Below are 57,671 nucleotides of genomic sequence, written 5' to 3' on the forward strand. Positions count from 1 at the left end.
AGGGGGGGGAGAGGGGGACCACAAAAAAACGAAGGGGGGGGGGTGGTCCCCTTTGTCGGAAACCACACCCCACCGCCGTCGTGCGTGTCGGCGCGGACGCCGGCTCAGTCGATCACTTGAAGAGGTCCTCCAGCGTCGGGTCGCCGGCGTAGACCTCCTCGGCGTTCTCCTTGGTCACGATGACCGGCTCCAGGAGATTGGCCGGGACGACCTTGACGCCGTTGTCGTACGACTCGGTGTCGGTGACCTCGGGGTCCTCCCCCGCCTTGTAGGAGTCGACGGCGCCGATCGTCGCGCCGACCAGCTCACGCGTGTCCTTGTAGATCGTGGAGTACTGCTCGCCCGCCATGATCGACTTCACGGACTCGACCTCGGAGTCCTGGCCGGTGATGACCGGGACGTCCTTGCCAGCCTGCTTGGCCGACGTCAGCGCCGCGCGCGCCAGCGTGTCGTTCGGCGACAGGACACCGTGGAGGTCGTCGTCCTTGTAGTTGCCGGACAGGATCGTGTCCATGCGGTTCTGGGCGTTCTCCGCCTCCCAGCCCTGGGTGGAGGCCTGCTGCTGGGTGGTCTGGCCCGACTTGACGACGAGGGTGCCGTCGTCGATCTTCGGCTGGAGCACGCTCATCGCGCCCTCGAAGAACGGCTTCGAGTTCGCGTCGTCGGGCGAGCCCGCGATGAGCTCGATGTTGTACGGGCCGTCGCCCTTGCGCGCGGCGAGGCCCTCGAGCAGCGCCTGACCCTGGAGCTCGCCGACGTGGAAGTTGTCGAACGCCACGTAGAGGTCGACGGCGTCCGTGTTCTGCAGCAGGCGGTCGTACGCGATGACCGGGATACCCGCGCTCTTGGCGGCCTCGAGCTGGCTGCCGAGCTGGGAGCCGTCGATCGCGCCCACGACGAGCACGTTGACGCCCTGCTGGATCATGGCCTGGATCTGGTTCTGCTGCTCCGAGACGCCGCCGTTGGCGAACTGCACGATCGGCTCGTAGCCCGCCTCCGTCAGCCCGTCGTTGAACAGGTTCTCGGCGAGCACCCAGTTCTCCGACGTCTTCTGTGGCAGGGCGACGCCGATCTTGGCGCCGTCCTCGAAGCCGGACGCCGCGGACTCGCCCCCCTCGGCGGGCGTCTCGCCGCCGCGGTCGGAGGAGCCGCAGCCGGACAGCGCCAGAGCGCTCACCGCCGCCAGGGCCACGAGCCCCGTAGCGAACTTGGTCTTCATGGGGTCCAACTTTCTCTGTACGCCATCCCTCGTCGGGTGCCGTGTGGTGTGGACGATCTGGACTAGCGACGCCGGCGGGCGCCGGCGAGATGTGCGGGTGCCGGCGTCAGGGGCGGCTACCGGCGCCGCCGGAGACCGGCACCTCCGGCGCGGTCTCGTCGGTGCCGGGGGTCGCGCCGGTCTCCTTCTTCCGCCCGAGCCACGGGAACACCAACCCGATGATCGACGGGCGCCCGGTGACCTTGCTGTGCACGTCGAAGGCCACGGCGACCAGGAGGACCAGGCCCTTGATGATCTGCGTGGTGTCGGAGCCGACGCCCATGAGCTGCAGACCGTTGTTGAGCACCGCCATGACGAGGCCACCGATGACGGACCCGACCACGGTGCCGACGCCGCCGGAGACCGCGGCGCCGCCGATGAACACGGCCGCGATGGCGTCGAGCTCCCACATGTTGCCGTCGGAGGGCCCCGAAGCCGTCGCCCGACCGACGAAGACCATCCCGGCGAGCGCGGCGAGGATCGACATGTTCATCATCACGAAGAAGTTCACGCGACGGATGTTGATCCCGGAGAGCGCCGCGGCGGCCCGGTTGCCGCCGACGGCGTAGACGTGGCGCCCGCCGATGGTGCGCGACGCGATGAAGTTGTAGAGGATGACGAGCGCGGCGAGCACGACACCGGGGATCGGGAACGAGGTGCCGTACCGGCCGCTGCCGAACAGGAAGGTCACGTAGGCGATCACGGCGGCGACGACGACGATCCGCACGGCCGCGACCCAGACCGGCGGCTGCTCGAGCCCGAGCCGCGAGGCGCGCGCCCGGCGCCGCAGCTCGGACCAGACCACCGCGGCGATCGCCAGGACGCCCAGCACGAGGGTGGAGTTGTTGAGGCCGGTGTTCGGACCCCACTCGCCCATGTAGCCCGCGCCGAGCTGCTGGAGCTCTTCCGGCACCGGCACCGTCGACGAGTGGCCGATGCGCTGGTTGAGCCCGCGGAACAGCATCATGCCGGCGAGCGTCGTGATGAATCCCGGGATGCCCACGTACGCGACCCAGAACCCTTGCCACGCGCCGATCGCGGCCCCGACGGCCAGGCCGAGCAGGATGCCCGCCCACCAGGGGATCCCCCAGTCGCGCAGCGCGATGGCGACGATGATGCCCGTGACCGCGGCCACCGACCCGACCGACAGGTCGATGTGCCCGGCGATGATCACCAGGACCATCCCGATCGCGAGGATGAGGATGTAGGAGTTCCCGATGATGATGTTCTGCGCGTTGGACGGCGTGAGCACGAGCCCGCCGGTCCGCCACTGGAAGAACGCGATGAGCGCGAGAAGCGCGATCACCATGCCGTACTGGCGGAGCCCCCCGCCGAACAGCTGCTTGAGTGACGACATCGTCGTGAGTTCCTTCTGGTGGATGGGTCTGGTCAGCGCGCGGCGGCCGTCGGCGCGCCGGTCATGAGGCGCATGAGCTCCTCCTGCGTGGCGTCCTCGCGGGACAGCTCGCCGGTCACCCGCCCCTCGAAGACGGTGTAGATCCGGTCGCAGAGGCCGAGGAGCTCGGGGAGCTCGGAGGAGATGACGACGACGCCCTTGCCCTGGTCGGCGAGGCGCTGCACGAGGCCGTAGATCTCGTACTTGGCGCCGACGTCGATGCCGCGCGTGGGCTCGTCGAGGATGAGGAGCTCAGGCTCGGTGAACATCCACTTGGCGAGCAGCACCTTCTGCTGGTTGCCGCCTGAGAGCGTCGACACGCCGTCGCGCACGCTGGGCGCCTTGACCCCCAACGACTTGCGGTACTCCTCGGCGGCGAGGAAGGCGCGGTCGTGGTCGATGACCGGGCCCTTCGACACCCTCGGCAGGTCCGCCGAGACGATCGTCTGCTGGATCGTGTCGAGCAGGTTGAGGCCCAGCGTCTTGCGGTCCTCGGAGACGTAGGCGATCCGGTGCCGGATGGCGGACAGCACGTCGGGCACCGAGATCGCCTTGCCGTGCATGCGGATCGTCCCGGAGATGTAACGGCCGTAGGTGCGGCCGAAGAGGGACCGGGCGAGCTCGGTGCGGCCGGCGCCCATGATCCCGGCGAAGCCCACGATCTCGCCCCGGCGCACGTGGAAGCTGGACTGCTTGCACACCAGCCGGCCCGGGATCTCCGGGTGCTCCACGGTCCAGCCGTCGACCTCGAAGAAGTTCTCGCCGATCTTCGGGGTGTGGTCGGGGAACCGCGACGCGAGGGAGCGGCCGACCATGCCCCGGATGATCCGGTCCTCGTTGATGCCGCCGGAGCGGACGTCGAGAGTCTCGACCGTCTGGCCGTCGCGGATGATCGTGATCGAGTCGGCGATCTCCTCGATCTCGTTGAGCTTGTGGGAGATCATGATGCTGGTCAGCCCCTTGGCGCGCAGCCCGCGCAGGAGGTCCAGCAGGTGCTCGGAGTCGTCCTCGTTGAGCGCCGCGGTCGGCTCGTCGAGGATGAGCAGCTTGACGTCCTTCGCCAGTGCGCGGGCGATCTCGACCAGCTGCTGCTGCCCGACGCCGAGGTTCTTGACCAGCGTGTCGGGCGAGGCCCGCAGGCCCACGCGGGCGAGCAGCTCCGTGGACCGCTGGCGCGCGGTATCCCAGTCGATGCCGATCCTGCCCCGCACCTCGTTACCGAGGAAGATGTTCTCCGTGATGGAGAGCTCGGGGATGAGCGCGAGCTCCTGGTGGATGATGACGATCCCGGCGTGTTCGCTCGACCGGATGTCCTTGAACTCGACGACCTCGCCCTGGTAGACGATCTCGCCGGTGTAGCTGCCGTGCGGGTAGACGCCCGAGAGCACCTTCATCAGCGTGGACTTCCCCGCGCCGTTCTCACCGCAGATCGCGTGGATCTCGCCCGCGCCGACCTCGAGCGAGACGTCGTCCAGGGCCCGGACGCCCGGAAACTCCTTGGTGATGGACCGCATCTCGAGCACGGCATGACGATCGGGCATGAACTCTCCTTCGAGCGACGAGCCGTCAGCAGTGACAGCCCGGTAAGCAACGCACCGGCGACGGTAGACCGGCCTGTTTCTTGTCGTCAACTTCCGAACGCAACTCGTGTCACGGTCGTGACCTTCCACCCCGCCCCGCGTCGGGACCAGCATCGCTCACGACGCGCCCGTGATGGCCGCGAGAATCTCCTCGTGCGCCGCGGACGCGGGGAAGCTGCCGTTGTTGCGGCCGTGGCGCAGCACCTCGATGCGGTCGGAGACCGCCCGGACGTCGTTGAGGTTGTGGCTGATGAGCACCACCCCCAGCCCCAGCTCGCGCAGCCGCTGGATGTGCGTCAGCACCTCGGCCGTCTGCGCCACCGAGAGCGCCGCCGTGGGCTCGTCGAGGACGACGATGCGCGGCTGGCCGATGAGCGTGCGAGCAATGGCGACGGCCTGCCGCTGCCCGGCCGAGAGGTGGCGCAGCGGCGTGCGCACCGACGGGATCCGCACCGTGAGGTGCTCCAGCAGCTCGCGGGTCTGGGTCTCCATGCGGCCGTCGTGCAGCAGGCCGCCGCGCCCCCGCAGCTCCTGCCCCAGGAAGACGTTCGCCGTGACGTCCAGGTTCTCGCACACCGCGAGATCCTGGAACACGCTCGCCACGCCCAGCCGGTTCGCCGCGGTCGGCGACGAGATCGTCACCGGCTCGCCGTCGATCTCCACCTGCCCCGAGCTCGGGGTGAGCACGCCCGCGACGATCTGGGCGAGGGTCGACTTCCCCGCCCCGTTGTCCCCGACCAGGGCGACCACCTCGTGCGGGTGCACCTCGAGGTGCACGTCCACGAGGGCCTCGACGGCGCCGAAGTACCTGCTGACCTGCCGCAGCGCGAGCAACGGCGTCCGTCCCCTCACCGGTTCACCCTCCGTGTCGTCTGCCCCAGCGCGGCCTGTGCGGGCTGGGCCTGCGCCACGGTCACCGGACGCCCGAGCAGGCCGTCGTCGGGCTGGTCGAGCAGGTCCGTGTGCTGCAGAGCGAGCGCGAGCGCCCCCTCGAGCTCGGCGCGCGCCCCGAGCGCCGCGGGCACCACCTCGAGCGGGGTCACCTGGTGCAGCAGCGTGCGCCGTCGCAGCGCGTCCCGCAACGGGCCGAGGAACACCTCGCCGGTGGTCGCGAGCACGCCGCCGACCACCACCAGCTCCGGGTTGAGCGTGGTCGCGAGCCCCGCGACGACGCCGCCGATCACCGCGCCGGCGTCCGCCACGATCTCTCGGCACCCCGGGTCGTCGTCGCTGGCCAGCCGGACCACGTCGTTCAGTGTGAGGTGGCCGTAGCTGCTGCGCAGCGGCTCGAGCAGGGCCCTGTCCCCCACCACCGTGTCGAGGCAGCCGCGGCTGCCGCACGAGCAGATGATGCCTGCCGGGTCCACCTGGACGTGCCCGATCTCGCCGGCCGTGCCCGCGACGCCGCGGTGCACCCGGCCGGCCAGGACGATCCCCGCGCCGACGCCGTGGCCGGCGCGCACGTACAGCGCGTCGTGCACCTCCCGCGCCGCGCCCACGGTGCTCTCGGCCAGCGCACCGAGGTTCGCGTCGTTGTCCACGAACACGGGCCTCGCCAGGCGCTTCGACAGCACCTGCGCCACCGGCACGCCGTCCCAGCCGCGCAGGATGCCCCGCACGGTGACCTGGCCGCTGGACGCGTCGACGGGCGCCGGCAGCCCCAGCCCGATGCCGAGCACCTCCGGGAGCTCGGCGCCGACCCGTTCCAGCAGGTCGACGACGAGCAGCGCGGCGCGGTCGAGGCTGGTGTCTGCCCGGTGCTCCGCGGGCAGGGGCAGCACCTGCTCCGCGAGGATCTCGTGCGACACGTCCGCCACGGCGACGGTCAGGTGCCGGGTTCCGACCAGCACACCCGCGACGAGCCCCACCCGGTGCGACAGCGTGACGAGCTGCGCGCGCCGGCCCGAGCGGACGGTGTTGCGGACCTCGACGAGCTCCGCGGCGACGAGCTCCTTGACGATCGTCGACACGGTGGCGGGCGACAGCCCGGTGGCGCCCGAGAGCTCCACCTGCGTAAGCCCGCCGTGCCGTTTCACGGCGTCGACGACGCGGGCCCGGTTGGCCTCGCGCAGCGAGGACTGCGAACCCACCATCGGCAGCCGTCCTCTCACGCCGGGGAGTCTATGGTGCGACGGCGCGCGGGCCGGCGTACGTCCGCCGTCCCGCGCGCCGTGGTGGCCGTCGTCCTCAGCGCAGCGCCGCGGCGCGGCGACGGTTGAAGATGTCGAACGCGACGGCGAGCAGTAGCACGAGGCCCTTGACGATGGGCTGCACCGAGGTCGGCACGCCCATGAGCTGCATGCCGTTCGACATGACCGCCATGATCAGGCCGCCGATGAGGGCGCCGCCCACGCGGCCGACACCGCCCGAGGTGGACGCGCCACCGATGAAGCAGGCGGCGATGGCGTCGAGCTCGAACATGTTGCCCGCGCTGGGCTGCGCGCTGTTCACGCGCGAGGAGTACACGATGCCCGCGACCGCGGCGAGGAGGCCCATGTTCACGAAGACCCAGAAGTTGATCTTCCTGACCTTGACGCCCGACAGCTGCGCGGCGTGCAGGTTGCCGCCCACGGCGTAGACGTGCCGGCCGAACACCGACTTCTGCGTGACCAGGGTGTAGGCGATCGTCAGCACGGCCAGGATGATGAGCACGATCGGCAGGCCGCGGCTCGAGGCGAGCTGGTAGGCGAACCACATCACCACCACGGCGAGCACCACGATCTTGGTCACGAACAGCGGCAACGACTCCACCGACTGCTGGTAGGCGATGCGGCCCTGCCGGCCGCGCCACTGCGCCACTGCGAAGCCGACGACCCCGATCGCGAAGATGACGAGCGTGAACGTGTCCACGCCGTAGCCGCCCAGCATCCCGTTCATGAAGCCGTTGGCGATGTCGTAGTAGGTGCCGCCGAACGGTGAGAGCGAGATGTTGTCGAGCACCACGTAGGTGAGGCCGCGGAAGAGCAGCATGCCGGCGAGCGTGACGATGAAGCCAGGGATGCCGACGTAGGCCACCCAGAACCCCTGCCAGGCGCCGACCAGCAGGCCGACCACCAGCGCGGCGAGCACGCCCATCCACCAGGGCAGGCCGTTCTTGATGACGACGACGGCCGAGACCGCCCCCGTCAGGGCGACCACCGACCCGACGGACAGGTCGATCTGGCCGGAGACGATGACCATGAGCATCCCGATCGCCAGGATCAGGATGTACGTGTACTGCAGGACGATGTTCGTGAGGTTCGTCGGCGACAGGAACATCGGGTTGAGCAGCGCGAAGATCGCGACGATCACGACGAACGCGACCAGGATCCCGCTCTGCCGCATGTTCCGGGTGATGACGTCCCGGATCGAGGCGATGGCGTTCATGAGGAGAGTTCCTTCGTGGGCAGGGGCTGGTCGCGCTCGAGGGTCATGAGCTCCATGAGCCGCTCCTGCGTCGCGTCGGCGACGGGGAGCTCACCCGTGATGCGGCCGAAGGCCAGCGTGTAGATGCGGTCGCAGGTGCCGAGCAGCTCGGGCAGCTCGGACGAGATCACGACGACCGCCTTCCCGGCGGCGACCATCTTGTTGATGATCGTGTAGATCTCGTACTTGGCCCCGACATCGATGCCGCGCGTGGGCTCGTCGAGGATGAGGACGTCCGGGTCGGTGTACAGCCACTTGGACAGCACGACCTTCTGCTGGTTGCCGCCCGACAGCTTGCCGACGTTGGCCAGGACGTCCGGGGTCTTGACGTTGAGGCTGCCGCGGTACTCCTCCGCGACCCGGATCTCCTCGTTGCCGTTCACCCAGCCGCGGGGCGCGAGCTTGCCGAGCGCCGCCGAGGTGATGTTGTGCCGGATGTCGTCGATGAGGTTGAGGCCGTAGACCTTGCGGTCCTCGGTGGCGTAGGCGATGTGGTGCTCGATCGCCTCGGCCACGTTGCGCGCCTGGATCTCCTTGCCGTCCTTGAACAGGTGGCCGGTGATGTTCTTGCCGTAGGAGCGGCCGAAGATGCTCATCGCCAGCTCGGTGCGCCCGGCGCCCATGAGCCCGGCGATGCCGATCACCTCGCCTGCGCGCACGTGGAACGACGCCGCGTCGATGACCTTGCGGCCCGGCTGCGTGGGGTGGAAGACGCTCCAGTCCTCCACCCGCAGCACCTCGTCGCCCACCACGCTGCTGCGCTCGGGGAAGCGGTGCTCGAGGTCGCGACCGACCATGCCGCGGATGATCTGATCCTGCGTGGAGCCCGGCTCGGACATGTCGAGAGTCTCGATGGAGCGCCCGTCACGGATGATCGTGGTGCGGTCGGCGATCTCGGCGATCTCGTTGAGCTTGTGGGAGATGATGATCGACGTGATGCCCTGCTCCTTGAGCTGGCGCAGCAGCTCGAGCAGGTGCTCGGAGTCGGTGTCGTTCAGCGCCGCCGTGGGCTCGTCGAGGATGAGCAGCCGCACCTCCTTCGAGAGTGCCTTGGCGATCTCGATGAGCTGCTGCTTGCCGACGCCGAGCGTGCCCACCGCCGTGAGGGGGTTCTCGTCGAGACCGACCCGGGCGAGCAGCGTCGCGGCCTGCTTGTTGGCCGCGTTCCAGTCGATGAGCCCGCCGCGACCGCGCCGCTCGTTGCCGAGGAAGATGTTCTCGGCGACGGAGAGGTAGGGCACCAGGGCGAGCTCCTGGTGGATGATGACGATGCCGCGCTGCTCGGAGTCGTTGATCGCGCCGAACTCGGCAGTTTCGCCGTCGAAGACGATCTCGCCGTCGTAGCTGCCGTGCGGGTAGACGCCCGAGAGCACCTTCATCAGCGTCGACTTGCCGGCGCCGTTCTCCCCGCAGATGGCGTGGATCTCGCCGCGGGTGACGTCGAGGTCGACACCGTCCAGCGCCTTGACGCCGGGGAACTCCTTGACGATGGAGCGCATCTCGAGGATGGTGCCGGTCACGACGGCCTCCCCGGTGTGCGCGCGATGACGTGGGGTGCGTGCATGCGCCCTCGTCCCTCCTTCTGGGTGCGGGCCGCTCTTTCCGGACGACCCGGTGGACGGCCCGGTGGACGACCGGGACGGGCCCGCCCGTTCCCGGCCGCCGTCGCGGCGACCGGTGGGCGGGCCCGTCCGTGTGGGTGCAGGTCAGTCGGTCTGACCCTTCTTGACCTCGTCCTCGGTGTAGTAGTCGGTGTCGATGAGCACCGGCGTGATGTCTTCCTTGAACACGGGCTGGATGTCCAGCAGGTACGCCGGGACGACCTTCTCGCCGTTGTCGTAGGTCTCGGTGTCGTTCGCCTCGGGCTCGCCACCCTCGGCGAAGGCCTGGGCGGCCGTCACGGCCTGGTCGGCGAGGTTGCGCGTGTCCTTGAAGATGGTCGAGGACTGAACGCCGTCGTTGATGAGCTTGACCGACGCGATCTCCGCGTCCTGGCCCGTGACGACGGGCAGGCCCTCGTCGAGGGTCGGGCCCATGCCCGCTCCCTGGAGCGCGGTGATGATGCCGCGCGACAGCGGGTCGGCCGGCGCGAGGACGCCGTCGAGCTTGGTGCCACCGTTGTAGGTGGAGGTCAGCAGGTTGTCCATGCGCTCCTGCGCCGTCTTCTGCTCCCACCGCTGCGTGGCGACCGTGTCGAAGTCCTTCTGCTTGGACGGGACCGTCAGCGTGCCGTCCTCGAGGTACGGCTTGAGGGTTTCCATCGCGCCGTCGTAGAAGAACCGCGAGTTGTTGTCGTCGGCGGAGCCGGCGAACAGCTCGACGTTGAAGGGGCCCTTCTCGTCCGTCTTCTCACCGTTCTCGTCGACGAGCCCGAGGCCGCGCAGCAGGGCGTTCGCCTGCGCCACGCCCACCTCGTGGTTGTCGAACGTGACGTAGAAGTCGACGTTCGGGCTGTTGTTGATCAGCCGGTCGTAGGCGATGACCGGGATGTTGGCCGCGGCGGCCGCGTCGAGCTGGCTCGACAGCGCCGTGCCGTCGATCGACGCGATGATGAGGACGTCGACGCCCTCGGTGATCATCGAGTCGATCTGCTGCGTCTGGGTGGGGATGTCGTCGTTGGCGAACTGGAGGTCCACGTCGTAGCCGAGGTCCTCAAGACCCCGCTTGACGTTGTTGCCGTCCTGGATCCAGCGCTCGTAGGTCTGCGTCGGCATCGCGACGCCGACCTTCACGTCCTCGTCGCCGTTCCCGGCCGCACCGGTCTCGTCGCCGCCACCACCGGCACCGGAGCCGCCGCAGGCGGCCAGGGCCAGCGTCAGCACGGCTCCGCCGGCCACGGCGCTCATCGTCTTGGCGAGTCGCATCCTCGCGCTCCTTCTCGTCCTCGAGGGTCCTCCGGCGCCGACCATCGCCGCCGGTGTGCGGCCGATCCGGAGTCCCCGGACGACCGAACAGGTCCGCGGTACAGGTTGCTGCCTTCGAGTCCCGAAGTCAAAGAATCGGCGCCACCGACCCATAACGATCGGGTCACGAGGGCGTCGGTGCCCAGAGTTTCTCAGACGTTCCGCGGGCGATGGGCCGATCATCGGCGCACGTCAGAACGGCGGTCAGCCCGGCCGCGCCGGGCTGACGGCCGGCGCCTTCTCTTCGGACCCCGAACTCTTGGCCGCCGAACCCATGGACGCGAAGGGTCCCCGGCCTCGACGCGGGCAGCGTCAGCCCGCGGCGCGGGTATAGGCCTCCAGGACCAGGTCCCAGCCCGTCTCGTAGGAGGTCCGCCCCCGGTCGCCGTCGCGCCGACGGTCCCAGCCGGAGTGCCGGAGCTCGACCTCCGTGCCGGCTGTGCCGCCCGCACCCGCACGGAACGACACCTCGACGAGGGTCGCCTCCGCCTCGGTGGTGCCGGGATGCCAGGTGAACGCGACCTGGCGCGGCGGGTCCCACACCGTGACCGTGCCCCAGACGGCGGCGCTGCCGTCGGCGAGGGTCTCGACGAGCCGGCCGCCGACGCCGTGCTCGAGGACGACGTCACCGGCGGCGTCCTGCCCGACGGAGTGCGTGGCGAGCGGCCACCACCCGGCGATGCCGTCGGTGAACACCCGGAACGCGACCGCGGGCTCGGGTGGCAGGGTCACCACCTTGCGCAGCGCTTCCTCGCGTGTGGACATCACGACCTCCCCTCGTGGGCGCCCTCGGTACGACCCGTTCCCGAGGCAGCGGCGCCGGTGCCGCTCGGGCGGTCGGCGTGCGCGGCGAACGCGCCGAGCACGTCGGTCCAGAATTCGTCGAGCCAGCCGCGCAGCGCGTCGAACCCGGCCGCGTCGAGGCGGTACAGGTTGCGCGTGCCGACGGTCTCGAACGAGACGAGCCCGGCCGTGTGCAGCACCTTGAGGTGCTGCGACACGGCCGGGCGGCTCACGGGAAGGTCCGCGGCCACCTGCGACACGGACGCGGGGCCGCGGGCCAGGCGCTTGACGACGGCACGCCGCGTCGGGTCGCCGAGCGCGTCGAGCGCGTCATGGTAAGTGGCCACGAACGGTAAGTTACCCCTACCGCTTGCACCCGCAACCCCCGCCACCCTGGTTCAGCGCTGCGGGTCCACCAGCACGGCAACCGTCCGCGCGGGCACGGTCACCGTCCCGGCACGCCGGTCCCAGCGAGTCTCCCGAACGACAGGGTCGCCGCCTCCTCGCTGCACGGACGAGAGCCGGTAGTCCCGGCCCGCCAGCTCGGGCAGCGTCAGGGTCACCGCCTCCGGCGACGCGTTGAACACCGTGAGCACGCCGTCCAGCCGTCGGTCGACGTCCCGGCCGAGTGTGTCGTCGACCGACATCGCGATCACGCCGGGCTCGGCATCCGGGCCGGAGCCCGGGAACGACACCTTCTCCTCGATCAGCCGGGCGCTGCCGAGCCGGAACAGGTCGGTGGACGACCGCAGCTCGAGCAGATCGCGGGCGGATGCGGACGCCGTGGCGATGTCGGCGGGCGCCGGCTTGAGGGCGGGGTCCGCCAGGAGCGGGCCCATGACCGACCACGCGTCGGAGTTGTCCGCCGCCGGCGGCAGCCCGCGGCCGAAGCCGTTGTCCTGCCCCGACCAGTCGATCGCGTTGAACCAGTCCCCCGAGTCGTAGGAGTTACGGTCCAGCGACTTCGAGCGCAACAGGTCCGTGCCCGCGTGCCAGAACGACGGGGTCTGCGCGAGCGCCGTCGTCGCGAGCGAGACCGTGTTCATCCGTATCCGGTCCGCCATCGCCGTGGACCGCGGCAGCTTGAGCGTCAGCAAGTCGAACAGCGTCTCGTTGTCGTGCGCGTCGACGTACGTGACCACCTCCTCCGGCGAGTCCGCGTACCCCGCGGGCGCGCCCCGGTAGTCGAGCTCGTCGCCCCTCGTGACCGCGCCGTCCGCGTCGTCGGCCGCCCGGAACGCGAACTCCCGCAGGTTGCCGGCCAGCCCCAGGCGCACCAGGTCCGTCTGGTGGCCGAGGTCGGCGAGCTCCTCGTCCGAGCCGTCGTTGACGCTGCCCTCGTCGCCCTCGGCCGCCTCGCGCCCGTTCGGGTCGGTGAACAGCCCCGTGCCGAAGCCCTGCGTGAACCGCGACGCGGCGTCGACGGGAGACCCGCCGTGCACGGCGTCGCGCAGCCGGTCGCTGAACGTGCCGATGCCCGTGCCGCCGAGCTGCCCCTGCGTCGCCTGGGTGAACAGGGCGTTGTCCGCGACCTCGCCGAAGTTCCACCCCTCGCCGTACAGGTAGACGGCCGAGCCGTCCACGCCGTCCCGGCGGGGCGTCAGGTCGTCCAGCGCCTCGCGGACGGCGAGCATGGTGCCCCGGCTGTGGTGGCCCATGAGGTCGAAGCGGAACCCGTCCACCTTGTAGTCGCGGGCCCACGTGACGACCGAGTCGACCATCAGCTTCTCGGCCATCGCGTGCTCGGTGGCGACGTTCTGGCAGCACGTGCTGGTCTCGACCGCCCCCGTGGTCGGGTTCAGCCGCTGGTAGTAGCCCGGCACGATCCGGTCGAGCACGCTCTTCGCGTCCTGCCCGCTTGCCGCGGTGTGGTTGAACACCTGGTCGGCCACCACCTGCAGGCCCGCGGCGTGCAGCGAACCCACCATGGTGCGGAACTCGGCCACCCGGGCTCCCCCCTCAGCGCGGACGGCGTACGAGCCCTCGGGCACGCTGAAGTGGAACGGGTCATAGCCCCAGTTGAAGCCGTCGTCCGCCGCGACCTGGGCCACCGCTGCCTGCTGCTCGTCCGAGTCGGGCGCGAGGCCGGTCAGGTCGCCGGTGGTCGCCTGGTCCGCGCGGTCCTCGGGGATCGTCGCGATGTCGAACGTGGGCAGCAGGTGCACGGTCGTCATGCCGGCGTCGGCCAGCTCGCGCAGGTGCGTCATGCCGTCCGAGCGCCTCTCGGCGAAGGCCATGTAGGTGCCGCGCTCGTCCTCGGGCACCGTCTCGTCGGAGATCGAGAAGTCGCGCACGTGCAGCTCGTAGATCGTCTGGTCCACGGCCCGCTCGACGACGGGCTGGCGCGTGGTGCGCCAGACCCTCGGCTGCCACCGGCGGTCGTCGAGACCGACGACGACCGAGTGCGTCGAGTCGAGCGTGAGGCCCGCCGAGTACGGGTCGGTGACGACGTTGGTCTCGACCGTCCCGGTGCTCGGCGCGTACACGCGCACGGCGTACCGGTACCGGGCGCCGTCCCAGTCGAGCTTCTTCGCCGCCTTCCCGGCCTTCTTTCCATCGAGGGTCCACGAGCCGTCGCGCTGTCGGGCGGCGTCCAGGCGCACCGGGTCGTCGTCGAGGTCACGCCCCTCGGGCCACACCAGCAGGTCGACGTCGTGGGCCGTCGGCGCCCAGAGCGCGAACGACGCCCACTTCCCGCTCGGTTGCGCCTCGACGCCGAACGCGCGCTGCGCGGCCCGCTCGGCGTACAGGTCGTCCAGGACGCCGGGAACCTGCACGCCGGTGGCGGCGGTGAGGCCGTCGCCGGACGCCCGCGTCACCAGGAGCTGGCCCTCGAGGAGCTCGGTCACGACCTTGCGACCCAGCGGCTCGCCGTCCCGGTCCACCGGGGCCAGGGCCGTGTGGCCCGCGAGCGCCGGGAAGTCGCGCGCGATGTCGTCCGGCACGTCGCCGGCCGGGACGAGGTCGTAGGAGGCAGCGCCGTCGGGCAGCTCTCCTCCGTCGGGCCCCCGGACCTCGCCGTCCGCGACGGCGAGCCCGCCGTCCGGCGCGGTCCACAGCGTCCACGCGTCGCCGTCCCCGAGGTCGCCCGGCACGAGCACCCGGCCCTCGCGCACCCAGTGCGCGGACTGCTGACCGGCGCCGGGCAGCGGCGGGTTCTCCACCCCGATCGTCAGCACGTGCGAGGCGAGGTCGTAGGAGAACGTCACCGTCTCGTCGTCGCCCACGCTGAAGGAGTAGTTGGCGCCGTCGGGCGCCCCGCCCACGCCGTAGTTCTCGGCCCAGCTCAGACCGTGCGCCACCTTGCCCTCGTACGCGCCCGCGGCGAGGCGGTCGGTCTGCCAGGTATACGTGCCGTCGCCGTCGGGGTCCCGGAGCCAGGAAGCCAGGCAGTCCGGCGCCCAGCTGCCCGGACATCCGACCTGGTCCTGGAACGACCCGGCCAGCGTGACGACCGGCCCCTGCGCGGTGGACGAGAAATCGTGGCTCACCGGGTCCCAGAAGAACGTGATCTCGCCGCCGTCGTGGGTGAAGGTCGCGTTGGCGCCGTCCCGCTCGCCCCCGACGCCGTAGTTAACGTCCCACGACCCGTTGACGGCGACCTTGTACTCGTAGTCGCCCGCGGGCAGGTCGAAGTTCCCCTCCCACACCCCGTCGGGGCGTTCCGTCAGGCGCGCGCCCTCGCAGTCCGGGGTCCAGTCCCCGGCGCAGCCCAACTCGCTGTTGTGGCTGCCGGCCACGGTGACCAGGTCGATCTCCGGCTCCGGCTCGGTGTCCCCCACCACGCCCGAGACGTCCACGCCCACGGAGGCGTAGGTGGACGACGCCGCGCGGTCGCCGTCCGCGTCCTCGGTCACGGCGCGGTACTCGACGAGCGTCCCCTCGGCCAGCTCGGCGGTGTTGTCGTCGATGTCGTGGAAGACGCGCGGCGTCGTGTCCTCGGCGGTGCCGAGGGCGTGCCACGCGTCGGTGCCGACCTCGCGCCACGCGAACGACGTCTCGGCCCACGCGTCGTCATCGACGTCCGCCGCGACGGCGGCAGTGCCGGTCACCGCCGCGCCAGGCGCCGGGACGGCGATGTCGAGGGCCCCGTCGGAGTCCGCGCCGACGGCGCGGTCCGCGCGCAGCACGACGGCGGACGTCGCGGGCACCCGGACCGTGACCTCCCCGGCGTCGTCGGCAGTGACGGCCGCTCCATCGCCCCCGAGCCCGCCGTACAGCACCTCGTAGGAGGCGCCCGGGGTGAGGGTGGTGAACGTCGCTGCCTTCTCCTCACCCGCGTTGTTCACGGCCACCAGGTGCTCGACCTTCTCTTCGCGGTCCACGCGGCTGAAGGCGTAGACCCCCGCGCCGTTCTCGGCATAGCGCTCCACCTGCGCGCCCGTGGCGAGCGCGGGGTGCGCCTCGCGCAGCGCGGCCAGCTCGGCGACGTGCGTGTACAGCGGCGCGTCCGTGTCGTAGCGGTCCACGCTGCCCGCCGGCTCGCCGGTCACGAGCGGCTGGTCGGCGTACTCGTCCACCTGCGTGGCGAAGAGCGTCTGGCGGGCGTCCTTGTCGCCGCCGGGGCCCGCGAAGCCCTGCTCGTCGCCGTAGTAGACGACCGGCTGCCCGCGCGTGAGGTACATGAGCTCGTGCGCCAGCTCGTCGCGGGCCAGCGGCTCGTCGGTGCCGGCGAGCATGTAGCCCACCCGGCCCATGTCGTGGTTGCCGAGGAACGTCGGCAGCGCCGAGGCCGACTTCGTCGGGGTGGTGTAGCGGTCGTCGCTCGCGAACAGGCTCGCCAGGCCGCGCGCGCTGTTGCCGCTCGCGTAGCTGGTCGCGGCGGCCTGGAACGAGAAGTCGAGCACGGAGCTCATCTCGGTGTCCCGCACGTAGGGCGACGTCTTGGCCGAGTCGGCGTCGTACACCTCGCCGAACATGAAGAAGTCGTCCTTGCCGGCGGCGTGCGCGTGGTCCATCACCTCGGCCGACCACGTCTCCCAGAACTCCGGGTTCACGTGCTTGACCGTGTCGATGCGGAAGCCGTCGATGCCGAGGTCGATCCAGTCGGAGTACACGTCGACGAAGCCGTCGACCACGCGCGGGTCCTCCGTCATGAGGTCGTCCAGCCCGTCGAAGTCCCCGTAGGTGACCGACTCCCCCGTCCACGTCGAGTTGCCGCGGTGGTGGTAGACCGTCGGGTCGTTCAGCCAGGCCGGCACCTTGACGTCGGCGTCCTCGGGCGCGATCACCGGCGTGTACGGGAACGACGTGGCGGCCTCGAGCGCCGGGAAGTCTCCCGTGCCCGCGACGTCCGCCGGGTCGAACGCGTTGCCCGCCGCGTCGGTGTAGGGCGACGTCGCCTGGTCGACGTAGTCGTAGGTTCCCTCGGCGTAGTCGACGACGTCGGCCGTGTGGTTGGTGATGATGTCGAAGTAGACCTTGATGCCCCGCTCGTGCGCGTCGGCGATGAGCGCCTCGAGCTCGGCGTTGGTACCGAGGTGTGGGTCGATCCGCGTGAAGTCAGTGATCCAGTAGCCGTGGTACCCGGCGCTCGCGTCCGCCCCCGTGCCCTGCACGGGCCGGTTGAGGAACGACGGCGTGAGCCAGATCGCCGTCGTGCCGAGGCCCTCGACGTAGTCGAGCTTCTCGCGCAGGCCGGCGAGGTCCCCGCCGGAGTAGAAGCCCTTGTCCGTCGGGTCGAGGCCGGTGGCGAGGCGGTCGCCCTCGAGCCCGCCGGCGTCGTTCGTGGTGTCGCCGTTGGCGAAGCGGTCCGTCATGACGAAGTAGAACCGCTCGTCGGACCCCGGCTGCCGCACGGGCGGCACGACCAGGCCCGCGTCCGTCGCGTCGTCGTAGGCGCCCGCGAGTCCCAGGGGCGTCAGCGCGACGCGGTGCGTCGTGTCGTCATAGGTGACGAGCACACGCGCGTCGCCCGCGAGCACCAGCGGCGCGTTCTCGTCCGTGCCCTCGCGGCCGTACGACTCGTCCCAGCCGCCGTCCAGCGCCACCTTGTACTCGTACGAGCCCGCCGGGACGTCGAGCTCGGCGCTGAACGTGCCGTCGCCGGCCGGCGTGAGCGCGGTGGCCGCGCAGGTCGGGTCCCAGTCGTCGGCGCAGCCGAGCTCGCTCTGCAGGCTCCCGACCAACGTCGCCGTGCGTTCGGCGGCCCCTGCCGCGGGCGCGGAGGACACGGCGAAGCCGGCCAGCCCGGCGGCGACGGCCGGGACGGCGAGCGCGATCGCGGTCAGCGACGCCGCTGCGCGGGTCGCGCGGCGGCGCGGAGCACGAGCCCCCGCGGGGGACAGGTCAGGGGGCAGGTCAGGAGACGCGGCAGGGGGCAGGTCACCAGGCATGGAGGACTCCTTCGTCATCCGGGCGCGCGGCGTCGCGACCCGAAGCGACTGTAGCCGTTGCTGCAAGTTTGCAGCAACGGCTCCGGCCGTCCCCGTGGCGCCGGGAGCGCGTCAGCCGGCCAGGTGGCCCCAGCGCGGCGCGAGCTCGCGCCACGGCCCGACCTCGGCCACCTCGCCGTCGGCAAGGACGACCACGCGATCGGCGCGCGAGAGGGCGGCGCGCTTGGACGTCGCGCCCACGACGGTGGTGCCGCGCTCGCGCAGGGACGCCCACAGCTCCACCTCGGTGGCGGCGTCGAGGGCGCTGGAGACGTCGTCCGCCAGCAGGAGCTCGGCGTCGGTCGCGAGCGCGCGGGCCAGTGCCAGCCGCTGCACCTGCCCGCCGGACAGCCGCACGCCACGGTGCCCGACGAGCGCGTCGGGCCCGCCTGCCTCGTCGACGTCCTGACCGAGACGCGCGGCCGCGACCGGGCCGCCGACGTCGCGGTGGTGGTCCAGGCGCACGTTCTCGGTGAACGTGCCGGACAGCACGCGCGGCACCTGGGCGACGTGCGCCACCTGGCCCGGACGCAGGAAGGTCGGGGCGTCGGAGACGTCCGTGTCGTTCCACCGGATCCGCCCGGTGTGCTCCATGAGCCCGCTCAGCGCCGACAGCAGGCTCGACTTGCCGGAGCCCACCTGCCCGAGCAGCAGGACCAGCTCGCCGCGTCGCACCTCGAGGTCGACGCTCGAGACGCCGATCGTGCCGTCGTCGTGCACCGCCGTCACGCCCTCGAGCCGCAGCCTCTCCAGCACCTCGCGGGGGCCGGGCTCGGGCCGGGGTGCGTCCCCGGACACGAGGTCGACGCCCGCGGGCAGGTCCATGAGGTCCGTGCCCGCCGCGAAGCGGCTGGTGGCCCGCTGCCACGAGCGGGTGCCGGGGGCCTCCGTCACGACGGCGCCCGCGACGACGCCGAACCACCCGAAGCCGTTCACCGCGTTGGCCACGAGCAGCGCGGTGGCCAGGCCCCAGGTACCGGTGAGCAGGCCCGCCCACGCCGCGACGACGCCCAGCTGGACCATGATCATCGGCACGCCGTCCAGGGCGGCCTGGATGCGGTGCTCGAAGATCGCGGCGCGCACGCGACCCGCGTCCACGTGCCGCAGGTGGGAGTGCACCTCGGGCGTGCGCGCGGCGAGCTTCACCGTGCGCGCCGAGTCGAGGGCCGAGACGAGGGCGCGGCCGAAGCCTGCCCGCGCCGCCGAGGACTGCGTCGCCGAGCGTCCCGCGATCGGCCTCCCGATCGCGGAGGCGGCCGCCGAGACGACCATGACGGCGAGGAGCACGCCGCCGGCCAGCCAGGAGCCGCTGATCAGCGCCGTCACGCCCGCGATGACCAGCCCGTTGACGAAGTCCACCCACCGGTCCGAGTACCGCACGAACCGGTCGGAGTCCATGGCGCGCGCCACCACCTCGCCGGGCGGCGCGGCCGTCAGCCGGTGCTGTCGCGTCTGTCCGGTCATGACGGCCATACGAACGCGCAGCAGCACCTCGACCCACCAGCGGGGGTACACGTACAGGGCGCGGGCGAGGCACAGGGGTGCCGCGAGGAGCAGCACGGCGAGGGCCACGAGCAGCGCCGTCGGGAAGCCGTCGGTCGCGAGACCCTCGACCGCGTGCCCCCACAGGAATCCGGTGAGCGCGCCCTGCGCCGAGACCAGGCTCGTCACGAGGAACAGCGCCGCGCCGACCACGCCCCACGCCGGCCGCACGAACAGGGCGTGCAGCACACCGCGCGCGAGGCTCGGGCCGTCGCCGGGGTCGGTCAGCTCGGGTGGGGCGCCCCGGCGTCGGCGGCCGCCCACGTCCGCAGTCGCCGCGTGATCCGCCGATCGCGTGGTCTCGACAGGCTCGACCGACGAGGCTCCGTCGACCGACGAGGCTCCGTCGACCGACGAGGCTCCGTCGACCGACGAGGCTCCGTCGACCAACGCGGCTCCGTCGCTCGCGACCAGCAGGTCGCGGTACGGGCCGGGCTCGCGGGCGAGCACCGCCCGCGGGCCCTGCTGCACCACCCGACCGTGGTCGAGCGCGGCGACGAGGTCGGCACGCTCGATCGTGCCGAGGCGGTGCGCGACGAGCACGCCCGTACGGCCGGCGAGCAGCCGATCGGACGCGGCCACGACGCGCGCCTCGGTGAGCGGGTCCATGCGGGCGGTCGCCTCGTCGAGCACGACGACCTGCACGTCCCGGACCAGCAGCCGCGCGAAAGCGACGAGCTGCTCCTCCCCCGCCGACAGCGACGTCCCGCCCGGGCCGAGCAGCGTGTCGAGCCCGTCCGGCAGGCCGGCCACCCACGCGTCCAGACGCAGCTCGCGCACGGCGGACTCGACGTCGGTGCGGGGCACGTCGGCGAACAGCGCGATGTTCTCGGCCAGGGTGCCGGCGAGGATCTCGGTGCGCTGCGTCACGACGCCGACCGCCGAACGCAGCTTCTGCAGGTCGAGGTCGCGCACGTCGGCCTCGCCGAGGAACACGGTGCCCGGCGCCGGCTCCACGGCACGCGACAGCAGCGAGGCCAGCGTCGACTTTCCGGACCCGGTGCGCCCCACCAGCGCCACGGTCTGCCCCGCGGGCACCCGCAGGTTCACGCCCTGCAGCGCGAAGGTGCCCTCCGCGTAGGAGAAGTGCAGGTTGCGCAGCTCGATCCCGACGGGCCCCTCGGGGACGTCCCGTCCACCCGCGGGCTCGGGGACGACCGACAGCATCTGCTTGATCCGGGTGATTGCGCCCAGGCCCTCCTGGATGTCGGGCAGGTGGTGGATGAGGTGGTCCACCTGCCCCACGAACATGGCCGTGACGAGGAACAGGGTGACGAGCCGGTCGACGGCGAGATCGCCGTCCGCGGCGAGGGCGGCGCCCGCGATCGCGACCCCGGCCAGCAGCGCGGCCAGCACCAGCCCGGCGCGACGCAGCATCTTGGACTCGACGGTCACGACGGCCGCGAACTTGCGGTGCACGTCCGCGGAGCGCTGCGCCAGGCGGCGGATCGCGAACGGCTGCCCGAGGCTCGTGCGCAGGTCGTCGCGCGCGGCGACCGACTCCTCGAACGCGGCCGCGTGGTCCGTCCAGGCCGCCTCCTCGATCACCTTGCGGCGCGCGATCTCGCCCAGCATCGGGCGCACCAGGAAGCCGGCGAGCACGCCGAGCGCGGGGAACAGGAGCCAGGCGGGCCACCAGGTGAGGCCCGCCACCACCCACATGGGCACGACGCCGACCAGGGTGCGGCCCGCGCCCCAGAGCTGGCGGCGCACCAGGGTGCCGACGGCGTGCGTGTCGTCGTCGACCCGGTCGAGCACCTCGCCCACCGCCTGCTCGGTGAGCGTGGCCAGGGGCTGGTGGAGCGCGGCGGTGAGCAGGTCGCCCCGCAGCCGCCCCTCGGCCCGGTCGACGACGCCCGCCCACACCACCTGACCGGCCGCGTCGAACAGGGCCGCGCCGACCACGCACAGCGCGAGCAGCGTCAGCAGCCCCGTCGTCGGGTCCTGGGCGATGCGGCCTGCGATGACCGTGCCCAGCGCGACGCCGACGGCGCCGAGGGTGAGCGCGACCATCGCCACGGCCGACACTGGACCGCGCAGCCGCCGCCAGTCGAGGCGGCGGGACGGGTCGGTGCGCGGGCTCGCGGTCACGGTGTTCATGGCGGGGTCCGTACGGGCGGCGGGTGCGTCGATCATGGCCAGGGCAGCCTATGCGTCACCACCGACGGGATGCCGCTCTTTATCGGGCCGTCGGTCGAGCCTGTCGAGACCAGGTCTCGACAGGCTCGACCAGGGAGACGCTCAGACCAGTCCGAGCGACCGCACCGCCTCCCGCTCCTCGACGAGCTCGGCCACGCTGGCGTCGATCCGGGCGCGCGAGAATTCGTCGAGCTCGAGGCCGTTGACGACGTCCCACGCCCCGCCGGACGACGTGACGGGGAACGAGGACACGAGCCCCTCGGGGACGCCGTAGTCCCCCGTCGACCAGAGGCCCGCGCTGGTCCAGTCGCCCTCGGGCGTGCCGAGCACCCAGTCGCGGGTGTGGTCGATCGCCGCGTTCGCGGCCGACGCCGCGGACGACGCGCCGCGCGCCTCGATGATCGCCGCGCCGCGCTTGGCGACGGTCGGGATGAAGTCGTCCTCCAGCCAGAGCTTGTCCTCGTGCGCATACGAGGACCCGGCGGTGCCCGCGACGTCGGCATGGAACACGTCCGGGTACTGGCTCGCCGAGTGGTTGCCCCAGATCGTGAGCCGGCGGACCTCGGAGACCGGCACGTCCGCACGCTTGGCCAGCTGCGAGAGCGCGCGGTTGTGGTCGAGCCGGGTCATCGCCGTGAACCGGTCCTTCGGCACGTCGGGCGCGTTCGACGCCGCGATGAGCGCGTTCGTGTTGGCCGGGTTGCCGACCACGAGCACCCGCACGTCGTCGGCCGCGCCGGCGTTGATCGCCCGGCCCTGCGGCCCGAAGATGCCGCCGTTGGCCTCCAGCAGGTCGGCCCGCTCCATGCCCGGACCGCGGGGGCGCGCGCCGACGAGCAGCGCGACGTTCGCCCCGGCGAAGCCCGCCGTCGGGTCGTCGTGGATGTCGATCCCCGCGAGCAACGGGAAGGCGCAGTCGTCCAGCTCCATCGCGGTGCCCTCGGCGGCCTTCACCGCCTGCGGGATCTCCAGCAGCCGCAGGCGCACGGGGGTGTCGGGGCCGAGCATCGCGCCCGACGCGATCCGGAAGAGCAGCGCGTACCCGATCTGGCCCGCCGCCCCGGTGACGGTGACGTTCACTGGTGAGGTCATGCCCCTACTCTGGCCCAGCGGAGCGCCCGGGTCGACCGCCGGTCGTCGGCGCGTCGACGACCGTGGTGCAGCGCGACCAGCGGCGACGCGCGGTACGGTGCAAAGTGCGCCACCGTCGGGCCGCGCTCAGCAACCGTTCAGACCGCGGTGGAAGCATGCCGGCGCGGCCACGCCCGATCTGGCCGTGTCAGTCCGGCCCCCGCCACACGGGGGCACACCGAGACGCCCGTCTCCAGAACAGAGAAGGACACTCATGTCCCAAGACATCGCCGCTGCGAGCGGTACGGCTTCGGTCGACGTCGAGACGGCGGCCGGCACCCTCGAGCACGGCCTGTTCGCCCGCCTTGCCGCCGAGGCGTTCGGCACGTTCGTGCTGGTGCTCGGCATCGTGGGCACTGCGACCTTCAACGCAGCCAACAACGGACAGATCCTCCCGGTGGCACTCGCCGGCGGCATCCTCGTCATGGCGGCGATCGCCGCCGTCGGCGCGGTCTCCGGCGGCCACTTCAACCCGGCGGTCACCTTCGGGCTCGCGCTCGGGGGCCGCACGCCGTGGCGCGACGTCGCCCCGTACTGGGTCGCCCAGCTCATCGGCGGTTCCGCCTCGGCGGCCGTCATGTACTCCGTGATCCCGACGGCGTACCCGGCCATCCTGGGCCTGGAGACCAAGCAGCAGGTCTTCCAGGCCACGGCCAACGGCTACGGCTCCCACTCGCCGCTCGCATCCCTCACCGCCTCGGCGGCGCAGCAGGGCGGCACGCCCGTCGAGTTCTCGATGTGGTCGGCGCTGCTGGTCGAGGTCATCGTGACGGCGATCTTCGTCGGCGTCATCCTCGCCGTGACGAGCAAGCGGTCCAAGGTCACCTACGCCCCGGTCGTCATCGGCCTGACCCTGGGCGCCATGCTCATCGTCGCCTGGCCGATCACGAACGGGTCCCTCAACCCGGCCCGCTCGTTCGCGTCCGCGCTGTTCGGTGGCGGCTGGACCTGGGGCCAGCTGTGGCTCTTCGTCGTCGCGCCGCTCATCGGCGCGGCCCTCGCGGCCCTCTTCTACCGGGCGTTCGTCCCGGCCGTGCCCGTGGCTGAGGAGGTCGGCGTCGGCTCGTCGGCCGGCGACACCATCGGCGAGGAGCGTGCGGAGCACGACGTCGTCGACGACGGCGCCCTCGCGACCGCCCCGGCGGTCGAGGACGAGGACAAGGCCGGCACGGACAAGACCCGCACCGACAAGGCCCGCACCGACAAGGCCGGCACCGACAAGACCGGCACCGACAAGCCGGGCGAGACGCCGAAGGGCGACGCGCCCCGCGACTGACAACGGCCTCGCGGCACAGCACGAGGGCCGGCACCCGTTCGGGTGCCGGCCCTCGTTGTCTCTGTGTCGTTGTCTCTGTGTCGTTGTCTCTGTGTCGTCGCGTCACCGGAAATCACCCGCTCTCGAGGAGGAGTAGCGGGCCGCCCGAGGGCCGATTCTGGTACAAATGGCCCGCCGTCGATCCCGACTGCTGCACGCCCGCCGTGCACCCTCCCCCGATCGGAGTCGGCGTTGACACCACCTACGCGGCCGCCCGCGACATCGCACCCATACTCGACCGGCACCGGCTGGGTCGTCACCGCAGCGGTCGTGTTCTGGCCGCTGGCAGTTCCCGCCTTCCTCGACGCGCAGCGGGCCGCACGAGCGCTCGGCGCCGGTGACCTCGGCACCGCGGCGCACCACGCCGGCGCCGCCCGGCGGTACGGCATCGCGGCGCTCTGGGTCGGGATCGGGCTGAGCCTGGTACTCACGGCGGCCCTCGTCGCCGTGATGGTCGTCCTCGTGCTGGATGCCGCCCGGGGCACCTGGTTCGGGTGGTCCGCCGCCGCCGTCGCGCCGACGGGAGCCGAACGTGGCTGAGCCCGTGTCCGATCCCCTACCTGCTGCAGCGCCGTCCACCAGCGTCGGTACCGGGTGGGCGGTGGTCGCCATGATCTTCTTCTGGCCATTGGCGATCGGCGCCGTGCTGGCGTCGGTCCGGGGCTCCCGAGCCCTCGGCGCGGGCGACGTCGCGGCCGCCGCGGCGGAGGCCCGTCACGTACGCGCACAGGGCGTCGCCGCCCTCGTTCTGGGCATCGTGACGCGGGTCGTCGGAGTGGCGCTGGTGATCACCGGTATCGGGTTCGTCGAACGTGCGACGCCCGTGCTGAACGCGTTCGCCGACGACATGCTGTCACGGTCGACCCGCCCGCTGGTGCCGTCCGCCCCCGCGGCGCCAGGGCTGACGGAGGCAACCGCCGACCTGGGTGACGATGTCGTGCTCGCCGACGCCAAGCCCTGGCGGCTCCTCACTCCGGGCGACTGCTTCGAGCGGGCCGAGCTCCTCGACATCGTGCTCCTCGTCCCGTGCGACCGCGACACCGCGTTCAGCGTCTTCTACGCCGGCGCCAGCGGCCCCACGTGGCCCGGAACGGAGGTGGGAGGGCAGGCCGCGACCGAAGTCTGCGATGACGCCCTCAGCGACCTCGGGCGGCGTCCGCAGGACGTGCCGTACCGGACCTGGTTCACCGACGAGGAGGGCTGGCAGTTCTGGCCGCACCTGATGTGCGTCGCGCTGCCGGCCGCGGGCGAGCCCCCGGCCGCGCCGGAGCCGTCCTCGGCGGACACCCGCGCCCCGGCGGACGGCGGCCCCCGTCATCTGAGCATCGCCCTGGCCCCCTCGTGCTTCGCCGCCGAACCCCTCGCCGCGCGGGGCGACCTCGTGGTGTCGCTCGTCGACTTCTGCGACCAGGCGCACACGGGTCAGGTGTTCGCCAACGGGCCCATCGGGCTCGAGGACGCCGAGAGCGACGCCACGATCTGGGCAGCGGGCCGCGACTTCTGCGCCGACGCGTGGGCCGAGTTCGTCGGGGGCGAGTACAGCGGGCCGCCGCTGGAGATCTGGACCGTGGTGCCCGAGTTCAGCTCCTGGGAGGACGGTTCGCGCAGCGTGACCTGCGCCGTCACCTCGGCGAGGTTGCTCGTCAGGAGCCTCGCGGGCGTCGCGGGCTGACGGACCTCAGCTCAGGCCCGGCGCCGTCAGGCTGAGCACACCGATCACGAGGGCGGTCGACCAGCATGTGAAGACGTCGAACCCGCGGCTGCGCACCACGAGCCCTACGGGCCCGGTGGCCGAGGTGGCGCGCCAGGTACCGGCGACGGCGAGCACGACCGCGATCATGCCCGTCCCGACGCGAGCTCCGACCAGCACCCCGAGCAGCACGGCCAGCACGATCCCGGCCAGCATGGTGACGATGGCCCGCTCGGGCCCGGGCACGGTGCGCGGCGGCTGGTCCGCCGGCGCAGCCTCGACGGAGTGCCACGTGGGCGCGGGCTTGCGCCCACCGGCGGGGTCGGGCAGCGCACGGGGTTCCACGGCAGCCGAGCCTACCCTCGCCGGGTTAGCGTGATGACCGTGCCCGACCCGACGCCCGACGCGATGCCCGACCCGCCCGACCCGACGCCCGACGCCAGCCGCGACCTCGCCGGGCCCGCAGCACCCCCGCCGATCCCGCGGTCCGTCGTCGTCGTCGGTGCCGGCCTCGCCGGAGCGCAGACCGTCGCCGCCCTGCGCGCCCACGGCTTCGAGGGGCGGATCACGCTGCTCGGCGGGGAGGGCGTGCCGCCGTACGACCGGCCGCCGCTCTCGAAGGAGCTCCTCACGCGCCCGGCCCCGGTGTGGCTGCGCGACGACCTCGGGGTCGACGTCGAGACCCTTGCCGACGACGTGCGCCTCGCGGAGCCCGCGCAGCAGCTGGACGTGCGCGCCGACGGCGTGGCCGTCACCACGGCGGGCGGCCGGGTCGACGCGGACGCGGCGGTCGTCGCCGTGGGCTCGGTCCCTGTGGTGCCGCCCGGGTTCGCCGCGTCGGCCCTGCTGCACACGGCCGCCGACGCCGAACGGCTGCGGTCGGCGCTGCGCACGACCCGGGGCGACAGGCTGCGCCTGGTGATCGTCGGCGCGGGCTGGATCGGTGCGGAGGTCGCCGGGGTCGCGGCGGGGGCCGGGGCCGACGTGACCGTGCTTGAGGCGGCCGGCGCCCCCCTGTCGCGCCAGCTCGGCGCCGACGTCGGCGCGCACCTGGCCGGCTGGTACGACGCGGCGGGCGTGCGCCTGCGCACCGGGGCGGCCGTGGCCTCGGTGGAGGACGACGGCGTCCGGCTGGCCGACGGCGAGCACCTCCCCGCCGACCTCGTGCTGACCGCCGTCGGCGCCCGCCCGGCGACCGACTGGCTGGCGGGCGCGCTGCCGACGGACGGCCGCGGCGCGCTGGTGGTGGACGCCGACGGACGGGTCCCCGGCCAGCCGGGCGTCTGGGCGGTAGGCGACGTCGCGTCCCGGGCACACCCCGTGTTCGGCACGGTGCCGGGCGGGCACTGGTCGGCCGCCCTGCACGACCCGGACGCCACCGTGCGTGCCATGCTCCAGGTGGGGCCCGGCGTCGGGGGCGGCGCCACGCACGCGCCGTACGTCTTCTCGCAGCAGCTCGGCCACGACCTCGCCCTGCTGGGACTGCCCGCCCCCGACTCCCCCGTGCTGTTGCGCGGGACGCCGGGCGAGGGCCCGTGGGCGGCCCTGTACCTCGATCCCGTCGCCACGACGCACAACGGCGCCGCGACGGTCCGCGCCGTCCTCCTGGTCGACTCCCCGCGCGACGTCGGCGGCGTGCGGCGGCTCATGAACCGCGGCGAGCCGCTGCGCCTCGACCTCGCCAGGGCCACCGACCCGACGGTCCGGCTGAAGACCGCCGTCGCCGGTTGAGCCTGTCGAAACCGCCGATCGCCGGTTGAGCCTGTCGAAACCGCCGATCGCCGGTTGAGCCTGTCGAAACCGATCGCCGGTTGAGCCTGTCGAAACCGATCGCCGGTTGAGCCTGTCGAAACCGATCGCCGGTTGAGCCTGTCGAAACCCGGGTTTCGACAAGCTCAACCACCGGGCGTGGTTTCGACCGGCTCAACCAGCGGCGCGGTGGTCAGTGGGCGAAGTGGCGGGTGCCGGTGAGGTACATCGTGACGCCGGCGGCCTGGGCCGCCTCGATCACCTCGGCGTCGCGGATGGACCCGCCGGGCTGCACGACGGCGCGGACCCCGGCGTCGAGCAGCACCTGCAGCCCGTCGGCGAAGGGGAAGAAGGCGTCGGAGGCCGCGACGGCACCACGCGCCCGCTCGACCGGGCCGGACTCTCCGTCGGCGAGCGTGTTGGCCCGCTCCACGGAGAGCCGGCACGAGTCGACGCGGTTCACCTGGCCCATGCCGATGCCCACGGCCGCGCCGCCTGCGGCGAGCAGGATGGCGTTCGACTTGGCCGCCCGGACGGACTTCCACGCGAACGCCAGGTCGGCGAGCGTGGCCTCGTCCGCCGCGTCGCCCGCGGCGAGCGTCCACGCCGCGGGGTCGTCGCCCTCGGCCTGGAAGCTGTCGACCTCCTGCACGAGCATGCCGCCGGAGATTGGCCGGTTCTCGGCGACGGCGCGCGGCGGGGTGTCGACCACGAGCAGGCGCACGTTCTTCTTGGCCTGCAGGAGCTCCAGCGCCTCCGGCTCGAAGCCGGGGGCCACGACCACCTCGGTGAACACAGGGGCGATCTGCTCGGCCGCGGCTCGGGTGATCACGCGGTTCGCGGCGACGACGCCGCCGTAGGCCGACACCGGGTCGGTGGCGTGCGCGCGGGCGTGGGCCTGCGCGATGTCCGCACCGACGGCGATGCCGCACGGGTTGGCGTGCTTGACGACGGCGACGGCCGGCTCCGCGTGGTCGTGCGCGGCCCGCCAGGCGGCGTCGGCGTCGACGTAGTTGTTGTAGCTCATCGCCTTGCCGTGCAGCTGGGCGGCCTGGGCGAGCCCGGTGCCGCCGTCGGTCCGCGTGTACAGGGCGGCCCGCTGGTGCGGGTTCTCGCCGTAGCGCAGCACGGCGGTGCGCTCGAACGCGGCGCCGGCGACGTCGGGCATGTGGGACTCGAGTGCGACCTCGTCAGGCGCGTACGCGCTCGCGAACCAGGACGCGACGCCGACGTCGTACTGGGCGGTGTGCGCGAACGCCGCCGCCGCCAGGCGCTTGCGCTGGGCGAAGGTGAATCCCCCGCCGGTCACCGCGGCGACGACGTCGTCGTACCGCGCCGGGTCGACGACGATCGCGACGCTCGGGTGGTTCTTCGCCGCGGCGCGGACCATGGAAGGCCCGCCGATGTCGATCTGCTCGACGACCTCGTCCGGCCCGGCGCCGGACGACACCGTGGCGGCGAACGGGTACAGGTTCACGACGACCAGCTCGAACGTGTCGATGCCGAGGTCGGCAAGCTGGGCGAGGTGGTCGGCCTTGCGGGTGTCGGCCAGGATGCCGGCGTGCACGCGCGGGTGCAGCGTCTTCACGCGGCCCTCGAGGCACTCAGGGAAGCCGGTGAGCTCCTCCACGCGGGTGACGGGGACGCCGGCGTCGGCGATGCGGGCGGCCGTGGACCCGGTGGACACGAGCTCGACGCCCGCCGCGTGCAGGGCGGTGGCGAGCTCTGTCAGGCCGGTCTTGTCATAGACGCTCAGCAGGGCACGGCGGACGGGGCGCTGCGCGTCGTCGGCGAGCTGGACGTCGGGGGCGGTGGGTGCGCCTGACATGAGGTCTCCTCGAAGAGTCGGTCTCTCGAAGACCCTGGCACCCAGGCGGGCGGCGCACATCGCGGGTCGATCTGGGGTGGCTGCTCCCCGGTGGTGCCCCACCCTCGCCAGTCACAGCCGAGAGCACTCTATCGTCCGCCCGGTCGTGGGACACGTTGCCTGCGACCGTGACGGCCTGCGACGACGGCTGTCGGCACCGGGCCATAGGGTGTCGGACATGCATCCCCGACACGACACCTTGACCCGACTCTGGCGTGCCGCCGAGGACCGCGACTGGAGCGCGTACACGGACTTCTTCGCCACGGACTTCGTCTGCGACATGCCGCAGACCCGCGAGCGCGTGCACGGCCGCGAGAACTGGGTGCGGTTCAACAGCGAGTATCCGGGCGACTGGCACGTGACGGTCCAGCGGGTCGTGGCCGACGACGACGGCGCCGTCTCCTGGGTCGAGGTCCGGATCGGCGAGCACGTCGAGACGGGGGTGTCCTTCTTCGGGTTCGACGACGACGGCCGGGTCTCCTCGATCATCGACTTCTGGCCGGAGTCCTACGAACCGCCGGCCGGTCGCGAGCACCTCGTCGAGAGGTACTGAGTCGTCCTGGTCAGGCCTCGAAGCCGAGGAGCCGCCACGCGCGTGCGGCGACGGCCGGACGCTCGGCGGCGGGGCGGCGGGTGATGACCCCCGCGACGAGCTCGACCCCGAGCATGAGGTCTGCAGCGGTCGTGGTCGCCGGAACCTGGCCCGCCACGCGCGCCGCGCCGAGGTGCGCTGCGAGGACCGCCTCGACGCGCCCGCGCAGCTCCAGCATGCGCCCGGGGCGCTCCTCGACGAGCAGGTCCACGACCCCCACGGACTCGACCGCGTGCCGGGTGACGAGGCCGAGCAGCGCGGGCAGCTCGGTCCCCGGTTCGGCCGCCGCGTCCTCGAGCTCCGCGACGTTCGCCTCCACGACCGCGGCCACGAGCGTGACCCGGTCCGGGAAGTGCCGGTAGAGGCTGCCCTGGCCCACGCCGGCGCGCCGGGCGATCGCGCTGAGTGGCGCCGTGGTCCCGGCCTCGGCGAAGACCTCGTGGGCCGCCGCGAGCAGGGCCGCGCGGTTGCGCGGGCCGGCCGACGGTCCGGGGTTGCGGCGGTAGGGGGACATCGGAATATGCTAACAACCGGACAGTGTTGTCCGGTTTAGCCCGCGAGGGACCACCCAGCAAGGAGAGCACTATGGCCCTGTCCGCATCCTCGACCGTCGGCGAATGGCTCGACCACCCCGTCGGCGGCCGCATCCTCGCCACCCTCCTCGAGCAGGCCGGGGCGTCCGCCGAGTCGCTGGCGCCGGCCCGGGCACTCCCGCTCGAGCAGCTCGTAACGCTGTCGAACGGCAAGGTACCCGCCGAGCTGGTGGACGGCCTCGTCGCCGCGTATCGCGCCGAGGTCCCCGAGGGCTCCGACGACGACACCCCCTCCGCAGCCGGCCCCGCGCCGTGGACCGAGCAGATCACGCCGGGCCGCTTCGCCGGCCAGACCGTCATCGTCACGGGCGCGGCGTCGGGCATCGGCCGCGCCGTCGCCTCCCGCGTCGCCCGTGAGGGCGGGCGCGTCGTCGCAGTCGACCTGGCGAAGGAGAAGCTCGACGAGCTCGCCGCCTCCCTGCCGGACGCCGAGGTCGTCGCCGTCGCGGGCGACATCACGTCGGCGGAGTCGGTCGCCGAGATCCTGCGCGCCGCGGGCGACCGCGTCGACGCCCTGGCGAACGTCGCCGGGATCATGGACGACATGAGCGCGGTGCACGAGATGACCGACGCCACGTGGGAGCGCGTGATGCGCGTCAACGTCGACGGGACCATGCGCCTCATGCGCGCCGTCGTCCCCGGGATGCTCGAGGCGAAGGACGGGCGCATCGTCAACATCGCCTCGGAAGCAGGCCTGCGCGGCTCGGCGGCCGGCGCCGCCTACACGGCGTCCAAGCACGCGGTCATCGGGCTGACCAAGTCGTCCGCGGTGATGTACTCGGGCACGGGGGTCACCGTGAACGCGGTCGCGCCGGGCGGCGTCGCCACCGGCATCCAGCCCGGCCAGGCCGAGTTCGGCGCACCGCGCCTGGGCCGGTACATGGGCAACCTCCCCGGCGTCGCCCTGGCCGAGCACCTGGCCGCCTCGATCACGTTCCTGCTCTCGCGGGACGCGGTGAACCTCAACGGCGCGATCCTCGCCTCGGACGGCGGCTGGTCCGCGGTCTGAGCCGACGGCTAGCATGGCCACGATGACCAGGGAGAACGCAGGATTCCGCCCGGCCACCGTGGCCATCGCCGTCGTCGCCGGGGTCGCGGTCGTGGTCGTTGCCGCCGTTGTCGGGTACCGCTGGTACACCTCCCCCGAACAGACCCTGCAGCGCCACCTGGGCGAGGTCGAGGCCCTGCCGGGCGTCGCCCAGGCGTCTGCCCGCGGGGACGTCCCGTGGTTCCCGCACCTGCACGTCACCCTCGACGACGACGTCACGGCCGAGCAGGTCGCCCACGTGGGCACGTTCGCCAGGGACGCCGTGTACACCTCGATGTCCGCCACGCTCGGCACCGGCACGCTGGAGCCCCTCGTCGACTGGCCGGACGACGCATCGTTCGACGCCCTCCTGTACGCGGCCGGCCTGGACCTGCCGGCCGCCACACCCAGCACACGTGTGGTCAGCGAAAGAACCGTCGAGCTCCGCTACCCCGAGGGCGCCGACGCCGTCGAGACAGCGCAGGAGGCCGCGGAGTTCCTGGCCCAGCTGCCGGACACCGTGCCACCGGCGGTCACCGAGTTCGAGGTGCGTCCGGACCGGCTCTCCCGCCACCAGATCAGCCTGCCGTACGACCTGACCCGCCAGGAGCCGCAGCTCGTCCGCGCCGTCCTGACCGCCGTCGAGCCGCTGCGGGAGGACCTCGTGTCCCTGGAGATCCGCCCGGACGACGCCCTCCTCGAGCTCGGCCCGGACCACGAACCGTCCGACGACGAGCTGGCCGCCTATCGCACGGAGGTGCGGGAAGTCGTGGGACGACTTCCCGACCGCGTCGACCTGCCCGAGGAGTATCAGGTCCGCGCCTACGTCACCAACGTCGGCCCGGCAGGGAAGGACACCTTCGTGGCCTACTCGGGCCCGCCGGCCTCCTGACGAAGCACCTGCCCGAGCCCTGCCGAGCCATGCTCCGGGTCACGCCGCCGGCATCGAGAGCGCGTCGGCGGCCCAGGCGTCGGGGGTGCCGACCCGCCACAGCGGCCGCACGCAGCACAGCCCGGCGACGGTGACGGCGAGGAGGCCGACCAACACCCACAGCACGACGCCGATGCCGCCGGCACCGAGCAGCGTGCCGCCGACCAGGGGGGCGACCGGCATCGCCGCCACGCCGCTCAGCCCGAGCACGGAGGCGAGCCGGCCCTGCATCTCACCCGGCGTGATGGCCGCGTTGTACCCCGCCATCGCTGAGTTCACCGCCGGGACCAGCAGGACGCCCACGGCCGTGAGGACCACGTACCCCAGGTAGGTCTGCACAAGCGCCATGGCGGCGAAGGCGACGACGAGCAGCCCGAGCGCGAGCACGGTCACGACGCCGAGCCGCAGCCGTGCGACGAGCGGGGGCGCGACAACCGCACCGAGCAGCATCGAGCCGGCGGCCGCCATGTCGAGGACGCCGATGAGCACCGGCGGGGTGCCGTTGCCGGCGAGCTCGAGGTTGATGCCGATCATCATCCCGCTCAGCGCGACGTTCACCACGACGAACAGCCCGAGGGACGCCCGGAAGAGCGGCACCGACCAGACGAACCGCAGCCCCTGCCGCAGGGCCACCAGCGGCCGGACGGCGCGTTGATCGGCGACGTCGCCGTTCAGCGGCTCCCGCACGAAGAAAGCGCAGACGGCGGTCGCCAGCTCCCCCACGACCGCGCCGACCATCGGCACGACGTGCGCGAGGCTATACAGGACGCCGCCCAACGGACCGGCGACCATCCCCGCGACGGCATCCCTCCCCTGTGCGGCGGCATACGCGGTCGGCAGCTGCGCCTGCGGGACGACGGCGCGGAAGGCCCCGCTGATCGCGGGGTCGAGGAACGCGGTCACCACCGCTGCGCCGAAGAGGACGGCGGCGAGGTGCCAGGCGGTCAGGCCGCCGAGGGCGCCCGCGACGACCACCGTGCCCCACAGCACCGCCGCCGTGCCCGCCGCGCCGAGGACGAGCCGGCGCCGGTCGGTGCGGTCCGCCACGACGCCCGCCGGGAGCGCCGCCAGCAGGGCGCCGGACTGCCCGACGGCGGCCACGAGGCCCGCCGCGGCCGGCGAGCCGGTCAGCTCCAGCGCGAGGAGCGGGACGGCGAACCGCGCGACCCCTCCCCCGAGCGACTGGGTCGTCAGGCCGGACATGAGCAGCATGTACGGCCGGTTACGGCGCAGGGGGATGTCGACAGCGGGCGGCGCCTCGGCGATGCGTTCGGTGGTCATGAGGGGAACGCTAGACCCGCAACGCTTGTTGCGCAATATCTATTGCGCGATAGATGTTGCGCGATAGATATTGAGCAATGGATGGTGGGCGACCTTGCTACCCTCGGTCGGGTGCGAGAGACGTTGGAGGTCCAGGACCCGCAAGGCCTGCGAGCGATTGCTCATCCGGTGCGGCAGCGCATCCTCATGCAGCTCGCGGTGCTCGGCCACGCCCGTGCCGCCGACCTCGCCGAGGCCATCGGCCAGCCGGCGAACTCCGTGAGCTTCCACCTGAGGGTGCTCGCCAAGGCCGGGATGATCGTCGAGGCCCCCGAGCACGCGCGCGACAAGCGGGACCGCGTCTGGACGAACGTCGCCAAGAGCTACAACGTGAAGCCCGCGGCGGGCGACGCGACCGACCTCATCCTGCGCCCGACGCTTGCGTGGGTCACCGAACTCTTCGAGCGCGAGAACCAGGACAGCGCCGAGGACTCGGGCCGCACGTTCATGCTGAGCACGTGGCTGCTCACCCAGGAGGAGGCCGGCGAGATGGTGACCGAGCTCGCGGAGCTGCTCACCCGCTGGACCGACCGCAGTTTCGCGACGGCTCGCGACCAGCCCGGCGTCCCGCGCGAGCCCTACCAGGTGCTCAGCGTTGTGGGCCCCCGCGACGCCCCGGACGGCGACGACGACGCGGCCCCCACCGACTGACGCACCGGGCCCCACCGCTCGTCGCGACCGGCGACGGCGGTCGTTCGATCAACCGCGCGCGACATCCGATCAACCGCCGCGGCGGGCGCGGCCCGAGGCTGGTGCCATGCCCGAGAACGCTCCCCCCACTTCGCTCCCATCGGCCCCGTCGGCCCCGCCGACCCCCTCGGTCCCTACCGCCCGCACGTCGTGGGCGCCGATCGTCGCGCTCGCCACCGGCATCGCAGCCCTCGTGTCGAGCGAGTTCCTGCCTGCCGCGGTGCTGCCCGCCCTCGCGGCGGACGTCGGCGTGAGCGAGGGCACCGCCGGCCTGGCCATCGCGGCGACCGCCGTCGCCGGCGCGCTGACCGCGCCGAGCATCGCGGTGCTGCTCCCCCGCACCGACCGGCGCACGGTGCTGATCGGGCTGCTCGTCCTGGCGATCGTGGCGAACCTCGGGGTGGCGCTCGCCCCGGGCTTCGTCCTCTTGCTCGCCGGCCGGGTGCTGCTGGGCGTCGCGCTCGCCGGCTACTGGGCCTTCGCCTTCCCGGTAGGCATCCGCGCCGTGCCCGGCCGCGCGCCCACCGTCTCGACCTCGATCGCGATGGGAGTCACCGTCGCCACGATCGTCGCCATCCCCGTCGCCTCGCTGGCCGGCGACCGGATCGGCTGGCGCGGCGTCTTCCTCGCCGCCGCCGTCCTCACCGCGGTGAGCGCGGTCGCCGTCGCGCGCACCATGCCTCCCGTGCCGCCGGACCCTACGGCCGGCCTGACCATGCTGCGCCGCGCGCTCGCCAACCGGCGCCTCGTCGCGGGCGTGGCCTGCATCGCGCTGGTCGCGTTCGGCAACTTCACCACCTACCCCTACATCCGCCTGGCGATCGCCGAGGTGGACGCGGCGCACACCCCGCTGCTGCTGCTCGCCTGGGGCGTGGGCGGCCTCGTCGGCAACCTCGCGGCGGGCCGGCTCGCCCGTCACCTGCGCCTGCTGGTCGCCGGGGCGCCGGTGCTCTTTGCCGCGAGCCTGCTCCTGCTCGCGAGCGCGACGACGGTCTGGACGCTCACCGTCGCCCTCGTCGGCTGGGGGCTCGCATTCAGCATGGTGCCGGTCGCGACCCAGCTCTGGGTGACGCGGGTTGAGCCGCAGCGCACCGAGTCGGCCCTCGCCCTCCAGGTGACCGCGTTCCAGGTGGCGATCGCCGTGGGCTCGGCGTCAGGAGGCGCGCTGCTGGACGCCCGCGGCGTGACGGCCGCGATCCTGGTCGGGGCCGGGGCCGCCGTCGTCGCCGGCCTGGGCTTCGCGACCCTGCGCCTGCCCCGCTCCTGAGGCGGCCGCCCGCCAGGCCTGCGGCGCGAGGCCGTGGTGTGCGGAGAACGCCCGGCTGAACGCCGCGGCGGACCCGTAGCCCACCGTGAGGGCCACGTGCTCCACGGCCCGCGCCGGGTCGCGCAGCAGCCGCCGCGCCTCGCCCATGCGCACGTCCCGCAGCACCTCCACGGGGCTGCGCCCGAGGGAGCGCCGGAAGCGCTCGCCGAGCGCCGAGCGGGACAGGTGCACGACGCGGCCCATGCGATCCACCGTCCATGCCTCCCCCGGCCGGTCGGTCAGCGCGGTGACGACGGCGTCGACGACGGGATCCGCGCGCCCCTGCTCCGGCTGCCCGTCCAGCCACGACTCCGTCATCGCCGACCCGACCAGCGCGCCGTAGCCGGCCGTGAAGAGCGACGGCGCACGCCGGCACTCCCCGCCGAGCTGGCACGTGCGCACCAGGGCGGCGACCCCGGAGTGCCGCGCCCCGAAGCCCGACACCACCAGCAGGCCGGGCAGCGGGCGGTCCGGGGCCACGACGCGCAGGTCGGCCACGACCACGTCGGAGACCTCTGTCGCGACCACCCGGTGCGCCGTGGACGCGTCGACGAGCGCCGCGCCGTCGGCCGCGAGCGCCGCGACGCCGCGGGCGGTCTCGATCACGACCGCCCCCGCGAGCACCATCACCCACCGGGCACCCGGGAGGTCGACGAGCTCCTGGCCCGGCTCGAGCGGCACGCGGCGCATCAGGGACAGCTCCCACACCGGCCCCGGGCCGGCCGTCCGCACGACCGGCAGGCGGGTGCGGTCCCGATCGGCAGGGTCGGCAGGGTCAGCCCCGTCAGCCCTGTCGGCACGGGCCAGCTCCACGACGGTCACAGCGAGGCCAGCGCCCGGCCGGACCGGGGTATTCCCCGGCGTCCGCCCCTCGGGACCCGACGGGCCCCGGGTCGCGGCAGGGCAAGCGTCAGGCAAGCGTCAGGGCTCGCGTCAGCCGAAGACGGCGCGGCGCCCCTCGACCCGCAGCCCCTCGCGCGCGACGCGACCGACGGTCTCGACCAGCAGGGCGCGCTCGGCGACCTTGATCCGCTCGTGCAGCGCGGCCTCGTCGTCGCCGTCGAGCACGGGCACCGTCACCTGCGCGAGGATCGGCCCGGTGTCCACGCCGGTGTCGACCACGTGCACCGTGCAGCCGGCCACCTTGACCCCGTACGCGAGCGCGTCCCGCACGCCGTGCGCGCCCGGGAACGAGGGCAGCAGGGCCGGGTGCGTGTTGACGATCCGACCCTCGAAGCGACCCACGAACGACTCCGCGAGGATGCGCATGAATCCGGCCAGCACCACGAAGTCCGGCCGGAAGACGGCCACGGCCTCGGCCACGCCGACGTTCCACGCCGCCCGGTCCTGGAAGTCCTTCGGGGCGACGACGACGGACGCCACGCCGGCGTCGCGCGCCAGGTCGAGCGCCCCGGCCGCCGGCCTGTCCGAGACGACGCCGACGACGCGCGCGCCGTAGCCGGGGTCGCCGTGCGTCGTGAGGAGGGCGGCGAGGTTGGAGCCGCCGCCGGACGCCAGGACGACGAGACGGGCCTGCGCCGACGACTCCGTGGACGTGGACGCGACGGGATGGCCGGACGGGGTCTGCACCACGCCACCCTACCGGCGGCGCGTCCTCGCCCCGAGTCCCAGGTGCGCCCATCCGAGCGCGACCGCGGCGCCCACGCCGACCTCGACGGCGACCACCGCGCCGGTCAGCAGTGGGGCCGCGCCCACCTGCGCCAGGCGCCCTGCACCGACCGCGCCCCCGGCCCACCACTGGAACAGGACGGCCAGCAGGCCGGTCGCGAGCACCACGCCGAGGAGCACCTGGGCGAGGTCGGGCCACCGCACGCGGTCGGGGTCCAGCCGGCGCCAGGCGGACCAGCCCGCGAGCGCCCCGCACGCCACGACCACGAGCGGCGCCCACACGGTCGCGGCGGCCCCCGCCCAGTCCGGGCCGGGCAGCGCGCCCAGCAGCGGCACCGCCGGCAGCGGGCCCGCCGTGGTGCCGGCGGGCGCGAACGCTGTGCCCTGCCCGACGGCGAAGCCGGGACCGGCGAGCCAGGCGGTGGCCCACAGCACGAGGTTGGGCAGCAGCGCGAGCTGCGCGACCGCGAGCACCACGCCGCCGATCCAGCCCGGGGCGAGGCCGGTGACCACGTCCTCCGACGTCGCCCGCCCGGCCACGATCCACACGAGCGTGAGCGCCCCGCCGACGCCGACCAGCGCCGTGAGCGCGAGGACGCCGGACTGCAGGCCGAGCCGCACGACGTCGGGCACGAACCGGTCGAGCCGCCCGCCCAAAGCGACGACGGCCGGCCGGTCCGGCGGGACGAGGATGCCCAGCGCGGCGCCCGTGCCGCCCACCACCAGGCCGCCGAGCGCCGCCAGCCCGATCCGCGGCCCGGCCGCCGCGAGGTCGGTGCCGCCCGCGACGCCGGAGGTGGCCGCCGCCAGCGCGCCCGTCACCACCGCGTACGTCACCGCCGCGCCGGTCCAGGCGGCGAGCGTGGGCAGCGCCGAGCGCTTGACCGACACGTAGGTCGTGAAGACGGCGAGGGCCCCGATCCCGAGCGGCACGAGCGTGATCACGCCCGCCCCGGCGGCCATCGGCACCCCGTGGCCCAGCAGCCACAGCCCCGTGGCGACGCCCACCGCGCCGGTCCAGGCGGATTCCGGCGACCCGCCGAGCACACCCACCACCGCGAGCAGCACCACCACCGCGCCGGACAGCACCGCCGCCTGGACCGTCGCCCAGGCCCCGGACGTCGCGGCCGCGAAGCGCTCGCTCCCACGGCCGAGGCTCCGGGCGGGCTTCTCCTCGACGGTGCGGGTGGGTCGGGTTCCGGGCGGTGCGCTCACGCGCCCATCGTCACCCGGGCGAGCGGAGGACGGGTGCAGACACGACGACGCCGGTTGAGCCTGTCGAAACCAGGGCGTGGTTTCGACAGGCTCAACCGGCGAGGGTGTCGCCAGGCTCAACCGGCGAGGGGTCTCGACAAGCTCGACCGGCGGATGGTCAGAGCGACTGCAGGATCTCGCGCATGAGCTCGGCGGTCTCGGACGGCGTCTTGCCGACCTTGACGCCCACGGCCTCGAGGGCCTCCTTCTTGGCCTGCGCGGTGCCGGCCGAGCCGGAGACGATGGCGCCGGCGTGGCCCATCGTCTTGCCCTCGGGGGCGGTGAAGCCGGCGACGTAACCGACGACCGGCTTCGTGACGTGCTCGGCGATGTAGGCCGCGGCGCGCTCCTCGGCGTCGCCGCCGATCTCGCCGATCATGACGATCGCCTTGGTCTCCGGGTCGTTCTCGAAGGCCTCGAGCGCGTCGATGTGCGTGGTGCCGATGACCGGGTCGCCGCCGATGCCGATGGCGGTGGAGAACCCGAGGTCCTTCAGCTCGTACATCATCTGGTAGGTCAGGGTGCCCGACTTCGACACGAGCCCGATCGGGCCCTTGCCGGTGATGGTGTGCGGGGTGATGCCGGCGAGCGACTCGCCAGGCGTGATGACGCCCGGGCAGTTCGGGCCGATCATCCGAGTCTTCTTGCCCTGCAGGTAGGCCCAGACCTCGGCCGAGTCCTGCACCGGCACACCCTCGGTGATGACGACGATGAGCGGCATCTCGGCGTCGACGGCCTCGAGGGCGGCGTCCTTGGTGAAGGCCGGCGGCACGAAGAGCACGGACACGTCCGCGCCCGTCTCCGCCATGGCCTCCTTGACGGTGCCGAACACCGGCAGGGTGACGTCGTTGCCCTCGTGGTCCTTGTGGGTCACGGTGGTGCCGGCCTTGCGGGCGTTGACGCCGCCCACGATCTGCGCGCCGGAGTCGAGCATCAGGGCGGTGTGCTTGGCACCCATCCCGCCGGTGATGCCCTGGACGATGATCTTCGAGTCCTTGTTGAGGTAGATCGACATGGCTCTTCTAGTCTCTGCTCTCTGCGGTCCGGAGGCGGGTCAGGCGTTGGCCAGCTCGGCGGCCTTGTCGGCGCCGCCGTCCATGGTCTCGGCGAGGGTCACGAGCGGGTGGTTCGCCTCGCGCAGGATCGCGCGGCCGAGGTCCACGTTGTTGCCGTCGAGGCGCACGACGAGCGGCTTGGTGGCCTCGTCGCCGAGGATCTCCAGCGCGCCGACGATGCCCTTGGCGACCTCGTCGCAGGCGGTGATGCCGCCGAAGACGTTGACGAACACGGACTTGACCTGCGGGTCGTTGAGGATGACGTCCAGGCCGTTGGCCATGACCGTGGCGTTCGCGCCGCCGCCGATGTCGAGGAAGTTGGCGGGCTTGACGCCGCCGTGCTCCTCGCCGGCGTACGCGACGACGTCGAGCGTGCTCATCACGAGGCCCGCGCCGTTGCCGATGATGCCGACCTCGCCGTCGAGCTTGACGTAGTTGAGGCCGTTCTCCTTGGCCTTCGCCTCGAGCGGGTCGGCCGCGGCCTTGTCCTCGAGCGCCTCGTGGTCCGGGTGGCGCACCTCGGAAGCGTTGTCGTCGAGGGTGACCTTGCCGTCGAGGGCGACGATCGCGCCGTCCTCGGTGCGGACCAGCGGGTTGACCTCGACGAGCGTGGCGTCCTCGGCCGTGAACACGGTCCAGAGCTTGCGGATGACGTCGGCGACGGGTGCCTTGAGGTCGTCGGCGAAGCCGGCGGTCTCCACGATCTCGGCGGCCTTGGCCTCGTCGATGCCGACAATCGGGTCGACGGCCACGCGGGCGAGAGCCTCGGGCCGCTCGACGGCGAGCTGCTCGATCTCCACGCCGCCCTCGACGGAGCACATGGCGAGGTAGTTGCGGTTGGAGCGGTCCAGGAGCACGGAGAAGTAGAACTCCTCGGCGATCTTGGCGCCCTGCGCCACCATCACGCGGTGGACGGTGTGGCCCTTGATGTCCATCCCGAGGATCTCGGTGGCCTTCTCCTCGGCCTCGGCCGGCGAGTGGGCCAGCTTGACGCCGCCGGCCTTGCCGCGGCCACCGACCTTCACCTGGGCCTTGACGACGACGGTCCCGCCGCCGAGCTTCTCTGCACCTGCGCGAGCCTCTTCGGGCGTCGTCGCGACGACGCCGCCGAGCACGGGCACGCCGTGCTTCTCGAAGATGTCACGAGCCTGGTATTCGAACAGGTCCACCCTGCTGCGTCCTTCCATCGGTGGTGCCCCTGGGTCGGCAAGGGCCGGCACGAACGATGTCTCGACATCAAGACATCCCCGAACAGGGTAGTCCGCCCGGCATGCGGGCGGGGACGCCCGCCCAGGATTCCCGAGACCCGTGACCGATCCCACAGCCGCCGAGTTGTCAGGGCCACACGCATGGATACCTGCACGTGGCCCTGACACCCCTCGGGCCAGCGGAGTTGTCAGGGCCACACGCATGAATACCTGCGCCTGGTCCTGACAACTCGCTGCGTCAACAGGGGTTGACGCGCGGGTGTCCGTCAACCATGGTTGACGCATGACCGAGAAGACGCTCGCCGGGTCCGCCGCCGGCGACGACCCCGCAGAAGGCCTGCGCGCCGTCCGCGCGCTGCGCGACCTCGCCGACCGGCTCGAGACGCTCCAGGTGGAGCGGGCTCGGGACCTCGGCTGGTCGTGGCAGGACGTCGCGGACGCGCTCGGCGTCAGCAAGCAGGCGGTCCACAAGAAGCACGGCAGGAGGATCTGATGTTCGAGAGGTTCACGAAGGACGCGAGGGCGGCGGTGACCGACGCCGTCGTCGTCGCCCAGGAGCGACGCTCCCCCAGGGTCGACACCCGCCACCTGCTGGTGGCGCTCGCCGAGTCCACCGGGCAGGCGTCGGCGGCGCTCCGCGCCGCGGGCCTCGACCCCGCCGACGTCGCCGCGCGTGCCCGGCGCGACGTCACCGCGGGCGAGACGCTCGACGCCGACGCCCTCGCCGCGGTCGGCGTCGACCTCGACGAGGTGCGGCGTCGCACCGACCAGGTCTTCGGGGCCGGCGCGCTCGAGCGGGCCGGCACGCACCGGGCACGCCGCGGCAAGCACGTCCCGTTCGCCGCCGACGCCAAGAAGGCCCTCGAGCTCTCCCTGCGCGAGTCGATCCGCCTGGCGGACAAGGGCATCGACGGCGGCCACCTGCTGCTCGGCATCCTGCGCGCCGAATGCCCCGGCGGCCGCGTGCTCGAGGCCGCGCTGCGTGACGCCGGCACCGACATCGCCGCGCTGCGCACGACCGTGGAAGGCGCCCGCCCCGCCGCCTGACCCCGGTCCGCTTCTGCTCGTCGACGGCCGCTGACGACCACCGTCGTCAGCGGGCCGTCAACGTTCGCGGCCGGGGCGTCAAGGCTCCGTCAAGGACGCCGTCGGGGGCCTCGGCCGCGACTAGACCGGGCCTTATGAGCGATCTTCTCTACGTCCTGCTCACCGTGGCGTTCTTCGCCGCGGTTGCCCTCGTCACCCGGCGGATGCCGGCATGACGCCCGTCGACGCCACCTTCCTCGGCCTCATGCTGGCCGCCCTCGTCTACCTCCTCGTCGCGCTGCTGCGCGACGGACGGGAGCGCTGAGGCGACCCGATGAGCCCGACCACCACCACGATCCTCGCCGCCGGCGGGCAGCTGCTGCTGCTCCTGGCGATGCTCGCCGCCGCGCACACGCCCCTCGGCGCGTACATGGCGCGCGTCTACTCCTCGCCGCGGCACTCGCGGCTCGAGCGCGGCTGGTACCGCGCCGTGCGCGTCGACCCCGACGCGCCGCAGCACTGGCGTTCCTACCTGCTGTCCGTGCTCGGCTTCTCCCTCGCCTCGGTCCTGGCCCTGTACGCCCTGGGGCGACTGCAGCAGCACCTGCCCTGGAACCTCGGCCTCACCGGACTCGACCCCGCCGGCGCGTGGAACACCGCCGTCAGCTTCACCACCAACACGAACTGGCAGTGGTACTCCGGCGAGGCGGCCGCGGGTCACCTGCTGCAGATGGCCGGCCTCGCCGTGCAGAACTTCGTCTCGGCGGCCGTCGGCATCTCCGTGGCGATCGCGCTGGTGCGCGGCTTCGTCCGGTCCGGGACCGACGCCCGGATCGGCAACTTCTGGGCCGACCTCACCCGCTCTGTCGTGCGGATCCTGCTGCCGATCTCGTGCGTCGCGGCGCTGGTACTGGTAGCGAGCGGCGTGATCCAGAACCTCGACCCGCACACGGCGGTCACGACGCTCGACGGCGGCACGCATCACCTGCTCGGCGGCCCGGTCGCCTCGCAGGAGGCCATCAAGGAGCTCGGCACCAACGGCGGCGGGTTCTTCAACGCCAACTCGGCCCACCCGCTGGAGAACCCCAACCCATGGACCAACCTGCTGGAGATCTTCCTCATCCTCCTGATTCCCACGGCCCTCCCCCGCACCTTCGGGCTCCTCGTGGGCGACCGGCGCCAGGGTTGGGCGATCCTCGGCGCGATGGTGGGCCTCCTGCTCGTCGCCGTCGCCCTCACTACCTGGGCGGAGCTCGCCGGCCCGGGGTCGGCACCGCAGGCCGCGGGCGCTGCCACGGAGGGCAAGGAGACCCGGTTCGGGCTCGCCGCGAGCGCCCTGTTCGCGGTCGCGACCACCGGCACCTCGACGGGCGCCGTCAACGCGATGCACGACTCGTTCACCGCCCCCGGCGGGGGCGTGGTGCTCTTCGACATGCTGCTCGGCGAGGTCGCACCCGGCGGCGCGGGCTCCGGGCTGTACGGGATGCTGGTCCTCGCGATCCTGGCCGTCTTCGTCGCCGGGCTCATGGTGGGCCGCACCCCCGAGTACCTCGGCAAGAAGATCGGCCGCGGCGAGATGACGCTGGTCGCCCTGTACGTGCTGGCCACCCCGGCGATCGTGTTGGTCGGCACGGCGGTCGCCGTGTCTGTCGAGCCGGGCCTCGCCGGCATCCAGGAGCCCGGGCCGCACGGCCTGTCCGAGGTCCTCTACGCGTTCGCGTCGGCCGGGAACAACAACGGGTCCGCCTTCGGCGGCCTCACGTCCGGCACGCCCTTCTACAACACGATGCTCGGGCTGGCGATGCTCGCCGGCCGGTTCGTGCCGATCGCCCTCGTCCTCGCACTCGCGGGTCGTCTGGCCTCGCAGCGCGGCGTGCCGGCGTCCGCCGGCACGCTGCCCACGCACCAGCCCCTCTTCGTGGGCCTGGTCGCGACGGTCGCGCTCGTCGTCGTCGGCCTCACCTTCATCCCCGTCCTGTCCCTCGGCCCTGTCGCGGAGTCCCTGTCATGACCCACACCACCCTCAGCCCGGCGGCCGTCACCCCCGACGGCGCCGGCCGCTCCCGTCCCCCGCGCAGGGGGCCCGGGCGCTCGCTCACCCCGACCCAGGTCCGCGCCGCGCTGCCGGGCGCACTGCGCGGGATGGACCCGCGCGCGCTGCGGCACACCCCCGTCCTGCTCGTGGTCGAGGTCGGCGCAGCCGCGACCACGGTGCTCGCCGTCGCGGCCCCGAGCGTGTTCGCCTGGTGCGTCACCCTGTGGCTCTGGGCCACGGTGCTGTTCGCCGCGCTGGCCGAGTCGATCGCCGAGGCCCGCGGCCGCGCCCAGGCCTCGTCGCTGCGAGCCACCCAGCGCCGGACGACGGCCCGCAAGGTGCTCGCCCCGCAGGACAACACCCTCGCGGCCGGGACCGGGCACTGGGACCTGCCCACCGCAGAGGTCCCGTCGGGCGAGCTCCGGGTGGGCGACACCGTCGTGGTCGTCGCGGGCGAGACGATCCCGGGCGACGGCGACGTGGTCGACGGCGTCGCCTCGGTCGACGAGTCCGCCATCACAGGCGAGTCGGCGCCGGTGATCCGCGAGTCCGGCGGCGACCGGTGCGCCGTGACGGGCGGCACCGTGGTGCTCTCCGACCGCATCGCCGTGCGGATCAGCACGCCCCCCGGGCAGAGCTTCGTGGACCGCATGATCGCCCTCGTGGAGGGCAGCGAGCGGCAGCGCACCCCGAACGAGGTGGCGCTCAACCTGCTGCTCACCTCGCTCACCGCGGTGTTCGTCCTCGCGGTGGCCACGCTGCAGCCGTTCGCGGTCTACAGCGGCTCGCGCCAGGACGTGCTCGTCCTCGTCGCGCTGCTGGTGTGCCTCATCCCGACGACGATCGGCGCCCTGCTCTCCGCGATCGGCATCGCCGGCATGGACCGGCTGGTGCAGCGCAACGTGCTCGCCATGTCGGGTCGCGCGGTCGAGGCCGCCGGCGACGTCGACGTGCTGCTCCTCGACAAGACCGGCACCATCACCTACGGCAACCGGCGGGCGGCGGCCCTCCTGCCGGTCGGTGGGACGCCCGAGGCCGACCTCGCCGCCGCCGCGCGGCTCGCCTCCCTCGCGGACGAGACGCCCGAGGGCCGCAGCATCGTCGACCTCGTCGACGCCGTCGCCCGCACGACCGGCGGCGCGGCGCTCCCGGCCGGCGCGCAGCTGGTCGCGTTCAGCGCCCAGACCCGCATGTCCGGGGTCGACCTGCCCGGGGTCGACCTGCCCGGCGGGGGCCACGCCGCCCGCCGCCTCCGCAAGGGGGCCGCGTCGGCGGTGCGCCGCTGGGTGGGCAGCACCGGCGCCCGGGTGCCGGACGGCGAGGCGGCCGAGCTCGCCGCGCACGTCGACGCCGTCGCGCGCGCGGGCGGCACGCCGCTCGTCGTGGCCGAGCAGGCCGGTGACGCGCCCGCGCGAGTGCTCGGCGTCGTGCACCTCAAGGACGTCGTCAAGGAGGGCATGCGCGAGCGCTTCGACGAGCTGCGCGCGATGGGGATCCGCACCGTGATGGTCACGGGCGACAACGCCGTCACGGCGCAGGCCATCGCCGACGAGGCGGGCGTGGACGACGTGCTCGCCGAGGCGACGCCGGAGGACAAGCTGGCGCTGATCCGCCGGGAGCAGGAGGGTGGGCGGCTCGTCGCGATGGCCGGCGACGGCACCAACGACGCCCCCGCGCTCGCGCAGTCCGACGTCGGGGTGGCGATGGCGTCAGGCACGTCGGCCGCGAAGGAGGCCGGCAACATGGTCGACCTCGACTCCGACCCCACCAAGCTGATCGAGATCGTGGAAATCGGCAAGCAGCTGCTCATCACGCGCGGCGCGCTGACGACGTTCTCGGTGGCGAACGACATCGCGAAGTACTTCGCGATCCTGCCGGCGATGTTCTCCGGGCTGTTCCCGCAGCTCGCGGTGCTCAACGTGATGCACCTGAGCTCGCCCCGGTCGGCGATCCTCTCGGCGGTCGCCTTCAACGCCCTCATCATCCTCGTGCTCGTGCCGCTGGCCCTGCGCGGGGTGCGCTACCGCCCGTCGTCGGCGTCGGCCCTGCTGCGCCGCAACCTCTGGGTCTTCGGCGTCGGCGGCCTGGTGGCGCCGTTCGCCGGCATCAAGCTCATCGACCTCGTCGTCTCCCTGATCCCCGGCCTGTGACGCCGGCACCCTGGAGGAACCCCATGGACCTCATGACCGCCACGAAGTCCCGTCCCGGCCGCGCGCCCCGCACGACGAGCGGCACCCTCGCCCGGCAGACGCTCGCCGGGGCGCGCATGCTGCTCGCCTTCACCGTCCTGCTCGGCCTCGCCTACCCGCTCGCCGTGACCGGCGTCGGCCAGGCCCTGTTCGGCTGGCGCGCCGACGGCTCGCTCGTGACGGCCGACGGCAGCCCGACCCGCGACCGCTCCGAGGCCGCCGGCTCCGCCCTCGTCGGGCAGCCGTTCGAGGGCGACGAGTGGTTCCACCCGCGTCCCTCGGCGGCGGGCGACGGCTACGACACCCTCGCCTCGGCGGGGTCCAACCTCGGCCCGGAGAGCCCCGAGCTCGTCGCCGCGATCGAGGAACGACGCGCCCGGGTCGCGAGCACCGAGGGCGTCGCCGAGGACGACGTGCCGCCCGACGCGGTCACGGCGTCCGGCTCCGGCCTCGACCCGCACATCAGCCCGGAGTACGCCGCGATCCAGGTGGACCGGGTGGCGCGGGCGCGGGGGCTCGGACCGGACGAGGTCCGCGACCTGGTGGCCGAGTACACCCGCGGCCGCGCGCTCGGCGTGCTCGGCGACCCGCGGGTTGATGTGCTCGGCCTGAACCAGGCCCTCGCGGACCGGTGACGGGCCGGTGGCGGAGAATGCCCGCATGACCACTCCCGCTCGTCGGGGCCGCCTCACCGTGTACCTCGGCGCCGCGCCCGGCGTCGGCAAGACGTTTGCCATGCTCGACGAGGCGGAGCGCCGCGGCGCGCGCGGGACCGACGTCGTCGTGGGCCTGGTCGAGACGCACGGCCGCGCGGCGACGGCCGCCAAGCTGCGCGGGCTCGAGGCGGTGCCGCGGCGCCGGGTCACCCACCGCGGCACCACCCTCACCGAGCTCGACGTCGACGCGGTCGTGCGCCGTGCGCCCGATGTGGTGCTCGTCGACGAGCTGGCACACACCAATGCCCCCGGCTCGCCCCACCCCAAGCGATGGCAGGACGTCCGCGACCTGCTCGACGCCGGGATCGACGTCGTCACGACGGTCAACGTGCAGCACCTCGCGTCCCTCACGGACGACGTCGAGGCGATCACCGGGGTGCGGCAGCACGAGACCGTGCCCGACCAGGTGGTGCGCGACGCCGACCAGATCCAGCTCGTCGACCTGTCGCCCCACCAGCTGCGCCGCCGGCTCGCGCACGGCAACGTCTACCGGCCGGAGCAGATCGACGCATCGCTGCGCCAGTTCTTCCGCGAGGGCAACCTCACGGCCCTGCGTGAGCTGGCGTTGCTGTGGCTCGCCGACCGGGTCGACGACGCCCTGACCCGGTACCGCAGCGACCACGACATCGCGAGCACCTGGCCCGCGCGGGAGCGGATCGTCGTGGCCGTCACGGGCGGGGAGGAGAGCGAGACGCTGCTGCGGCGCGGGGCCCGGATCGCGCAGCGCGCCGCCGGGGCCGAGCTGCTGGCGGTGCACGTGCTGCCGACCGACGGCCTGCCGTCGGCCCCGCCCGCCGCGATCGCCGCCCAGCGCGCGCTGGTCGAGTCGCTCGACGGCACGTTCCACACGGTGCTGGGCGAGGACGTGCCGTCCGCCGTGGTGGACTTCGCCCGCGGCGTGAACGCGACCATGATCGTGGTGGGCGTGTCCCGGCACTCGCGCTGGCGGCAGGCCGTGCTCGGGTCGTCCAGCACCGAGATCGCTCGCCTCTCGGACAGCATCGACGTGCACCTGGTCGCTCACGACCGCGCCCGCAGCGGCGCCCGGCTCCCGTCGCGGACGGCGTCCCTGTCCCGCACCCGGCGCGTCTGGGGGTGGGCCGCGGCCCTCGCCGTCCCCGGCCTGCTCACGGGGCTGTTCCTCGCCTTCGGACCGCGCGCCGCGTCGCTGCCGACCGAGATCGTCCTGTTCCTCGCCGGGGTGGTCGCGGTCGCCCTGGTGGGTGGGCTGTGGCCCGCCGTCGTCGCCGCCGTGGTGTCGTTCGTCTGCCTCAACTGGTTCTTCACGGCGCCCACCGGGATGCTCACCGTCGCCGACCCCGAGAACCTCCTGGCCCTGGTCGTCTTCGTGCTGGTCGCGGCCGCCGTGGCGTCCGTCGTGGACCTCGCCGCGCGGCGGACGGTCCAGGCGTACCGGTCCCGGGCCGAGGCCTCGACCCTCGCCGCGCTCTCCCGGTCGGTGCTCGCCGGGGAGGACACGGCGCAAGCGATCGTGCAGCGCCTCGCCCTGACCTTCGGCCTCGACGAGGTGCGCCTAGAGGCACGGCAGGACGACCGCGCGCCCTGGCAGACCGTCGCGCACGCCGGCCGAACGGCGGGCACGGACGGCTCGAGCGAGGTACGCATCGACCACACCCGCCGCCTCGTCCTCGTCGGTCGGGCGCTGCCCGCGAGCGACCAGCAGGTGGTCGAGGCGTTCGGCAGCCAGGCGGCGATCGTGCTGGAGCACCACCGGCTGCGCGAGCAGGCGGCCGCCGCCCGCGAGCTCGAGCACGCCGAGGCCACCCGCACGGCGCTGCTCGCCGCCGTGTCCCACGACCTGCGGACGCCGCTGGCCGCGATCCGCACCGCGGCGGACGGGCTCGCGGCCACCGACGTCGAGCTCGACCCCGAGGACACGGACGCGCTCACGGCCACGATCCGGGAGTCGACGGGAAGGCTCGAGCGGCTGATCGACAACCTGCTCGACCTGTCCCGGCTCCAGACCGGCTCGGTCCGCCCGCTGCTGCGCGCCGCGTCGCTCGAGGAGGTGGTGCCGCTCGCGGTGGAGCCGTGGCTGGGCACACTTCGGCTCGACGTCCACGAGGACCTGCCGCTGGTCCGCACCGACCCGGGGCTCCTGGAGCGCGTCGTGGCGAACCTCGTGTCCAACGCCGTGCGACACTCGCCGCGCGGTGCGCCCGTGCGTGTCTCGGCGTCCGCGGCCCCGGACGTCGTCGAGGTCCGGGTGACCGACGCCGGGCCCGGCGTCACCGACGACCGGAAGGAGACCATGTTCCAGCCCTTCCAGCGCCTCGGCGACACTGGCACGGGCCTCGGGCTCGGCCTCGCGGTCGCCGACGGCCTTGCCCGGGCCGTCGGGGCGTCCGTCGCCGCGGAAGACACCCCCGGCGGCGGGCTCACGATGGTCCTGACGGTGCCGCGGGCGACCGCCACGGTGACCGACGGGCCGGGCGGGGCGTCGTGACGACCGGGCCCGAAGGGCCGGGCAACCGGGTGCTGGTGGTCGACGACGACGCCGGCCTGGCGCGGGCGCTGGCGATCAACCTGCGCGCACACGGCTGGGAGGTGACGGTCGCGGGGACGGGCACGTCCGCACTGGACTCCGCCTCGTCCGCGCACCCGGACGTGATCGTGCTGGACCTCGGTCTGCCCGACGTGTCCGGCCTCGACGTCATCGCCGGGATCCGGGGGTGGAGCAGGGTGCCCATCGTGGTGCTCTCCGCGCGCCAGCTCGGCGAGGACAAGGTGGACGCGCTGGACGCCGGCGCCGACGACTACGTGACCAAACCGTTCGCCATGAACGAGCTGCTGGCGCGGCTGCGGGCGGCCGTCCGGCGCGCGCGGCCCGCCGAGGCCTCCTCGGACCCGGTGGTCACCGCCGGACGGCTGCGCATCGACCTGGCTCGGCGGACCGTCGAGCGCGACGGCGCCGAGGTGCGCCTGACACCCACCGAATGGGCGCTGCTCGAGGTGCTGGTGCGCCACCGCGGGCGCATGGTCGGGCGCAAGCAGCTCCTGCAGGACGTGTGGGGCCCCGGCTACGACACCGAGACGAACTACCTGCGGGTCTACACGGCGCAGCTGCGGCGCAAGCTCGAGGACGACCCAGGGAGCCCGCGCCACCTCCTCACCCATCCGGGCGCCGGGTACCGGTTCGAGGCGTGACGCGTCGTCAGCGGGCGGCCGGGCGCTCCACGGCGGTCGCCGCCAGGTAGGCCCGCCCGCGCGGGGAGAGGCGGTAGCCGACGTCGAGGCTCTCGGTGAGCCCGAGCTCCTTGAGCCGCCGCACCCGGATCTTGAAGGCGTCGCGCTCCATCCCCAGGCCCTCGCCGAGGGTGCGCGCGACGACGGCGGGCTGCGCGGCGATCAGCTCCAGGTAGGTCCGTGTCCAGGGCTCCGACGCCGCCCGGTCCATGCGCGCGAGCCGTGTCCGGATGGCGTCGACGGCCTCGTCGTCCAGGTCGGCGTCCTCGCGGAGCGCGACCCTGGGGTCGGGACCGGCCAGCCGCAGGCCGACGCGGTACAGCTCGCCCTCCCCGCGGCGCTCGACCCAGGCGCGCGCCGCGTCCGCCGAGCGGAATCCCGCCGCGCGGGCGTCGGCGTCGTCGATCGCCCCGGCCTCGACCGGGTCCACGGACGTCACCTCGACCACCCCGATGCGCGTGCGCATCACCGACCCGGGGCGCACCCGCACCACCGTCCAGCGGCGGTAGGTGTGCGTGACCGTCCCGTCGGCGACCCCGCGCAGCGTCCTGGCGTCGAGCAGCACACCATCACGATGCCAGGCGACGACCCGCCCTGCTGATCGGACGCCCGACGGCGCCCCCGCGTCGTGGCACGGTAATCGGCGAGCAGCGCAGCAGCCGCGGCAGTCACGAACCAGCTGCCCTCGCAGACGAACTTCGACGTGTTCGGTCTCAAGGTGTCGATCGACCTCGGGATCTCGCTGTCGTTGCAGACCTTCTGGTACGGCAACGACCTCCACCTCCTCGGATTCGCGATCGGGGCCGGGGTCGGCCTCGGGGGTGGCCCCACGGTGTTCGGCGGTCACATCTCGAACTTCGGCTGATGGCCGGGGCGGCGACGGCGAGCGCCGCTGCATCGATCCTCGCTCCGTTGAGGTCCGCGATGACCGCGGGAGCACACTGCCCTCGGCGCGACCTTCCAGTGGCCCGGGGACATCGCCCGCAAGGGCGGCGAGCTCTTCGCCCAGGTCTCGGGGGTGGCGTCCGCGATCACGGCCGGCGCGAATGCGATAGTCACCTCGCCCGACGGCCCGGGCATCGTGGCGGCAGTCCTCGCCGACCCGAGGAGCAGCGCCAGCACCGACAAGGTCCTTGACTCCGGGCTGTTCGGCCCGGCGATCAACGCCGTCAGGGCAGCCTCCTTGCTGCGCACCACGTTCGTCGGCTGGTCCACGGGAGCCCAGATCGCGCCTCAACAGCTCCATCTGCACGTTCGAGTTCGGTGCAGGCCTGATCGGCATCGGGACGTTCGTGCAGGTCATCATGACGGACGACCTCGACCTGATCGGATTCACGCTGAACGTCGGCGCAGGAGGGGGCTTTGCCAGCTCGACCGGCTGCGGCTCGATCTCCGCGGGATAGCTCCGCCGGGGTTGCTCCGCCGACTAGAGCTTGGTGACCGGCGAGTACCGCAGCAGGAGCCGCTTGGTGCCGTCCGCGCCGAAGTCGATCCGCGCGACCGAGTTGGGGCCGCTGCCCTCGAGCGACACGACCGTGCCCAGGCCGTACGCGTCGTGCGTCACCTTGTCCCCGACGTCGAGCGACGGGACGTCCGTCGCCGTGCGCGGCGTCGCCGACCCGAACGTGGCGCCCGTGGACGTCGTCGCACCGTCCTTGGGCCGCCCGATCCGACCGCCGGGCGCCGACGGCGACGAGGGCTGGCGGCGCTCCGCCGTCCGGCGCTCGCCCGAGCGGCGCTCCGACGACCAGGTGCGCCGGTCCCCCCAGGCCGACCCGCCGCGCCGCAGCGCCTGAGTCGAGGACTCGCGCCGCCGCCAGTCCCACAGCTCCTCGGGGATCTCCTCGAGGAACCGGCTGGGCGGGAACTCGTTGGCCATGCCCCACGCCGAGCGCACCGCGGACCGGCTCACGTAGAGCCGCTCGCGCGCCCGCGTGATCCCGACATACGCCAGGCGGCGCTCCTCCGCGAGCTCGCTGTCGTCGTGCAGCGAGCGCATGTGCGGGAAGGTGCCGTCCTCCATGCCGGTGAGGAAGACGACGGGGAACTCGAGGCCCTTGGCCGTGTGCAGCGTCATCAGCGTGACGACGCCCTGGTCCTCCTTGGGCTGCTGCTCCGCCTCGCCGTCGGCCACGTCCTCGGCGGGGATCTGGTCGGCGTCGGCCACCAGCGACACCCGCTCCAGGAAGTCCGCGAGGTCGCCCTCCGGGTCCAGCTCGCTGAACTCGGTCGCGACGGCGTGCAGCTCCGCGAGGTTCTCCACGCGCGACGCGTCCTGCGGGTCGTCGGACGCACGCAGCTCCGCGAGGTACCCCGTGCGGTCCAGGACCGCGCCGAGGATCGTCGCGGGCGACTCGCCGTCGTCGACGAGGGCGCGCAGGTCGCGCATCATGTCGCGGAACGCCAACAGCGGCTTGGACGTGCGGGTCGTGAGGCCGGGGATCTCGTCCGCGCGCTCGAGCGCGCCACCGAACGAGATGCGCTCGCGGTCCGCGAACCCGGCCACCATGGACTCGGCCTTGTCCCCCAGCCCGCGCTTGGGCACGTTGAGCACGCGGCGCAGGTTGACGTCGTCGTCCGGGTTGGCCAGCGCGCGCAGGTAGGCGACGGCGTCCTTGACCTCGCGGCGCTCGTAGAACCGGGTACCGCCCACCACCTTGTACGGCAGGCCGACGCGGATCAGCACCTCCTCGAGCGCACGCGACTGCGCGTTGGTGCGGTAGAACACCGCGACGTCGCCGGGGCGCACGCCGTCCGAGTCGCCGAGCCGGTCGATCTCCTCGGCGACGAACCGCGCCTCGCCGTGCTCATCGTCAGCCACGTAGCCGACGATCTTCGCCCCCGCGCCGGCGTCGGTCCACAGCCGCTTGGGCTTGCGGTCCGGGTTGCGCGAGATCACCGCGTTGGCGGCCGAGAGGATGGTCTGGGTGGAGCGGTAGTTCTGCTCCAGCAGGATGGTCGTGGCGTCCGGGTAGTCCTCCTCGAACTCCACGATATTGCGGATCGTGGCGCCGCGGAACGCGTAGATCGACTGGTCGGCGTCGCCGACGACGGTCAGCTCGGCCGGGTCCAGCTCCTCGGTGGTTGAGTCTGTCGAAACCCCCGCCAGCTCCCGCACCAGCATGTACTGCGCGTGGTTCGTGTCCTGGTACTCGTCCACCAGGATGTGCCGGAACCGGCGCCGGTAGTGCTCCGCGACGTTCGGGAACGCCTGCAGCAGGTTGACCGTGGTCATGATGATGTCGTCGAAATCCAGGGCGTTCGCCTGCGCGAGCCGCTGCTGGTAGCGGCGGTAGACGTCCGCCAGCACGGTGTCGAACTCCGGCCCCTGCGCCGGCAGCGCGCCGGAACCGGCCCGGGCGGAGCGCTCGCGCCAGCCCTCCTCGGTCGCGTCGGCGCCCGAGCTCTGTGCGTACGTCTCCGGGTCGATCAGCTCGTTCTTCAGGTCGCTGATCTTGTGCGCGAGCGACCGGGCCGGGTACTTCTTCGCGTCGAGGCCGAGCTCCCGCGTCACCAGCGTGATGAGGCGCTGGCTGTCCGCGGCGTCGTAGATGGAGAAGCTGGAGCGCAGGCCGAGGGTCTTGGCCTCCTTGCGCAGGATCCGCACGCACGCCGAGTGGAACGTCGAGACCCACATCCGCCCGCCCGCGGGACCCACCAGGTCCACGACGCGCTCGCGCATCTCCGCGGCGGCCTTGTTGGTGAACGTGATCGCGAGGATCTCGCCCGACCGGGCGCGGCCGGTGGCGAGCAGGTAGGCGATGCGGTGCGTGAGCACGCGCGTCTTGCCCGAGCCCGCACCCGCGACGATGAGCAGCGGCGAGCCGTGGTGCACGACGGCGGCCCGCTGCTGCGGGTTCAGGCCGTCCAGCAGGGCGTCCGGGTCCAGGTGCGAGAACGCCCCGCGAGCCCGCGGGGTCGCGTCGTCGTGCCCCCCGTCGTGCGCACCGGCCGCGGCGTCGCGCACCCAGTCGGGCGCGCCCGCCGCGGGGTCGGCGGCGTCGTCGTCCCACCGCGGTGCGATGGACGGAAGGCGCGCGGTGTCGTCCTTCGCGGCGTGGTCGAACCCGGGCAAGGAGAGGCTGTCGAACAGGGAGGTCATCGTGGACCAAGCCTAGGCGTCGCGGCCGACATCCCAGTGCCCCGCCGCCCAGGCGCTGGTCAGCCCGCCACCGACACCGTCGCTCCCACGGCCGTCGGGTCGGCCAGCAGGTCACACGCAGCCGCCGCGAGGTCGGCGCGCCGCATCGACCAGCGCCACCGCACGTTGCCCTCCCGGCGCTCGTGGTGACGCCCTCGCGCAGCGCCGTCGCGCAGCATCGGCGGCCGCACGATCGTCCAGTCGAGCCCGGAGCCCCGCACCGCCGCCTCGGCGCGCGCGAAACCCGTGTTCGCGTCCCGCAGCGACCTCGCCAGGATCGGCTTCGCGAGGTAGCGGCTGAGCGGGTCGTCGCCGTCCACCACCCAGCCGCTGGCGGTCACCACCACGACGCGGCGCACCCCGGCGTCCCGCGCCGCGCGGAGCAGCACCTCCGTGAGCTCCCCCTGGACACCGGGCACGCTGCCCGGCACGGGCCCGAGGGCGGACACCACGGCCTCGGTCCCTGCCAGGGCGGCGGTGACCGCCGCGACGTCGAGCCCGTCCGCGGTCGCGACGTCGTCCGGCCGCAGGTCGCCCAGCCGGGCGGGGTCGCGCACCACCGCGACGACGTGGTGCCCGCGGCGACGGGCCTCGTCCACCAGCAGGCGGCCGGTACGGCCGGTGGCGCCCAGGACGGCGATCTTCATCTGTCGCTCCTTCGGTTGAGGTAGGCATGGGGGTGAGTAAGTGTTCACTCACCCCTAGGATGGAGCGGGGCCGGGAGCATGTCAACAGCGATGGGCGCGCTGCCGCGGACGAGATCAGCGCACGAGTTCAGCGCACGAGACCAGGAGGAACGGATGGGCACACGGGACCGGATCCTCGACGCCGCCGCGACGGTGCTGCGCGAACGAGGGATCGCCCGGGCGACGACCAAGGAGATCGCGCGGGCCGCGGGCTGCTCCGAGGCGCTGCTCTACAAGTACTTCGCCGACAAGCAGGAGCTGTTCGTCGGCGTGCTGACGGAGCGCGCTCCGCAGCTCGACCCGCCGGACGCGCTCGTGGGCCAGGGCACGGTCGCGGGGAACGTCGCAACCCTCGTGCGTCAGCTCCTGGCGTTCTACGCCCGGTCGTTCCCGATGGCCGCCTCGATCCTGGGCGCGCCCGAGCTGCTCGCCGCGCACCGGGCCGGCCTCGGGCGCCAGGGCGCCGGGCCGCAGGGACCGGCGCTCCAGGTGCAGGCCTACCTCGACGCCGAGGCGCGCGCGGGCCGGCTGATCGCCGACGTCGACACGGGGGCGCTGTCGCGCGTGCTCGCCGGCGCGGCGCTCTTCGAGGCGTTCCTCGCCGTCTACGCAGGGCTCGGCGAGATCCCGGACGCCGACGCGCGGGCCCGCGGGATCGTCGCCACGGTGCGCCTCACGTCGTGAGTCCTGAGCGGCGGCCGGACGCCGCTCAGGCCTGGTCGACAGCCTCCGTGCGCCCCAGGCGCATCGGGGTGTGCGGGATGTCGTCCTCGAGGTATTCGGGCCCGTCCGGCTCGAAGCCGAACGACCCGTACCAGCCCGTCAGCGGCGACTGCGCCCCCAGCACGACGTCGTGTGTGGGCGCGGCGGCCGTGGCGGCGTCGATCGACGCGCGCATCAGCGCCCCGGAGGCGCCTGTCCCGCGTGCGTCCGGGTGGCACACGACGCGCCCGATGCGCTGCACGTCGCCGTCGTCGAGCACCCGGGCGGTGGCGACGACGCGGACGCCGTCGAGCAGCACGACGTGCCGCGCGCCCGGCTCGGCGTCCCGGCCGTCGAGGTCGGGGTACGCGCACTCCTGCTCGACGACGAACACGTCCTGGCGTAGCCGCCACACCTCGTAAGCGGTCCGCGGCTCGAGCTCGTCGATCGTCGCGACGCGCACCGTCCACCGGTCGTCCCGTGCCCTGCCGGCCGCCCCGTCCTGCACCGTCATCACTCCTCCGTCCGCGTCCGTCCGACGTCGCCACACCCTATGCCGCGCCCCCGGTCGGCCCCCTCCTGCGGGAGGCCGCGCCCGGCTCCGGCGATGAGTCTCCGCCATCCCGAGGGTCGACACCTCGACCCGCCCGGCCCTGGCCCGGGCACCGCCGGAACCGAGGAGGACCCATGCCCGCCGCCCGATTCACCGGGGTGCACACGGTCGCGATCCCCGTCCGCGACCAGGACGCAGCGCTCGACTTCTACACCTTGAGCCTTGGCCTCGAGGTCCGCTTCGACGGCTATCTGCAGGACGACTTCCGCTGGATCGACGTCGCCTCGCGCGGCGCCCCGACGTCGGTCTCCCTCGTTCGCGCGGGGGACGGCCTGCCCGCCGGGATCGACACCGAGATCAGGCTGATCACCTCCGACGCCTCCGACGCGCACGCGGCGCTCTCCGACGCCGGCGCGGATGTCGGGGAGCTGCTGCTCTGGCCGACCGCGCCGCCGATGTTCGAGTTCCGCGACCCGGACGGCAACACCCTGTACGTGACGGAGAACCCCGCCGGGTAGCCCGCGCCGACGCCGTGGCCGGGGAGACTCGGCCCATGACCGTGCTCCGCTCGATCCTGCTCTTCCTCGCCGCCGCCGTCTTCGAGATCGGCGGCGCCTGGCTGGTGTGGCAGGGGGTGCGCGAGCACCGCGGGTGGATCTGGATCGGCGCCGGCGTGATCGCCCTGGGCCTCTACGGCTTCTTCGCCACCCTCCAGCCCGACGCCCATTTCGGCCGCATCCTCGCGGCATACGGCGGGGTGTTCGTCGCGGGGTCGCTGGTCTGGGGCATGGTCGTCGACGGCTTCCGCCCCGACCGTTGGGACGTGCTCGGCGCCGTGCTCTGCCTGGCCGGCGTCGCGGTGATCATGTACGCCCCGAGGGACCTCTCTGCCTGAGTTCGCGCGGTTCGAGCCTTTGTCCACAGGATGACTTCGGGCCTGGAACAGGTGTTCGAACTTCGGTAGGCTCGGGGCATGACGACGACGCTCCCCGACCGCGCGACCGGCGTGGCCGCCGCGCCGGCGGACGACGTCGCGCGGGTGCGGCAGGAGGCCGCCCGCCTGGCGGTGATGCCGCGCACGTGGGAGCCGACGATCGCCGAGCTCCTGGACGAAGAGGCGCGGCACGCACCCGAGGACGCTCGAGGCCCAAGAGCCACAGCGCCTGCCGTTCATCGCCCGCCGACGCTCGCCGACCTCGACCGAGCGCTGGACGAGATCGCCCAGGTCGAGCAGCAGGTCGCCACGCTGCACGCGCGTCGTGCCGTGCTGGTGGCACGGGCATATCGGCTGGCGGAAGTACTCGAGTCGGACCTCGTGGACGACGCCGACCCCGTCGCCAGGACGGCACCGAGCTCGCGGCGCCTGGAGCTCGCCCGACGCGCCGTGGTCGCGGAGCTCGCGACCACCCTGCACCTCGGGGAGCACGCCGCCGCCACCCTGGCCGACCACGCCGTCACGTTGACCACCAAGGCCCCCCGCACCCTGGCCGCGCTGCACCACGGACGCCTGTCCTGGGCACACGCCACCCAGATCACCAAGCACGTGGCCGACCTCACCGGCGACGAAGCCGCCCGCGTCGAGGCGGCAGCCCTGTCCACCGCCGCCACCGGCGTCACGCGCACGCCGGGCCAGCTCGCCGCCCGCACCCGCCGCGCCCGCGAGGTGGCACACCCCGTCC

The 57,671-nt window shown here is 73.1% G+C and carries 46 protein-coding genes, 1 pseudogene and 1 riboswitch (1 of these 48 cut by a window edge); of the genes and pseudogenes, 21 read left to right on the forward strand and 26 right to left on the reverse strand.

What is annotated here, in order from left to right; genetic code table 11:
• Positions 1–112 precede the first annotated feature (112 nt).
• The 13 genes from AC1C2W_RS08770 to AC1C2W_RS08830 form a co-directional block, all read right to left on the reverse strand.
• Positions 113–1,219 carry a substrate-binding domain-containing protein gene (locus AC1C2W_RS08770; RefSeq protein ID WP_495388496.1) on the reverse strand — a complete coding sequence of 369 codons (1,107 nt, stop codon included), beginning with the start codon at positions 1,217–1,219 and terminating at the stop codon, positions 113–115.
• A gap of 106 nt (positions 1,220–1,325) precedes the next feature.
• Positions 1,326–2,615, reverse strand: coding sequence for a multiple monosaccharide ABC transporter permease (gene mmsB / locus AC1C2W_RS08775; protein WP_495388497.1), 1,290 nt, complete (start codon positions 2,613–2,615; stop codon positions 1,326–1,328).
• A 32-nt stretch (positions 2,616–2,647) separates the two neighbouring features.
• Positions 2,648–4,195: a multiple monosaccharide ABC transporter ATP-binding protein gene (gene mmsA / locus AC1C2W_RS08780; protein ID WP_495388498.1), complete on the reverse strand. Its 1,548-nt coding sequence runs from the start codon at positions 4,193–4,195 to the stop codon at positions 2,648–2,650.
• Positions 4,196–4,351: 156 nt separating this feature from the next.
• Positions 4,352–5,086, reverse strand: a complete 735-nt coding sequence (locus tag AC1C2W_RS08785; protein ID WP_495388499.1) for an ATP-binding cassette domain-containing protein — start codon at positions 5,084–5,086, stop codon at positions 4,352–4,354.
• Positions 5,083–6,327 carry an ROK family transcriptional regulator gene (locus tag AC1C2W_RS08790; protein ID WP_495389118.1) on the reverse strand — a complete coding sequence of 415 codons (1,245 nt, stop codon included), beginning with the start codon at positions 6,325–6,327 and terminating at the stop codon, positions 5,083–5,085. Before AC1C2W_RS08790 ends, AC1C2W_RS08785 begins: the two co-directional genes overlap by 4 nt.
• 94 nt (positions 6,328–6,421) lie before the next feature.
• Complete coding sequence (mmsB, locus tag AC1C2W_RS08795; protein ID WP_495388500.1) at positions 6,422–7,600, reverse strand: multiple monosaccharide ABC transporter permease; 1,179 nt, start codon at positions 7,598–7,600, stop codon at positions 6,422–6,424.
• A complete protein-coding gene (mmsA, locus tag AC1C2W_RS08800) occupies positions 7,597–9,138 on the reverse strand; it encodes a multiple monosaccharide ABC transporter ATP-binding protein (protein ID WP_495389119.1) in 1,542 nt (513 codons plus the stop codon). Before mmsA (AC1C2W_RS08800) ends, mmsB (AC1C2W_RS08795) begins: the two co-directional genes overlap by 4 nt.
• A gap of 207 nt (positions 9,139–9,345) precedes the next feature.
• Positions 9,346–10,503: a multiple monosaccharide ABC transporter substrate-binding protein gene (gene chvE, locus AC1C2W_RS08805; RefSeq protein ID WP_495388501.1), complete on the reverse strand. Its 1,158-nt coding sequence runs from the start codon at positions 10,501–10,503 to the stop codon at positions 9,346–9,348.
• Positions 10,504–10,854: 351 nt separating this feature from the next.
• Complete coding sequence (locus AC1C2W_RS08810) at positions 10,855–11,307, reverse strand: SRPBCC domain-containing protein (RefSeq protein WP_495412903.1); 453 nt, start codon at positions 11,305–11,307, stop codon at positions 10,855–10,857.
• Positions 11,307–11,672, reverse strand: a complete 366-nt coding sequence (locus AC1C2W_RS08815; protein ID WP_495388503.1) for an ArsR/SmtB family transcription factor — start codon at positions 11,670–11,672, stop codon at positions 11,307–11,309. Before AC1C2W_RS08815 ends, AC1C2W_RS08810 begins: the two co-directional genes overlap by 1 nt.
• Before the next feature lie 51 nt (positions 11,673–11,723).
• Entirely contained in the window at positions 11,724–17,660 is a 5,937-nt protein-coding gene (gene pulA / locus AC1C2W_RS08820) for a pullulanase-type alpha-1,6-glucosidase (protein WP_495412904.1), read from the reverse strand.
• A gap of 111 nt (positions 17,661–17,771) precedes the next feature.
• Positions 17,772–21,377 (reverse strand): ATP-binding cassette domain-containing protein, encoded by a 3,606-nt coding sequence (locus tag AC1C2W_RS08825; RefSeq protein WP_495412905.1) that lies wholly within the window; start codon positions 21,375–21,377, stop codon positions 17,772–17,774.
• Between the two features lie 105 nt (positions 21,378–21,482).
• A complete protein-coding gene (locus AC1C2W_RS08830; RefSeq protein WP_495388506.1) occupies positions 21,483–22,472 on the reverse strand; it encodes a malate dehydrogenase in 990 nt (329 codons plus the stop codon).
• Between the two features lie 253 nt (positions 22,473–22,725).
• Here AC1C2W_RS08830 and AC1C2W_RS08835 point away from each other — a divergent pair, with 253 nt between their 5' ends.
• From AC1C2W_RS08835 to AC1C2W_RS08845, 3 genes are all read left to right on the forward strand, one after another.
• Positions 22,726–23,787, forward strand: coding sequence for an MIP/aquaporin family protein (locus tag AC1C2W_RS08835; RefSeq protein ID WP_495388507.1), 1,062 nt, complete (start codon positions 22,726–22,728; stop codon positions 23,785–23,787).
• Between the two features lie 63 nt (positions 23,788–23,850).
• Positions 23,851–24,366 (forward strand): CD225/dispanin family protein, encoded by a 516-nt coding sequence (locus tag AC1C2W_RS08840; protein WP_495389120.1) that lies wholly within the window; start codon positions 23,851–23,853, stop codon positions 24,364–24,366.
• Between the two features lie 4 nt (positions 24,367–24,370).
• On the forward strand, positions 24,371–25,498 hold the full coding sequence (locus AC1C2W_RS08845) for a CD225/dispanin family protein (RefSeq protein ID WP_495412906.1): 1,128 nt from the start codon (positions 24,371–24,373) through the stop codon (positions 25,496–25,498).
• Positions 25,499–25,504: 6 nt separating this feature from the next.
• On the opposite strand, the gene AC1C2W_RS08850 is transcribed toward AC1C2W_RS08845, so the two are convergent.
• Positions 25,505–25,861 carry a DUF3017 domain-containing protein gene (locus AC1C2W_RS08850; RefSeq protein WP_495388509.1) on the reverse strand — a complete coding sequence of 119 codons (357 nt, stop codon included), beginning with the start codon at positions 25,859–25,861 and terminating at the stop codon, positions 25,505–25,507.
• A gap of 39 nt (positions 25,862–25,900) precedes the next feature.
• On the opposite strand from AC1C2W_RS08850, the gene AC1C2W_RS08855 reads away from it, so the two are divergent.
• Positions 25,901–27,247 carry an NAD(P)/FAD-dependent oxidoreductase gene (locus tag AC1C2W_RS08855; protein ID WP_495388510.1) on the forward strand — a complete coding sequence of 449 codons (1,347 nt, stop codon included), beginning with the start codon at positions 25,901–25,903 and terminating at the stop codon, positions 27,245–27,247.
• 211 nt (positions 27,248–27,458) lie between these two features.
• Here the strand turns inward: AC1C2W_RS08855 and purH are convergent, their stop codons facing one another.
• Positions 27,459–29,093, reverse strand: a complete 1,635-nt coding sequence (gene purH, locus AC1C2W_RS08860; protein ID WP_495388511.1) for a bifunctional phosphoribosylaminoimidazolecarboxamide formyltransferase/IMP cyclohydrolase — start codon at positions 29,091–29,093, stop codon at positions 27,459–27,461.
• Positions 29,094–29,125: 32 nt separating this feature from the next.
• A riboswitch (ZMP/ZTP riboswitch) is annotated at positions 29,126–29,218 on the reverse strand.
• Positions 29,219–29,310: 92 nt separating this feature from the next.
• Here purH and AC1C2W_RS08865 point away from each other — a divergent pair.
• A complete protein-coding gene (locus AC1C2W_RS08865; RefSeq protein WP_495388512.1) occupies positions 29,311–29,685 on the forward strand; it encodes a nuclear transport factor 2 family protein in 375 nt (124 codons plus the stop codon).
• A 10-nt stretch (positions 29,686–29,695) separates the two neighbouring features.
• On the opposite strand, the gene AC1C2W_RS08870 is transcribed toward AC1C2W_RS08865, so the two are convergent.
• Positions 29,696–30,238: a TetR family transcriptional regulator gene (locus AC1C2W_RS08870; protein WP_495412907.1), complete on the reverse strand. Its 543-nt coding sequence runs from the start codon at positions 30,236–30,238 to the stop codon at positions 29,696–29,698.
• Between the two features lie 71 nt (positions 30,239–30,309).
• On the opposite strand from AC1C2W_RS08870, the gene AC1C2W_RS08875 reads away from it, so the two are divergent.
• On the forward strand, positions 30,310–31,326 hold the full coding sequence (locus AC1C2W_RS08875) for an SDR family NAD(P)-dependent oxidoreductase (RefSeq protein ID WP_495412908.1): 1,017 nt from the start codon (positions 30,310–30,312) through the stop codon (positions 31,324–31,326).
• 22 nt (positions 31,327–31,348) lie between these two features.
• Positions 31,349–32,236, forward strand: coding sequence for a hypothetical protein (locus AC1C2W_RS08880; protein WP_495412909.1), 888 nt, complete (start codon positions 31,349–31,351; stop codon positions 32,234–32,236).
• Positions 32,237–32,275: 39 nt separating this feature from the next.
• Here the strand turns inward: AC1C2W_RS08880 and AC1C2W_RS08885 are convergent, their stop codons facing one another.
• Complete coding sequence (locus AC1C2W_RS08885) at positions 32,276–33,556, reverse strand: MFS transporter (RefSeq protein ID WP_495412910.1); 1,281 nt, start codon at positions 33,554–33,556, stop codon at positions 32,276–32,278.
• A 111-nt stretch (positions 33,557–33,667) separates the two neighbouring features.
• Here AC1C2W_RS08885 and AC1C2W_RS08890 point away from each other — a divergent pair, with 111 nt between their 5' ends.
• A complete protein-coding gene (locus AC1C2W_RS08890) occupies positions 33,668–34,246 on the forward strand; it encodes an ArsR/SmtB family transcription factor (RefSeq protein WP_495412911.1) in 579 nt (192 codons plus the stop codon).
• A gap of 106 nt (positions 34,247–34,352) precedes the next feature.
• Positions 34,353–35,552 (forward strand): MFS transporter, encoded by a 1,200-nt coding sequence (locus tag AC1C2W_RS08895; RefSeq protein WP_495412912.1) that lies wholly within the window; start codon positions 34,353–34,355, stop codon positions 35,550–35,552.
• Here AC1C2W_RS08895 and AC1C2W_RS08900 read toward each other — a convergent pair.
• The 5 genes from AC1C2W_RS08900 to sucC all read right to left on the reverse strand — a co-directional run bounded on the left by AC1C2W_RS08900 (position 35,439) and on the right by sucC (position 40,698).
• Entirely contained in the window at positions 35,439–36,413 is a 975-nt protein-coding gene (locus AC1C2W_RS08900; protein ID WP_495388519.1) for a helix-turn-helix transcriptional regulator, read from the reverse strand. The two genes, AC1C2W_RS08895 and AC1C2W_RS08900, sit on opposite strands and share 114 nt — an antisense overlap.
• Positions 36,414–36,524: 111 nt before the next feature.
• Entirely contained in the window at positions 36,525–37,181 is a 657-nt protein-coding gene (gene purN, locus AC1C2W_RS08905) for a phosphoribosylglycinamide formyltransferase (RefSeq protein ID WP_495412913.1), read from the reverse strand.
• A gap of 9 nt (positions 37,182–37,190) precedes the next feature.
• Positions 37,191–38,435 (reverse strand): cell division protein PerM, encoded by a 1,245-nt coding sequence (locus tag AC1C2W_RS08910; protein ID WP_495412914.1) that lies wholly within the window; start codon positions 38,433–38,435, stop codon positions 37,191–37,193.
• Between the two features lie 157 nt (positions 38,436–38,592).
• On the reverse strand, positions 38,593–39,489 hold the full coding sequence (gene sucD / locus AC1C2W_RS08915) for a succinate--CoA ligase subunit alpha (RefSeq protein ID WP_495388522.1): 897 nt from the start codon (positions 39,487–39,489) through the stop codon (positions 38,593–38,595).
• 39 nt (positions 39,490–39,528) lie between these two features.
• The gene (gene sucC / locus AC1C2W_RS08920) at positions 39,529–40,698 is read right to left on the reverse strand and encodes an ADP-forming succinate--CoA ligase subunit beta (RefSeq protein ID WP_495388523.1); all 1,170 of its coding nucleotides are present in this window, start codon (positions 40,696–40,698) and stop codon (positions 39,529–39,531) included.
• Positions 40,699–41,020: 322 nt separating this feature from the next.
• On the opposite strand from sucC, the gene AC1C2W_RS08925 reads away from it, so the two are divergent.
• From AC1C2W_RS08925 to AC1C2W_RS08955, 7 genes are all read left to right on the forward strand, one after another.
• Positions 41,021–41,230 carry an RNA polymerase subunit sigma-70 gene (locus tag AC1C2W_RS08925; protein ID WP_495388524.1) on the forward strand — a complete coding sequence of 70 codons (210 nt, stop codon included), beginning with the start codon at positions 41,021–41,023 and terminating at the stop codon, positions 41,228–41,230.
• Complete coding sequence (locus AC1C2W_RS08930) at positions 41,230–41,784, forward strand: Clp protease N-terminal domain-containing protein (RefSeq protein ID WP_495388525.1); 555 nt, start codon at positions 41,230–41,232, stop codon at positions 41,782–41,784. The genes AC1C2W_RS08925 and AC1C2W_RS08930 overlap by 1 nt, the downstream gene beginning before the upstream one ends.
• 313 nt (positions 41,785–42,097) lie before the next feature.
• Positions 42,098–43,774 carry a potassium-transporting ATPase subunit KdpA gene (gene kdpA / locus AC1C2W_RS08935; protein ID WP_495412915.1) on the forward strand — a complete coding sequence of 559 codons (1,677 nt, stop codon included), beginning with the start codon at positions 42,098–42,100 and terminating at the stop codon, positions 43,772–43,774.
• Entirely contained in the window at positions 43,771–45,948 is a 2,178-nt protein-coding gene (gene kdpB, locus AC1C2W_RS08940; RefSeq protein ID WP_495412916.1) for a potassium-transporting ATPase subunit KdpB, read from the forward strand. The genes kdpA and kdpB overlap by 4 nt, the downstream gene beginning before the upstream one ends.
• Before the next feature lie 32 nt (positions 45,949–45,980).
• Complete coding sequence (gene kdpC / locus AC1C2W_RS08945; protein WP_495389121.1) at positions 45,981–46,622, forward strand: potassium-transporting ATPase subunit KdpC; 642 nt, start codon at positions 45,981–45,983, stop codon at positions 46,620–46,622.
• A 25-nt stretch (positions 46,623–46,647) separates the two neighbouring features.
• Positions 46,648–49,170: a DUF4118 domain-containing protein gene (locus AC1C2W_RS08950; RefSeq protein WP_495388528.1), complete on the forward strand. Its 2,523-nt coding sequence runs from the start codon at positions 46,648–46,650 to the stop codon at positions 49,168–49,170.
• Positions 49,167–49,871 (forward strand): response regulator, encoded by a 705-nt coding sequence (locus AC1C2W_RS08955; protein ID WP_495388529.1) that lies wholly within the window; start codon positions 49,167–49,169, stop codon positions 49,869–49,871. The genes AC1C2W_RS08950 and AC1C2W_RS08955 overlap by 4 nt, the downstream gene beginning before the upstream one ends.
• A gap of 7 nt (positions 49,872–49,878) precedes the next feature.
• Here the strand turns inward: AC1C2W_RS08955 and AC1C2W_RS08960 are convergent, their stop codons facing one another.
• Positions 49,879–50,475, reverse strand: a complete 597-nt coding sequence (locus AC1C2W_RS08960; RefSeq protein WP_495388530.1) for a hypothetical protein — start codon at positions 50,473–50,475, stop codon at positions 49,879–49,881.
• A gap of 138 nt (positions 50,476–50,613) precedes the next feature.
• Between AC1C2W_RS08960 and AC1C2W_RS08965 the strand changes: the two genes are divergently transcribed.
• Positions 50,614–50,775 (forward strand): hypothetical protein, encoded by a 162-nt coding sequence (locus AC1C2W_RS08965; protein ID WP_495412917.1) that lies wholly within the window; start codon positions 50,614–50,616, stop codon positions 50,773–50,775.
• A 561-nt stretch (positions 50,776–51,336) separates the two neighbouring features.
• Here AC1C2W_RS08965 and AC1C2W_RS08970 read toward each other — a convergent pair.
• Entirely contained in the window at positions 51,337–54,012 is a 2,676-nt protein-coding gene (locus AC1C2W_RS08970) for a UvrD-helicase domain-containing protein (protein WP_495388532.1), read from the reverse strand.
• Between the two features lie 59 nt (positions 54,013–54,071).
• Complete coding sequence (locus AC1C2W_RS08975) at positions 54,072–54,698, reverse strand: NAD(P)-dependent oxidoreductase (protein WP_495412918.1); 627 nt, start codon at positions 54,696–54,698, stop codon at positions 54,072–54,074.
• A gap of 153 nt (positions 54,699–54,851) precedes the next feature.
• Between AC1C2W_RS08975 and AC1C2W_RS08980 the strand changes: the two genes are divergently transcribed.
• Positions 54,852–55,421 carry a TetR/AcrR family transcriptional regulator gene (locus tag AC1C2W_RS08980; protein WP_495388534.1) on the forward strand — a complete coding sequence of 190 codons (570 nt, stop codon included), beginning with the start codon at positions 54,852–54,854 and terminating at the stop codon, positions 55,419–55,421.
• 25 nt (positions 55,422–55,446) lie between these two features.
• On the opposite strand, the gene AC1C2W_RS08985 is transcribed toward AC1C2W_RS08980, so the two are convergent.
• A complete protein-coding gene (locus tag AC1C2W_RS08985; protein ID WP_495412919.1) occupies positions 55,447–55,953 on the reverse strand; it encodes a GNAT family N-acetyltransferase in 507 nt (168 codons plus the stop codon).
• Between the two features lie 173 nt (positions 55,954–56,126).
• Between AC1C2W_RS08985 and AC1C2W_RS08990 the strand changes: the two genes are divergently transcribed.
• The 3 genes and pseudogenes from AC1C2W_RS08990 to AC1C2W_RS09000 form a co-directional block, all read left to right on the forward strand.
• Positions 56,127–56,510, forward strand: coding sequence for a VOC family protein (locus tag AC1C2W_RS08990; RefSeq protein WP_495412920.1), 384 nt, complete (start codon positions 56,127–56,129; stop codon positions 56,508–56,510).
• Between the two features lie 35 nt (positions 56,511–56,545).
• Complete coding sequence (locus AC1C2W_RS08995) at positions 56,546–56,887, forward strand: YnfA family protein (RefSeq protein ID WP_495412921.1); 342 nt, start codon at positions 56,546–56,548, stop codon at positions 56,885–56,887.
• 174 nt (positions 56,888–57,061) lie between these two features.
• Positions 57,062–57,671: pseudogene (locus AC1C2W_RS09000) on the forward strand (DUF222 domain-containing protein); its annotated part runs 275 nt beyond the window's last position; the annotation flags it as partial.

The organism is Isoptericola sp. Y581 (assembly GCF_059445475.1).

Excerpts from the sequence above, each read along its gene's own strand:
- mmsA (WP_495388498.1), bottom strand. The coding sequence starts at position 4,195 with ATGCCCGATCGTCATGCCGTGCTCGAGATGCGGTCCATCACCAAGGAG.
- AC1C2W_RS08980 (WP_495388534.1), top strand. The coding sequence starts at position 54,852 with ATGGGCACACGGGACCGGATCCTCGACGCCGCCGCGACGGTGCTGCGC.
- AC1C2W_RS08835 (WP_495388507.1), top strand. The coding sequence starts at position 22,726 with ATGTCCCAAGACATCGCCGCTGCGAGCGGTACGGCTTCGGTCGACGTC.
- mmsB (WP_495388500.1), bottom strand. The coding sequence starts at position 7,600 with ATGAACGCCATCGCCTCGATCCGGGACGTCATCACCCGGAACATGCGG.
- purH (WP_495388511.1), bottom strand. The coding sequence starts at position 29,093 with ATGTCAGGCGCACCCACCGCCCCCGACGTCCAGCTCGCCGACGACGCG.
- AC1C2W_RS08885 (WP_495412910.1), bottom strand. The coding sequence starts at position 33,556 with ATGACCACCGAACGCATCGCCGAGGCGCCGCCCGCTGTCGACATCCCC.
- AC1C2W_RS08970 (WP_495388532.1), bottom strand. The coding sequence starts at position 54,012 with ATGACCTCCCTGTTCGACAGCCTCTCCTTGCCCGGGTTCGACCACGCC.
- AC1C2W_RS08990 (WP_495412920.1), top strand. The coding sequence starts at position 56,127 with ATGCCCGCCGCCCGATTCACCGGGGTGCACACGGTCGCGATCCCCGTC.
- pulA (WP_495412904.1), bottom strand. The coding sequence starts at position 17,660 with ATGCCTGGTGACCTGCCCCCTGCCGCGTCTCCTGACCTGCCCCCTGAC.
- AC1C2W_RS08810 (WP_495412903.1), bottom strand. The coding sequence starts at position 11,307 with ATGTCCACACGCGAGGAAGCGCTGCGCAAGGTGGTGACCCTGCCACCC.
- AC1C2W_RS08925 (WP_495388524.1), top strand. The coding sequence starts at position 41,021 with ATGACCGAGAAGACGCTCGCCGGGTCCGCCGCCGGCGACGACCCCGCA.
- AC1C2W_RS08950 (WP_495388528.1), top strand. The coding sequence starts at position 46,648 with ATGACCACTCCCGCTCGTCGGGGCCGCCTCACCGTGTACCTCGGCGCC.
- AC1C2W_RS08770 (WP_495388496.1), bottom strand. The coding sequence starts at position 1,219 with ATGAAGACCAAGTTCGCTACGGGGCTCGTGGCCCTGGCGGCGGTGAGC.
- mmsB (WP_495388497.1), bottom strand. The coding sequence starts at position 2,615 with ATGTCGTCACTCAAGCAGCTGTTCGGCGGGGGGCTCCGCCAGTACGGC.
- AC1C2W_RS08865 (WP_495388512.1), top strand. The coding sequence starts at position 29,311 with ATGCATCCCCGACACGACACCTTGACCCGACTCTGGCGTGCCGCCGAG.
- kdpB (WP_495412916.1), top strand. The coding sequence starts at position 43,771 with ATGACCCACACCACCCTCAGCCCGGCGGCCGTCACCCCCGACGGCGCC.
- mmsA (WP_495389119.1), bottom strand. The coding sequence starts at position 9,138 with ATGCGCTCCATCGTCAAGGAGTTCCCCGGCGTCAAGGCGCTGGACGGT.
- AC1C2W_RS08875 (WP_495412908.1), top strand. The coding sequence starts at position 30,310 with ATGGCCCTGTCCGCATCCTCGACCGTCGGCGAATGGCTCGACCACCCC.
- AC1C2W_RS08830 (WP_495388506.1), bottom strand. The coding sequence starts at position 22,472 with ATGACCTCACCAGTGAACGTCACCGTCACCGGGGCGGCGGGCCAGATC.
- AC1C2W_RS08825 (WP_495412905.1), bottom strand. The coding sequence starts at position 21,377 with ATGATCGACGCACCCGCCGCCCGTACGGACCCCGCCATGAACACCGTG.
- AC1C2W_RS08930 (WP_495388525.1), top strand. The coding sequence starts at position 41,230 with ATGTTCGAGAGGTTCACGAAGGACGCGAGGGCGGCGGTGACCGACGCC.
- kdpC (WP_495389121.1), top strand. The coding sequence starts at position 45,981 with ATGACCGCCACGAAGTCCCGTCCCGGCCGCGCGCCCCGCACGACGAGC.
- AC1C2W_RS08995 (WP_495412921.1), top strand. The coding sequence starts at position 56,546 with ATGACCGTGCTCCGCTCGATCCTGCTCTTCCTCGCCGCCGCCGTCTTC.
- AC1C2W_RS08870 (WP_495412907.1), bottom strand. The coding sequence starts at position 30,238 with ATGTCCCCCTACCGCCGCAACCCCGGACCGTCGGCCGGCCCGCGCAAC.
- chvE (WP_495388501.1), bottom strand. The coding sequence starts at position 10,503 with ATGCGACTCGCCAAGACGATGAGCGCCGTGGCCGGCGGAGCCGTGCTG.
- AC1C2W_RS08880 (WP_495412909.1), top strand. The coding sequence starts at position 31,349 with ATGACCAGGGAGAACGCAGGATTCCGCCCGGCCACCGTGGCCATCGCC.
- AC1C2W_RS08975 (WP_495412918.1), bottom strand. The coding sequence starts at position 54,698 with ATGAAGATCGCCGTCCTGGGCGCCACCGGCCGTACCGGCCGCCTGCTG.
- kdpA (WP_495412915.1), top strand. The coding sequence starts at position 42,098 with ATGAGCCCGACCACCACCACGATCCTCGCCGCCGGCGGGCAGCTGCTG.
- AC1C2W_RS08895 (WP_495412912.1), top strand. The coding sequence starts at position 34,353 with ATGCCCGAGAACGCTCCCCCCACTTCGCTCCCATCGGCCCCGTCGGCC.
- sucD (WP_495388522.1), bottom strand. The coding sequence starts at position 39,489 with ATGTCGATCTACCTCAACAAGGACTCGAAGATCATCGTCCAGGGCATC.
- AC1C2W_RS08790 (WP_495389118.1), bottom strand. The coding sequence starts at position 6,327 with ATGGTGGGTTCGCAGTCCTCGCTGCGCGAGGCCAACCGGGCCCGCGTC.
- AC1C2W_RS08985 (WP_495412919.1), bottom strand. The coding sequence starts at position 55,953 with ATGACGGTGCAGGACGGGGCGGCCGGCAGGGCACGGGACGACCGGTGG.